Genomic DNA, 54,671 nt, shown 5'->3' on the forward strand with positions numbered 1-54,671 from the left:
GCCGAGTTCGCCCAGGCCGACGTCGCCTTCGTCATCGGCGCCAACGACGTCACCAACCCCGCCGCCAAGACCGACCCGGCCTCCCCCATCTTCGGCATGCCCATCCTCGATGTCGAGAAGGCCAAGACCGTGCTGTTCATCAAGCGCGGCATGGGCTCGGGCTATGCCGGCGTCGAGAACGAGCTCTTCTTCAAGGACAACACCATGATGCTCTTCGGTGACGCCAAGAAAATGGTCGAGGAAATCATCAAGGGCTTCTGAACGAGGCGGCCTGGTATTCCATCGCGTCTCACGCGCGTCTCGTAGATGCCGATCATGAGGCTGTTATTGCGAGCTCTGCCAATCCCGCGAATTGGAAGAACTCGCAATGACGGCGAATCCAGCCTAACAATGAAACGGCAATTGTAGGGCTCGGGAGGAGGACGCGATGCGGCAATGGCGGCACTATTGGTGTCCCGGCACCGGCTCCCTGGTCGTCGACGTCGCCTTCGCCTGGGCGGGGATCGCGCCCGAGCGCATCCTGGTCGACACCGACAAGGGCGAGCAGCAAGCGCCCGATTTCCTCGCCGTCAATCCGGCCGCGCAGATCCCGGTGGTGATCCTGCCCAGCGGCACCGTGCTGACGGAGACGGCGGCGATCCTGCTTACCATCGACGAGGCCTCCGCCGGGGCGGGCCTGCTCCCGGCCGCCGGCTCGACGGCGCGCGCCGTCTCGCTGCGCTGGTTGATGTTCCTGGCGACCAATGCCTATCCGGCGGCCTTGCGCACCTATTACGCCGATCGCTACACTGCCGATGCCGGCGAGGCGGCCAGGGCGGCGGTCGCCGAAGCGGGCAGGCGGGATTCCGACCGCATTTTCAGCCTGCTTGCCCAGGAGATGGCCGGGCCCTTCCTGCTCGGCGACAATGTCAGCATCGTCGATGTCTATGCCGCCATGATCGCCGGCTGGCACGAACAGGCACGTGCCCTGCCGGTCTTCCGTACGCTGTACAAGGCGCTGCAGGCCCATCCGGTGATCGGGCCAGCCTGGCGGCAGCATGAAGGGCGGCCGGATTGATCAGGGTTCGGCCCTTCAAAGGGCTTTGGCGCGGGGAAGGCAGGCGCACCATCTTGGTGCCCCGATCAAGTCGTAAAACGGTATAGGCAACAACCAAGAAGACGGATTTTCATGACAGACCTGACCTTGCTGGGCGACATCGGCGGCACCAACAGCCGGTTTGCCCTCGTCGTTCAGGGCCGCACCGATTATCGCAGCGAGCGGCATTACGAGAACAAGCGGTTTCCGACTTTCCGGGAGGCGATCGAAGCCTATATCGCCGATGTCGGCGAACGGCCCAATGCCGGGGTCGTCGCCATTGCCGGGCCGGTGGCGGGCGAGATGGTCGGGCCGACCAACCGGCAGAGCTGGCTGTTCAACCCGCCGACCCTGGCGGCGGAGTTGCGCTTTGCCCGGCTCGACGTGATCAATGATTTCGAGGCCGTCGCCCATGCCCTGCCGCATCTCGCCGAGGCCGACACCACGGTGATCGGCAATGTCACCGGTGGCGTGGCCGGCGGCAACATGGCGGTGCTTGGGCCTGGCACGGGGCTGGGCGTCGGCGCCCTGGTGCGTGGCGGTTCGCGCTGGATCGCCGTGCCGTCCGAGGGCGGCCATGCCGAGATCGGCGCGCCGGCCGGCGACTGGGCCAAGGCGCATGAACTCATCCGCGGCAAGATCGGCCGCGTCTCGGGCGAGCATGTGCTGTCGGGCCCGGGCCTGCAGCGCATCGATGCCGCGCTCGCCGCCCTGGCCGGCCATCCCGCCGAACGCAGCGCCGCCGAGATCGGTACGGCTGCGGTGGCGGGCACCGATCCGGTGGCGGTGGAAGCCACGCATCTGTTCTTCGATTATCTCGCGCGCTTTTCCGGCGATGTCGGCCTGATGTTCGCAGCCAAGGGCGGCGTCTTCCTCTATGGCGGCGTGGTGCAGAAGCTCTCGCCGCTGATGGACGAGGCCGCCTTCCGCGCCGCCTTCGAGGCCAAGAGCCCGCTGGAGAAATTCCTGCGCGAGATCCCGATCCGCCTGATCACCCATCCCACGCCCGGCCTGATCGGCTGCGCGGCAGTGGCGGCGCATTGGTAGAGACAAGCGCTTATTTGCCTTCTGCCCTTGCCGGAAAGGCAGTGCCCGGCGCGGATGAAGGGGGCTTTGTAGGACGGCCGATCAGATCGTGGTCGTGCCGGGCCTATCCGGCGCCGGGCTCCTCAGCACCCGCAGCAGGATGAACACTGCCATGGCGGCGTGAATGCCGGCATTGTGGAGGTAGAGGCCGGGATCGCCCAGCCATTGCATGATGGAGTAGGCCGTGACCGGGCCGAGCACGGCGCCGATGCAATAGAGGAACAGCAGGGCCGAGGCGACGCCGACGGCATTGTCGCGGCCGGTGATGTCGTTGGTATAGGCCGAGCTTGCGTAATATTGCGTCGAGATGATGCCGCCCAGCACGAAGCCGGTGATCACGAAGGGCCAGCCGACCAGGAGCTTGCCGGACCAGTAGATGCCGATCTCGACCAGGGCGGTGAGGGCGGTGAGGCCGATCAGCACCTTGCGCCGGTCGAAGGCGTCGGAAAGCCGGCCGACCGGGAACTGGAAGGCGGCCGAGCCCAAAGTGATGGCCGAGATCAGCGTGCCGGTCTGTACGCCGTCCATGCCGAGCTTGGTGGCGTAGACAGGGGTGAGCGACCAGAACGGCCCATTGGCAAAGCCGATCAGCGTGGCGCAGACGAAGCCGACAGGCGTGGTGCGCAGGAGCCAGAGGAGGCGCATGCCGGCCCGGCGGGTTCCCTTGGGCGGTGGCCCGTCCGCGATCAGCAGCAGCGGCGCGAGGCAGACGATCACCACGGCTGCGGCGATGCCGAAAATGGTGAAGGCGGCCGGGTCGCCCAGCCGCATGAACTGGTTGCCGATGGCCCAGCCGCCATATTGGGTGATGGAGTAGAGGCCGAGCAGGCGCCCGCGGATGCGGTTCTCCGCCTTGCCCTGCAGATAGCTCTCCACGATGGCGTAGATGCCGGCCAGGAAGAAGCCGCGCAGGAAGCCGATGACCACCCAGGCATGCGGCTCGACCAGCGTGCCGGCGACCAGGATCATCACCGCCCCGCAGATCGAGGACAGGCCGAAGGCCTTGATATGGCCGAAGCGCTGCACCAGGCGCGGCGTCAGGAAGGCGCCGGCGAGCATGCCGCCGAAATAGGCCGAGCCCATCAGGCTGATGGCCAGCGCCGGGAAATGTTCGAGCTCGGCGCGCACCGGCAGAAGGGTGGTGAGAACGCCATTGCCGGCCAATACGCCGGCGACGGCAACCAGCAGGGCGGCGATGGAAGCGTAGGGGGAACGCAAGGCAGCGAACTCGTGGCAGGAGGGTTGGACGCGATGTATGGGAGGAGGTGGATCAACCGGCTGGCGGCGTGCCATCCCCGAGGAAGGGCGGGCGTGAGAAACGGCGGATCAGCCAGGAACGGAACAGGGCGATCTCCGGGCGGTCGAGGTCGTCGGGATGGATGGAGAGGTAATAGCCATAGCCGTCGTCGACATGGATGTCGTAGGGCCGCACCAGGCGGCCGGCCCGGATATCGTCCTCGAACAGCACGGGATCGACCAGCGCCAGCCCCTCGCCCGACAGCGCATATTGCACGGCGAGCTGGGCGGTATCGAAGATGAGGCCACGGTCGAGCGATCCCGGCGCGACATGCGCGGCCCGGGCGAAATTCTGCCACAGGAAGGCGGGCGGGCGGCTGTCGAGCTTGACGTGCAGGAGGTCATTGGTGGCGAGGAAGCCGGCGATGTCAGTCTTGGCGGCCCGCGCTGCGACGTCGGGATGGCACAGGATGGTGAGCTTTACCATCCAGAGCAGGTCAAGCACCTGCGGCGCCACCCGGGGCGGAGTGTAGATCACCGCGACGTCGGCCTCGCGCTCGGCATTGCCGGGTACCGGGCGGGAATCGATGTCGAGCCTGAGATCGGGGAATTCGGCCCGGAAATGGCGCAGGATCGGCACCGCCAGGCGCTGGGCGAAGGTCGTCGGCAGCAGCACACGGAGGGAGCGCTGCGGCTCGCCCCGTTCGCGCATAATCTCCTCCAGCGTGGTGTCGATGCGCTCGAAGGCCTTCTCCACCACGGGCAGCAGGCGCCTGCCGGCCTCGGTGAGCGCCGGCTGCTGCGGCTTGCGGTCGAACAGGGGCACGCCGAGGAAGTCTTCCAGCCCGATGACGTGGCGGCTGACGGCGCTTTGGGAGACCAGTAAGCTCTGGGCGGCGCCAGTAAAACTGCCTTGCCGCCCCACTGCCTCGAAGGCCCGCAAAGCGTTCAGCGGCAGCCAGCGCCTGTCCATGATGTCGAACCCCGTTGATCGCGGCGATCGGGAGAAAATCGCATCCTCTTACATCATCCGGTTCCACCAAACTCAATGTTCCCCGCGCGACCTGGACGAGGGGCATGATGACGCATGGAGGGTAGTGGCTCGCAGGAACGAGAGACGCCCACCGATCGTGACTGCTCAGTGTGCAGGTGAGCCGGGGCGCTACCTTCCCATGAGGAAGGAGTCGGTCGCGACATCTGAGCACAGGGCTCTCGCTCGCATCGAGCCGGGGACGGTGCTATAGCCCGTCTATCAGCTCTGCGTTGCTGCCTCGCGTACCCCTGCATGCCCCCCCTTACTCCCCCCGATTCACGCCCGCTCACCGGCATTGCGCTGGCCTCGGTCGGCTATTGCCTGTTCGCCATCCAGGACGCCGCCGTCAAATGGCTGGTGGCGAGCTATGAGGTGCCGCAGATCCTGTTCCTGCGCTCGGTCGTCATCCTGGTGGTGGGCATGGCGATCGCCTGGCGCCAGGGCCAGCCGCCGATCTGGCAGAGCCGCAACAAATGGGCGCTGACCTCGCGCGGCCTGCTTTTGCTGGTGGCCTGGCTCAGCTTCTACAATGCCTCGCGCTATCTGGGCCTGGCCGATCTCACCACCATGTATTTCGGCGCGCCGGTGATGGCGGTGGTGCTTTCCATCCTGATCCTGAAGGAGAAGGTCAGTATCGCGCGCTGGCTTGCCGTGATCGCCGGCTTCTTCGGCGTGATCGTCGCGGCCGATCCCTCGGGCCGGCCTGACTTCCTGCCGGCCGCGATGGTGCTGTTCGCCGCCTTCTGCTGGGCCTGGGGCACGGTGCTGATCCGCCTGATCAACCGTTCCGAGAGCACGGCCAACCAGATGATCGCCACATCAGGCCTGTTCGTGCTGGTGTGCGGGGCGGCGCTGCCCTTTATCTGGAGGACGCCGGATGCCATGGGCTGGGGCCTGATGCTCGGCCTCGGCCTCGTCTCCGGCATCGCCCAATATCTGCTCTATGAAGGCTACCGCTACGCGCCGGCCTCGGCGCTGGCGCCGGTGGAATATACCGGCCTGGTCTGGGCCTTCATCTATGGCTACCTCCTGTGGCAGGATGTTCCCAAGCCCCACGTCTTCGCCGGTGCGGCGCTGATCGTCGCCGCCAGCCTCGGCCTGGTCTGGTGGGAGGCGCGGGCAGCGCGGCTGCGGACGGCCTGAGGCCCGGGGGACCCCGTAGCCGATATCTGCCCGCAATGCGGGGAAGCGTCCTGCCTGTCCGTCTGGCGCAAGCCGAGCCTGGGGTCGGCGGGCTCGGTGCGCTGCCTCGTTCTCCTGCCGACGCTCGAACTCATCGCTTTTTCTTGGGCGCCGCGCCATGCCTCCAGGCCATCGCCAGCGCGTCCTGCAAGTCCGTTTGGCTCGCAGCGGATAGGGTGAGCATGGTCCAGCCCTGCCGGCCCCAAGCATTGGGAATGGGGCGGAAGACATCAGGGCCGAGCAGGCATTTGAATTCCTGCTCTTCTGGCGTGAACAGCAGGTTGGCGCTGAGGCCGTCGGGGGCGAGGGTGGCGTAGATGCGCCGCGCCTTGAAGGCCTTGCGCTCGAAATGCGGCGCCTCGCTGGTGCCGTCCAAGGACAAAGCGATCCGCCTGAAATCATCCGCATCGGCCATGATGGGTTTTCCCCGCTATTGTGGGGCGAGCCTATCCTTTTGCGGGCCGCGTCGACACTGCCTTGCCAAGGTTGAAGGGGCTGGCTAGGCAGGGATGATGAAGACCATGTTGCGCCTTTTACTCGCTTTCCTGTTCGCCGCCGCGACGCTTCCCGCTTTCGCCGCCGCGTCGCCGGCCAAGCGTCATCTCGCCTGGGTCGGCACCGGCGTGCAGAGCGAGCGCGGCGCGCCGCCCAGCCGCTGGCGCATCCGCCTCGCTTTCGACGGCCATGGCAATGCCCGGATCGACTATCCCAGCCTGCATTGCGGCGGGGTGCTGATCCGGCGCAGCCAGCACGGTGCCATCGTGCGCTATCGTGAGCATATCCGCTATGGCCGCGGCACCTGCATCGATGGCGGCACCGTGACGGCCTGGCGGCGCGGCAACCGGCTGTTCTGGCGCTGGAGCGGGGTGAGTACCCGCCATCCCGGCATCAGGGCGCGAGCAACCCTGGTGCTGTCGCGGCACCGAGGGCGGTAGCGGGCAGATGGCACAGGAGGGGCGGCGCTGCCCGACGGAATCAAGGGCTGTTCTCCGCCGAAAACCTCAGCTGATCCGCGTCTTCTCCAGCATCGTCTCGTCCAGCGCGTAGCCCATACCGGGCTGATCGCTCAGCGTGATCATGCCTTCCCCATCCACGGCCAGGGGCTCGGCCATCATGAAGTCGCGGCGCGGCAGGCTCCATTCCGGCGGATCATAGGGGAATTCCACGAAAGGCGCGTCGGCGAGGCCGGCGGTCAGGTGGCAGTTGGCGGCGACGCCCATGCCATTGGTCCAGGTATGCGGCGTGAAGATGAGATTGTTCTCGGCCGCCATCGCCGCTACGCGGCGCAGGCCCGTGATGCCGCCGACCAAAGCAGCGTCGGGCTGCAGCACGTCGAGGCAGCCGTCGCGGATGAGGTCGCGGAACTCGTAGAGCTCGCGCGTCATCTCGCCGCCGGCGATGCGGATGTCGACCATTTCGCGCAGGCGCCGCATGCCTTCCCGGTCGGAGCGGTGCAGCGGCTCCTCCATCCAGTAGACGCCGAGCCGTTCGAGCTCGCGCGCGACGGGGATCGCGTCCTTGAGCGTCCACGGCGCATAGGCGTCCCAGGACATCCTCCAGCCCTGGTTGCAGTCGACCATCAGGTCGAGCCGGTTGCCGATACGGGCCCGCACCGCCTCCAGCGCCTTGATGTCGGCCCGCCAGTCGCCGCGATGGAAGCGGATCTTCAAGGCCTTGAAGCCCTGGCCGAGATAGGCCTGGGCCGCGTCGGCGAGTTCCTCGGGCTTCCTCAGCGTGCCCGAGGAGGCATAGGCGGCCACCTTGTTGGAGAGGCCGCCGAGCAGCTTCCACACCGGCTGCCCGGTGATCTTGCCGGCGAGGTCCCACAGCGCCAGGTCGAGCGGCCAGCAGCGGCCGTAATGGAACTGGATGTTGGAGAGGATGCGGTAATGGCGCTCGATCGCCATCGGATCCTGCCCGATGAAGAAGCGCTCATGGCCCTCGAAGCCGGTCATGGTGTCGCCGGAGCCATAGCCGGTGAGGCCCTCGTCGGTGGTGACCCGCACGATGGTGGCGTCGAAGGCGGTGCGCGGCTTGGAATCCCAGCTCGCATGGAAGGGCGGGTCGAGGGGCAGGCGGTGGTGGGTGATCTCGATGCCGGTGATTTTCATGATTTTCTCCGGGTGCGCGGATGTCTCGTCCGCTCTTGAAAACGAAGCGCTTTGTGGAGAGGGAAGAGCGGGCAAGATGCCCGCGCACCCGGAATTCAAGAATACGCCGTCCACACCGTCTTGAAGTCCATGTACTTCTCGATGGCGTGAGGGGAGCGGTCGCGGCCGAAGCCCGACTGCCGGAAGCCGCCGAAGGGCGTGGCGAGCGAGGAACGGTCGAAGCAGTTCACCCACACCGTGCCGGCGCGGATGCCCGAGGTGAAGCGGTGCGCGGCGTTCATGTCCTTCGTCCATACCGCGGCGGCGAGGCCGTAGATGGAATCATTGGCCATGCGCAGCGCCTCGCTTTCGTCGGTGAAGGTGCTGACGACCACGACCGGGCCGAAGATCTCCTCGCGCGCCACGCGATGCTGCGGCTCGACGCCGTCGAGGATGGTGGCCTCGACATAGTAGCCGCCGCTCTCTGCCATCACGCGTTTGCCGCCATGGGCGACGACCGCACCTTCGCCCGTGCCGATATCGATATAGGAGAGCACGCGCTCCATATGCCCCTTCTCGACCAGGGCGCCCATCTGCGCTGTTGGATCGAGGGGATGGCCGAGCGGGATCTGCTGTGCCGCGACCTCGCCGATCTTCCTGACCAGTTCGTCCTTGATAGAGGCATGGGCGATCACGCGCGAGCCGGCATGGCAGGTCTCGCCTTGATTGTAATAGATGCCCCAGGCGATGCCCGAGGCGGCGTCGTCGAGATCGGCATCGGCGAGTACGACATGCGGGCTCTTGCCGCCGCATTCGAGCGCCACGCGCTTCATGTTGCTGTCGCCGGCATAGCGCAGCATCAGCTTGCCGACCTCGGTGGAGCCGGTGAAGGAGATCATGTCGACGTCTTCGTGCAGGGCGAGCGGCTTGCCGGCCTTCTCGCCGAAACCGGGCACCACGTTGAGCACGCCGTCCGGCAGACCGGCCTCGCGAGCAAGCATGGCGAGGCGGATGGCCGAAAGCGGCGACTGTTCGGCCGGCTTCAGCACCACGGAGTTGCCGGCCACCAGGGCCGGGCCGATCTTCCAGGCCGTGATGATCAGCGGGTAGTTCCAGGGCACGATGGCACCGATCACCCCGAGCGGTTCGCGCCGGACGATGGCGAGATCGTTCGGGCCCGTGGGCGCGACCTCGTCGAAGCTCTTGTCGGCGAACTCGGCGTAATACTGGATGCAGTCGGCGCAGAAGGGCACGTCGACGGCGAGCGAATTGGCGATGACCTTGCCGACGTCGAGGGTTTCGAGCAAAGCCAGGTGCTCGAGATCGGCCCGGATCAATTCGGCGAAGCGCAGGAGGATGCGCTTCTTCTCGGCCGGCGGTTTCAGGCGCCAGCGCCCGTCCTCGAAGGCGGCGCGGGCGGCCTTTACCGCAGCCTCGATGTCCTCGGCACCGCAATCGGCGACCTCGGCGATGACCCTTCCGTCGATCGGCGAGGCCTTGGCGAATGTCTTGCCGGAAAGGGCGGGGACGTAGCGGCCATCGATGAAGGCGCGGCCTTCGGGCTCGATGGCCGCGGCCTTGGCTTCCCAGTCGGAGCGGGTGAGAGGGGTGGTCAGCATGGGAGGGTCCTGGGAGGAGCGCGGACATCCTGTCCGCTCTTGGAAACGAAGGGCGGACACCGCGACATGCTGGCATGTCGCTGAGATGTCCGCGCTCCAATCAAACCTGCGTCAGCACGCGTTCGGCGAAGCGGACGAGATCGGCCTCCTCGATCGTGCGGCGGTTGGAGGCGCGCATCGCGGCATTTTCGGGCCGGGCCATCTGCTCGGCGAGGCGCGTTGGCGTGATGCCCGTGAATTCGTCGGCAAGCGAGACCTTGATGCCGATGGCGCGCACCAGCTTCTCGAAGGCGTCGGGCAGGTCGGCGGCGGCTTTCAATCCCATCGCCCGCGCGGCGGCGGCAAAGCGCCCGTCATCATCCTCGATATTCCAGCCGAGCGTGGCGATCATGCCGAGCGCCACCGAGCGGCCATGCTGCACCGGACGCAACGAGCCCAGCGCGTGGCCGATATTGTGGGCGACGGCGGTGCCGCAATTGTCGATGGCGATGCCGGCCAGCGCCGCGGCGCGCTGCAACCCCTCGCGGGCACGGAGGTCGCTGCCCTTGCCGACGGCATCGGGCAGGTTGGCGACGGCGAGGCGGATGGCCTCATGCGCATAGACATTGTTGGCCGGCGTGGCGTTGCCGTTGGTGGTGGCCTCCAGCGCGTGGACGAGGGCGTCGATGCCGGTCCAGGCCGTGAGCACCGGCGGCAAGGAGAGCGTGGTCTCCGGATCGAGGATCACCTCGTCCGGCTTGAGCTCCTCGCCCCAAAGCCAGACCTTGGCCTTGTCCGAGCGGGTGAGGATGGCGGTGCGGGTGCATTCCGAACCGGTGCCCGAGGTGGTGGGGATGACCAGAGAGACCAGGCGCTTGCGCGGGAAGGGGCGCTTGCACAATTCATAATCCTCGGCGGAGCGCCGTGCCGTGGCGGCCGTGGTGGCGACGGCAGCCACCACCTTGCCGAGGTCGAGGGCGGAGCCGCCGCCGAGCGAGATCACGGCCTTGGCCTTGGTGCGCCGCGCCAGGGCGGCTGCGGCATCGGCCGAGGCGATGGTGGGGTCGCCGCCGAACTCGGAGAAGACGGAGACGCCGAGCCCGGCCTTGCGCAGCGAGGCCTCGACATCGTCGATCAGGCCTGTCGCCTTCAGGCCGGGATCGGCGACCAGCAAGACCTGCGCGCCAGCGCCGAGCCTGGCGGATGCAAGTTCGCCGGCGAGTTCCCGGGCCCCCGGCCCTCCAGTGATGCGTGGCAGATGGGAGAGCTGGTAGCGGGACATGGACTGTCTTTCGGTGGGGCGGGTACGGGCCGATCTGGAGATCGGCCCGCCAACATTACCTCTGCCCTCGGTGCGCCGTGTGCGCCTTTATTCGATGGCTCGATCCAAAAAAACGATAGTGCCGTTTCGCCGTGGCGGCGCGTTGGAGCGCGCGCTAGGCTTGATCGGACAAGAGGATCCGCCTGCCATGCAAAGCCCGATGGAACTTTCGCTCGAAACTTCGGAGCGGCCGCGCCGCCGTGGCCGCGAGGAGCGCCAGCGCGCCGGCGGCGCTGCCTCGGCCTCGAGGCCGCAGCCGCGGCGTCCTTTCTCGGCCGTCAATGCCGTCTCGGCCGACCAGCTCGAGGCCATCCATCTCGCCTCGCTGCAGATCCTGGAGGAGATCGGCCTCGACGTGCTGCATGCCGAGGCCAAGGCCATCCTGAAGGCCGAAGGCGCCGAGGTCGACCCGAGCTCCGACCGCGTGCGCTTTCCGCAGGGCCTGGTGGAGGCCAAGATCGGCTTGGCGCCGCAGAGCTTCACGCTGCATGCGCGCAATCCGGCTCGCAATGTCGTGCTCGGCGGCGATCATCTCGCCTTCTGCTCGGTGGCGAGCGCCCCCAACGTCGCCGACCGCGAAGGCGGCCGCCGGCCCGGCAATCGCAAGGACTACCAGAATCTCATCCGGCTCGGGCATACGCTGGACAGCATCCATCTGTGGGGCGGCTATCCGGTCGAGCCGGCGGATATCCATGCCTCCGTGCGCCATCTCGACGCGCTCTCCGACATGCTGACCCTGTCGGACAAGCCCATCCATGCCTACTCGCTCGGCCGCGAGCGCAATCTCGATGCCATCGAGATGGCGCGCATCGCCCGCGGCATCGACCAGGAGACGCTGGAGCGCGAGCCCTCGCTCTTCACCATCATCAACTCCTCCTCGCCGCTGCGCCTGGACACGCCGATGATGGAAGGGGTGATCCAGATGGCGCGCCGCAACCAGGTCACCGTGCTCACGCCCTTCACCCTGGCGGGCGCCATGGCGCCGGTGACGATCGCCGGTGCCGTGGCCCAGCAGAATGCCGAGGCGCTGGCTGGACTAGTGCTGGCCCAGTCTGTGCGGCCGGGTTCGCCCTTCGCCTATGGCGGCTTCACCTCCAATGTCGACATGAAGACCGGCGCGCCGGCCTTCGGCACGCCCGAGCAGATGAAGGCGGCGCTGGTCGGCGGTCAGCTCGCCCGCCGCTACGGCCTGCCCTACCGCTCCTCCAACACCTGCGCCGCCAACACCATCGACGTGCAGGCCGCCTATGAGAGCGTGTTCTCGCTGTGGGGCGCGGTGATGGGCGGGGTCAATCTCCTGATGCACGGCGCCGGCTGGATGGAAGGCGGGCTGCATGCGAGCTTCGAGAAGATGGTCATCGACGCCGATCTCCTCGACATGATCACGCATTTCCTGATGCCCTTCCAGGTCGATGACGACGAGCTGGCGCTGGAGGCGGTGCGCGAGGTCGGGCCCGGCGGGCATTTCTTCGGTTGCGCCCATACCCAGGCGCGCTACCGCAACGCCTTCTTCGCCCCGATGATCTCGGACTGGCGCAATTACGAGACCTGGCAGGAAGCGGGATCGCCCACCGGCTATGACCGTGCCAACCGGCTCTACAAGGAGCGCCTGGCATCTTACGAGGAGCCGCCGATGGATCCGGCCATCCGCGAGGAACTCGCCGCCTTCGTGGCCAAGCGCAAGGAAGAAGGCGGCGCGCCCACGGATTTTTGAATCTTGGAGCGCGGACATCTCAGCGACATGCTCGCATGTCGCGGTGTCCGCTCTTCCTTTCCACAAAACACAACGTTTCCAAGAGCGGACGAGGACGTCCGCGCTCCCAGGTAGGACTCTCCCATGAAATCCCACACCCGTGTCCTCGTCATCGGCGGTGGCGTCGTCGGCTGCTCGGTGCTCTACCATCTCGCCAAGGCCGGCTGGACGGATATCACCCTGATCGAGCGCGCGGAGCTGACGGCAGGCTCGACCTGGCACGCGGCGGGTGGCTTCCACACGCTCAACGGCGATCCCAACGTCGCCAAGCTCCAGCAATATACCGTGGAGCTCTACCGGGAGATCGAGGAACTCTCGGGCCAGTCCTGCGGCCTGCACCTCACCGGCGGCGTCATGCTGGCCGGCACCAAGGAGCGCATGGACTGGCTGAAGATGGCCCATGCCAAGGGCCGGTATCTCGGCATGCACACCGAGATCATCTCGGCCGCCGAAGCCAAGAAGCTGATGCCGCTGATCGACGAGAAGCAATTCGCCGGCGCGATGTACGATCCGCTGGAGGGGCATCTCGACCCCTACGGCACCACCCATGCCTATGCGAAATCGGCCAAGATCCTCGGCGCCGAGATCGTGCTGCGCAACCGCGTCGTCGACATGGCCCAGCGCGAGGACGGCAGCTGGGACGTCGCCACCGAACAGGGCACCATCCACGCCGAGCATGTGGTGAACTGCGGCGGCCTGTGGGCACGCGAATGCGGCCGCATGGTCGGCCTGGAGCTGCCCGTGCTCGCCATGGAGCACATGTACTTCCTCACCGAGGACATGCCCGAAGTCGCCGAGATCAACGCCTCCACCGGCAAGGAAGTGATCACCGCGCTCGATTTCGAAGGCGAGATCTACATGCGCCAGGAGCGCGGCGGCATGCTACTCGGCACCTATGAGCAGGCCTGCAAGCCCTGGTCGGAAAAGACCACGCCCTGGGATTTCGGCCAGAACCTGCTGGAGCCCGATCTCGACCGCATCGCCCCGTCGCTGGAAGTCGGCTTCCGCCATTTCCCGGCCTTCGAGAATGCCGGCATCCGCCGCGTCATCAACGGCCCCTTCACCTTCGCGCCCGACGGCAATCCGCTGGTCGGCCCGATCAGGGGCCTGCGCAATTACTGGGTCGCCTGCGGCGTGATGGCCGGTTTCTCCCAGGGCGGCGGTGTCGGCCTCGCGCTCTCCAACTGGATGGTGCATGGCGATCCCGGCTTCGATGTCTGGGGCATGGATGTCGCCCGCTATGGCGACTGGACCACGCTCTCCCACACCAACGCCAAGGTGCGCGAGAACTATGCCCGCCGCTTCCGCATCCGCTTTCCCAACGAGGAACTGCCGGCGGCTCGTCCCTTCCGCACCACGCCGATCTATGACCGGCTGGAGAGCCACAACGCCGTGTTCGGCGACATGAACGGGTTGGAGCACGCGCTCTGGTTCGCGCCGTCCAAGGCCGAGGCCCGGGACGAGTTCTCCTTCCGCCGCGCCAACGATTTCCCGCATGTCGCCGCCGAGAGCGCCGCGGTGCGCGAGGGCATCGGCCTCTTGGAGATCTCGAACTTTGCCAAATACGAGATCACCGGCAAGGGCGCCGAGGCCTGGCTCGACACCATCCTGCCCAACCGCCTGCCGGCCAGGGGCCGCATGGTGCTCACGCCCATGCTGAACGAGAGCGGCATGCTGATCGGCGATTTCACCCTGGCGCGCGAGGCCGACGATCGCTTCATGATCTTCGGCTCGGGCCTTGCCGAGCAGTACCACATGCGCTGGTTCCAGGCCCATCTGCCCGAGGCCGGCGTCACCCTGCGCGCCCATGGCCTCGACCTCGTCGGCCTGCAGATCGCCGGACCGAAATCGCGCGAGCTCCTCGCCAGCCTCGTCGACGCCGATCTGTCGAAGGAGGCCTTCCCGTTCATGGCGGTCGGCCGCTTCAATGTCGGCACCCTTCCTGCCCTGATCGGGCGCGTCACCTATACGGGCGATCTCGGCTACGAGATCTGGGTCAAGCCCGAACACCAGCGCGCGCTATTCGACCTGCTGATGAAGGAAGGCGCCGGCTTCGGCATCAGGCTGTTCGGGGGGCGGGCCCTCAACTCGCTGCGGCTGGAAAAGAGCTTCGGCTCCTGGTCCAGGGAATACCGACCGATCTATACGCCCTGGGAAGCCGGGCTGGAGCGCTTCGTCTCGACCCAGAAGAGCGATTTCATCGGACGCGATGCATTGTTGCGTGCCCGGGACGAGGGCCCCAGGCGTCGCCTCGCCACCTTCGTGGTCGACGCCCTCGATGCAGACGTCATCGGCGACGAGCCGATCTGGCTCGATGGCAAGGTGGTGGGCTGGGTCACCTCCGGCGGCTATGCCCATCACGCCAAGGCCTCGGTGGCGCTCGGCTATGTCGAGGCTGCTGCCTTCGATGCCTCGGCGCCCTACGAGATCGAGATCATCGGTGACCGCCGCCCGGCCAGGATCGCGTCCGAGCCGCTGTTCGACCCCAAGGGGCTGAGGATGCGGGGGTAGGAAAATTTGGAGCGCGGACATCCTGTCCGTTCTTCCTATCCCGCGAATGCTGCGTTTCCAACCCGGAAGTGGCCCCTCCCTTGACGTTCCGCGTTCGACTGAACTTGGCAATCTTTGCCATTGATGCCATCATCTAAGCGAAGGAGACATGATGGCTACCATGAATGTGTCACTGCCCGACGGCATGAAAGATTGGGTCGAGCAACAGACCCAAACCGGCCGGTTTGGCAATGCCAGCGATTATGTGCGTGATCTCATCCGGAAGGATCAGGAGCGTCAAAACGGTATCGAGCGGTTGCAGCGCCTGATCGATGAAGGGCTGGAAAGCGGTGTCAGCCCCCGCAGCTTCGAAGACATCATTGCGGATGCTCGTTCTCGTGCCGGCATCGGTCGCAAAGCTTGACCTATCGCCTATCTCGGCAGGCTGATGCCGATATCGTTGCACTCTATCTCGCCGGCGTCGCGACCTTCGGTGAACTGTAGGCAGAGCGTTATCAAGTCGGCCTGCAACGCTGTCTTGAGACTCTGGCCTCGCAACCGCTGATCGGGCGGGAACGGATGGAGTTCCGTCCCCCGGTTCGCGTTCACTTTTACCAAGCACACGTCATCGTCCATGTGCTCGACGGATCCGGCATCCTGGTCCTGCGTATTCTCCACGGCCGGCAGGACTGGGAGCACCTGTTGTAGCTATTGCCGCGAATAGAGCCCCGTGAAGCGTACGTTCTGCCCGCCGCAGGCGTCATTGTCGATCACCGCGATATAGGAGCCGAGCTGAACCATGCGGGCCGCGCAGCGCCTGGGACCGGCATTCGCTTCCTCGTATCCCATCTGCTGGCCGCCATAATAGCCAAAGGCGAAGTCGCGCTCGTTGGCGTCGCCCTCGACCTCGAACTCGCCGGTGTTGACATAGGAGCCGGTATCGTAGGTGGCATTGCCGCGCACGAACATGCGCCCGCCTTGGCCGGTCTTGATGGTGATCACCGAGCGCCCGTCATAGGTACTCCAGCGCCCGTCCCAGCGTGGCTGGACCTGGACCCGCGAGAGGGACGACAGGGGCAGCCAGCTCGCAATATCCGTGCCCTTGCGATCGACATAGTTGGCGCAGGCGAAGTCGCCCTCGATCTCGTTCACCACCACCTTGTCGCCCTCGACCAGGAAGGAGCGCTGCCGGCAGGCCGGCGAGAGCGAGGGGCAGCTTTCGCGCTGGCTGGTCGGGCCCTTGATGAAGAAGGTGCGCCCGCTCTCGGCAACCTCGTAGAGGCTGATGGCGGCAAGGTCGTTCTGGAAATTGAAGCCGCGGCAGACGCCGTTGGCGGCGAAGGCGGAGCCGGTGGCGGCGGCGAGCAGCAGCGCGGCGCCCAGACTGGAACGGAACATGTCTCTTTCTCTGATCATTGCCTGAAATAAAGGCCGGTGAAGGTGACGTTCAGCCCGCCGCAGGCATTGTTGTCGACCACGGCGATATAGGGGCCAAGCTGGGCCATGCGCACGGTGCAGGTGCCGTCGCCGCTGCTAATATCCTCGATGCGTCTCTGCTTCTCACCGTCATAGGCGAAGGTGAGCGTCGGCTCCCGCGCCTCGCCGAAGACGTTGAATTCGCCGGTATTGACGCTCTGGCCGTTGTCGTAGGAAGCCGAGCCGTTCACCGCGATATCGCCGCCCTTGATTTCCTTGATATCGAGGATGGCGTTGCCCTCGGCGTTGCGCCAATTGCCTTGCCAATCGGGCTGGTTGTTGCTCTTGCGCAGGGCCTGTAGCGGCAGCCAGAGCGCTACGTCCGATCCCTTGCGGTTGAGATAGCTCGCGCAGGCAAAGCCGCCGGACGTGCGGTTCACCACCACCTGATCGCCGGCGATCAGGAAACTGCGGGTCTGGCATTCGGGCGAGGTCGAGGGGCAATCCTCGCCCCCCGAAGAGGCGCTCTTGACGAAATAGGTCCGCCCCGGCGCAGTGACTTCATACAGATCGACGCTGAGCGGATCATCTTCGAGATTGAAGCTGCGGCAGATGCCGGCGTCCCGGGCGAGGGCGGGCGAGGCAGCAAGTAAAACGCAAAGCAATGCAAAGGACAATGAGCGACGAATCATCATGCAATCCAGGAACCGCTATCTTTCCATGGAGCCGATTTTCTTGCTTTCGTCTATGCCTTCGGAAACAGTTGCCTTGCCCCCCCGGTAGGACCACACCAGCAGCAGGATCCCGGCCGTCGACATCGTCCAGTAATCCACCGGCGCCACCCAGAACCAGTGGATGTGCCAGGGCACGAATTCCGGGCTGAAGCGGGCGAGGCCGAAGGCCGGGTTCAGCACGAACCAGAGGAAGTCCTCGGTGAGCCAGAAGATCATGATGCAGGCGATCACCCGCGCTTCCAGCCGCGACGACCAGGTCCAGGCGAACACCAGCGGAAAATGGAAGAAGATCGCCATGAAGGGAAACACCCAGGCGTGATAGCCGGTCATCGGCCGTCCGCCCCAGACAATGTCGAGCAGCCAGTGATGTTCGATGCGCCAGGTCGGCAGGCTGGTGGCCCAGCCATGGCCGCCCTCGATTTGGATCTCGACATTGGCGAAGAAGAAGGCGAGCAGGAGCACCATGGCGACGAGCGCCGCGGGCTGGGCGAAGCCGCCGCTCCTGGTTGCGGCCCCGGCGCCCTGCAGGTCGAGACCGGTCACGATAATGTCTCCAGCACGATGCGCATGGCATCCCGCCCGGCCTCAGGGCGGCCGAGGGCGCGGGCCTGGCGGGCCATCGCCGTGAGGCGCTCGGGCTCGCGCTTCAGCAAGCCGACGTGATATTCCAGGCCGATCTCGTCGATCGCCTTCATCGCCGCCCCGTTTTCCATGAGGTAGTCGGCGTTGCGTTCCTCCTGCCCTGGAATGGGGGAACTGAGCAGCGTCGGCACGCCCATGGCGAGGCATTCGGAGGTGGAAAGCCCGCCGGGCTTGGTGATGACGAGATCCGCTGCCGCCATCAGGCGCGGCACCTCGTTGGTGAAGCCGAGCGGAAACAGCCGGCCGGGCCGGCTGGCTGCCAGGGCCTGGAGTTCCTCCAGCGCCTTCTGGTTCTTGCCAGCCAGCACCACGAGCTGGAGCTCGGGATCGGCGGCGGTGAGGCGCCTGGCCACCGGCCCGACGCCGAGGCCGGCACCGCCGCCCATCAGGAGATAGGTGCGCCGGCCGGGATCGAGCCCGAAGGCAGCGGCGCAGGCGGCCCGGTCGTGATCTGCGGCGAAGGCAGGCATAATCGGAATGCCGGTGACATGGATCCTGCCGGCCTCGATGCCCTGGGCGGCGAGGCGGAAGGCGACTTCCTCATTGCCCACGAAGAAGCCGGACATGCGCGGGATCACCCACATGCGGTGAAGGTCGAAATCGGTGATCTGCACGAAGACAGGCACGTCGACGCGCCCCTTGCCGATCTCGCGCATCAGGAGTTCGGCCGGCAGGAAATGGGTGCAGACGATGGCATCGGGCGCGAATTCGTCGATGGCGCCGCGCAACGGCCGGGTCGAGAGGCGTTCCACCGCCCGCCGCAATTTCTGGGAGACGGCGTCGGGCGGCGCGTCAGAGCTCGCCTGATAGAGCATGCCCCACAGGGCCGGGTGCTTGGTCACGAGCTTGATGTAATAGTCGGTGTAGATCTTGCGGAAGGTCGAGGGCACATAGTCCATCACGTCCAGATGCAGCGCCTCGGCCTCGGGCGCCAACAGGAGCGTGGCTTCCTTCAGCGCTTCGGCGGCCCGCATATGACCGGCCCCGGCGGAGACGCTGAGGAAGAGAACGCGATATGATCTGGCCAAGGCGGCGGCTCCGTTCGCAAGGCGAAGACTTGGCGAGGCAAGGGCCGATTTGTCAACTGTGAGGGTTTCCTGGGAGTGCGGACGTCCCTACGACACTCAAGTGAGTGTCGGACGATCCGCTCTTGCAGCACTGTACTTGCTGGAGAGGAAGAGCGGACGAGGACGTCCGCGCTCCCAGGGAGGCTACAACCCGCCCTGCCAGGCCTTGATGCTGGCGACCGGGTAGACCAGCATGATGACGTTGAGGGTGAGATTGTCGCGGATGGCATAGAGCGCCAGCAGTTCGAAGAAGATGGCGAGTGCCACCGTCACCCAGACGGGCAGGCGCGAGGCGATGAGGAAGCCCATCAGCATGAACAGGATGTCGCTCACCGAGTTCAGGATGCTGTCGCCCTCATAGCCCAGCGCGATGGTGCCCTCGCGATAGCGGTTGATGATCAGCGGGCTGTTTTCCAGGATCTCCCAGCCCGCCTCTACCACCAGGGCCAGGAGGGCCCGGAAGCCGAGCGGGCGGCCCCGCGCCACCAGCCAGAACAGGCCGCAGAACAGGAAGCCGTGGATGATGTGCGAAAGCGTGTACCAGTCGGCGACGTGCTGGGAATTGTCGGCGGTGTTGGGATCGCCGACCCACAGTTTCACCGTGCCGCAGGTGCAGATTGGATTGCGGCCCATCGTGTAGAGGATCAGCGCCGCGAGGGCGATCAGGCCAGCGCCGGCCAGCCAGTAGCGCAGCGCCGGGGCGGAGGTGGCGCTGCTTGCGACCGTTTCGGAGGATGGATTCATGACGCGGCCAGTTCCATTGCGACAGGCCGTGTGTCCCATCATCGGCCGGCATTGGCAAGCCGGGCCGGGGCTGGGAAGCTCTTGGGGCCGAAGAGAATGGCGGCGGCTGTTGATCCTGTTCCCGGAACAAAGGCTTGCTTCAATATATAACAAGTTATATAACGTGTTATATATAGGAGGCAGGCATGGCGGATGTCGTCCGGGAATTTGGCTATCTCACCCTCGGCACGCGGCTGAAGCGGCTCGGCGAGCGGCTGCAGGCGGATACGCAGCGCTTCCTCGAGGTGTTCGACGACAGGGTGCCGGCCAGCCAATATCCCTTCCTGGCGGCGCTCGCCCGGGAGGGGCCGCTCGGCGTCGGCGAACTGGCGCAGGCAGTCGGCATCACGCAGCCGGGCGCGACACGCAGTCTCGCCCAACTGGAGGCGCTCGGGCTGGTCGAGGCCGGCCCGGCACCGGACGATCTGAGGCGCCGTCTGGTCACGCTGACGGGGCGGGGGCATCGCCTTGTCGAGGAGACCAGGCAGCAGGCCTGGCCGCTGATCGAGGCTGCCGTCGCCGATCTGTGCAGCGACCTGACCGGGCCCTTGCTCGATCAACTCTCCGCAATCGAGGATCGCCTTGCCGTCGCAAGGCTGGATCAACGGGCGGCCCTGCCGAAAGGGAACAAGCCATGAGCCATTGTCTCGACCGCCCGGTCTGGACGGCCCTTTCCAGCACCCATGCCGCCCTGGCGCAAGGAAACCGGCAGGCCCGCCGCTATCCAGCTGCGATCGTGCCGTTTGCCGCCACCGGATCGGACGACGCCGAAAGCCTGCGGGCCTTGGCCGAACTGGTGCCGGACGGCGACAGCGTCGTGCTTGCCCAGGCTGACGTCGTCGCCATCCCTCCCGGCCTGAGCGTGCTCTCCCGCGTCGCTGCCGTACAGATGACCGCCGAGGCGATCTTTCCGCGCGTGGAGGATGCCCGTGTGCGGCAGCTCTCCCTGGCCGATGCCCCCGAGATGCTGGCCTTGGCGAGTGCAGCCAATCCAGGTCCGTTTACCTTGAAGGCGTTGAGCCTCGGCGACTTCTGGGGGGTGCGTATCGACGGCAGGCTGGCGGCCATGGCAGGCCAGCGCATGCGCCAGCCCGGCCATATCGAACTCAGTGGGGTGTGCTCGCATGCCGATTTCCGCGGCCGAGGCCTGGCCCGCCTGCTCTCGCTCTTCGTTGCCGGCGAGATCTGTGCAGGGGGCGATACGCCCTTTCTGCATGCCTATGCCGGAAATACGGTCGCCATTCGCCTCTATGAGAGCATTGGCTTTACGCTGCGCTGCCCGATGCATGTCGTGAAACTGGGCCGGGCCGGATAGGCCCGGGGCTATGGCATTGCGGCATGAAACCTATGTCCGGCCGAGGCGGCGGATCAGCGGATATCAAACCGGGCTGCGCCATCGGCGATGTCGTAATAGTCGGATTTCGAGGCGACGAAGATGTGCCGTCGCGTGGTGAGCCCGGTCGGCGGATCGAGCGTGCCGGCGGTGATCGAGATGCGGTCGTCACCCAGGGAGCGCCAGAACAAATTGCCGCCGCAGGTGGCGCAGAAGCCGCGCTCGGCCCGTTCGGACGAGCGATACCAGCGCAGCGTGTCCTCCGCCGTCAGCGTGAGATCGGCGGCCGAGCAGTCGGTGGTGGCGACGAAATTTCCGCTGGTCTTGGCGCATTGCGAACAATGGCAGGCACTGACGGGTGTCAGCGTGCCATGGATCCGGTAGCGCACGCCGCCGCACAGGCATGAACCGGTGGCGCGCACGGAGGTTGCGGACATGGATTTCCCTCTCGATCCTGGCGTCATCGCGGCCGCCGACGCTCACTGCTTGTTGAGCAGGCGCTCCAGATAGTCCGTCTCCGCCTTCGGCCGGTTGGGATCGGCGAGGCGGCGGCGCAACTCATTCAGCACTTCGCCGGCGCGCCTGGAAGGCGAGGCCTCGGTCGAGCCGTCGGCATTGAAGTCGGGGCCATTGGGCAGTTGCCGGCCGAGAGGATCCTTGCCGCCCTGCTGCGGCCCCTTGCCGTTCTTGCGGGCCTGCGCCATCTGCTCGGCAAGCCCCTTGGCCGCCTTGCGCAGGGCTTCGATGGCTCGCCCCTGCGAATTGACGGCGTTTTCGCCATCCTGCTCGCCGAGTTGGTCTTCGGCATCGCGCATGGCCTGCCCGGCCTCGCCCAGGGCACCGGGGGTCTCCGCGCCGCTATCGCGCAGATTCTTCTGCATCTTCTCCAATTGCTGGCGCAGCGCCTGCTGGCGCTCCTTCAATTGGTCGAGGGAGGGCGAAGCTTGGCCCTGGCCGCCTTGACCCTGTCCGCCTTGGCCCGAGCCCCCTTGCCCGTTCTGACCCTGCTGCCCTTGGCCCGACGGGCCCTGTCCACCCTGTCCGCCTTGACCTTGGTCGCCCAAGCCTTGGTCGCCCAAGCCCTGGTCGCCGGGCCCCTGATCGCCCGGACCTTGGCCGTCTTGTCCCTGGCCTTCCTGCCCCTGACCCTCCTGTCCCTGCCCGAAGGGCTGGTTCTGGCGATAGGTCTGGTCGCGCAGGCGCTGCTGGCGCAGGATCATCTTGCCCATGTCGTTGAGCGATTGCTGCATCTGCTGCATCGTGGGGTCGCCCTGGCCGACGCTGTCCTCGGGATTGGCCAGGCTGTTGAGAATATCGTCGAGCTGCGAGAGCAGCTTCTGCGCATCGTCCTTCTTGCCGTTCTTGGCCGAATTCTCGAGCTGATCGAGCAGCTTGTTCAATTCCTCCGGCGTGATGTTGCGCACGGGCTTGTCGCCGGGCCTCTGATTGTTCTTGAGGGCCTGCTGCTGGCGCTTGGCATAGTCCTGCAGGAAATCGTTGAGGGCCTGGCGCAATTCCTGGGTGAGCTTCTCGATCTCCTCCGGCGAGGCGCCGCGTTCCAGTGCCTCCTTCAGCTTTTCGCGCGCCGCCCTGAGCCGGCGCTCAGCGATGCTGCCGTCGCCTTCCTCGATGGCGAGGGCGATCTGCCAGAGATAATCGGCGGCGTCGCGATAGGCGTCATCGGAATTGGCGCGGTCGAGGCGGTCGCGCACGGTGCGCAGGCCGAGATAAAGGCCTGCATCCTTGGTGAAGTCCTCCGGTGCGATCATCAGCGCTTCCAGCGCATATTTGACCTCGCGGGCCCGGTTGGCATCGACGGCCAGGTTCAGGCGCTGCTCCACCAGGGCGCGGGCAAGCGGATTTTGGAATTCGCGCTGGGGCAGGGTGACGTCCTGCGGGTCGCTGCGGCCTTCATTGCCGGCATCGTCGCGCACAACCAGCGTCATCTTGACGGTCGCTCCCGCCAGCGGATCGGCCGAAAGATTGCGCGTAGCCGTCACCGTGCCGGAGCGGGCATGGCCGGCCGGTGCGGAGAGAGCGATCTTCGGTGGCTGGTAGAGCGGGTGGCCATCCGTCAGCAGCGTGCTCTGGCTTTCGACGGCGGTGGCACCGTAGTCATCGTCGATCTTGTAGGTGAAGATCATGCCGCCCTTGCCGTCCGGCTTCACCGGCCCTTCGAAGGCGATGGTGGGTGGCCGATCGGGGATGACGGTGAAGGCAAAGCGCGTCTGGCTGCCGTCGCCATGGTGAATGTCGACGCCGGTGTCGGCCACCAGCTTGAGGCGCTTTTCGACGACGGCGGCTTCCTGATCGGCTGACGCCGAAGAGGGAATGTCCTCGGTGCCTGCCTGTGCCGCGATCTCGGCGCCCTTGTCGCCAGCGAGGCGCACGACCAGGACGGAGCCCTGCGGCACCGGGATCGGCGCGTCCTGATTGGCTTGCGAGAGGACCTGGGGCGCACGCCGCGTATAGGGCGGCGGCGTCACCCAGGCGTCCATGCGCATGCCTGATAGCTCGCCGTCCTGGCCCGAGAACAGCGCGGCGATGTCATGCCGGGGGGAGGCGAGGGCATCGATGAGGCGCGGCAGGCGTTCGGCCCCGGCATAGAAGAAGCCGACGAACAGGGCGAGGATGGCGCCGACGCGCAGGCCATAGCGATCGAGCTGCGGCAGGCCCGGCGAGGGCAGGCCGAGGCGTACCCGGCGGCTCGCCTCCAAAGCGAGGCGGAGGTGCCGGCGCCACAGCGCTTCGGCGAGGGGGTCGCCGCCGCCCTGTACCAGCCGGTCCTGCCGGGCGGTGGCCGGGCGATGCGGCAGGCCGATGGCCTGGTCGATGCGCTGCAGTGCGGTATCCCGGTTGGGGAAGCGCAGCCGGGCGAGCGGCAAGAGCGACGCAAGAAGGCCGGCAAGGAAGACCAGGACGAGGAGAAGACGGGGCAGGCCGGACAGGACGGTGAACAGGTCGAACCAGGTCAGGGCCACGAAGAGGCCGATAATGCCCAAGGGCACCGCCAGGCGCGGCCAGGCCCGCTCCCAGAACAAAGCGAGCCTCGCCCGCAGCACGAGCGTCTCGAAGGCCCGCGCATCGCGTGCCGCTTCCTCGCTCATGCCTGCCTCGGGATCAGCCATGCCATCATCCAAATATCTCGATCGGCGACAGGATAGGCCGCCCAGCCGGGTGATTCCAGTACCTGCCCATCATAAGCGTGTACGTGGCAAATCCATGTCCGACCTATTTGCCGTCAAGCGTCTATTTCGGAGGGATGACTATGCCAAACGGCGCAGCATGCGTTGCCTGGCAGGTTTGGTCCGCCATTCAGGCCTGATGACATTAGAACATGTTGCCATGAGGGAGCTGTGCGACTCAGATCAATGATGCTTGCACGGGCCGCACCGCTCTTTGAGTGACTGGAGTGCTTTGGCATGATGTCGCGTATAAATCGCTCTTAAATTGCCGTTGCTTTTCAACGGAAAAAGAAAAACCAAAGCAAGATGATGATTGGAATGGGTATTCCGACCAGCCAGAGCAAAAGCGCGCGTCCCATTATACCACCTCCATTACTGATGCAGAACGGAGGACTCCGCTCCGGTTTCCAAGAACGATTAACCGCGGAATTGGTTCCCGACGCGAATGCGACATCGAGGCCGTGTCGTCATTTCGCCGACCGGGGCCTGAGGGCGCCCCCTTCAAGCCGCAGAACATGTCGAACAGGGCCGTTGTCGCAGAGGATGGCGGTCGGGCTACGGCGGGCCAAGCACGGGTTGTCGCTTCGAGCGCAGCGAATCGACAGGCTTTGCGATGCCGGATAGGGGTGATAGGCAGGCAATTCCTCGACCGAGCCGAGCAGGACCGACAAGCCCGTGAACGACAAAGCCCACCCCGACCGGCTCTATGAGGATCCGGATATCGCCAGCTTCTATGATGTCGAGAACGAGTGGAGCGCCGATCGCGCCTGCTGCCGGTCCCTGGCGGTGGGTCGTGCTTCGGTGCTCGATCTCGGCTGCGGCACGGGCGATCTTGCGGTGGAAGTGGCGCTCGAGCCTGGCTGTACCGTCTTCGGCGTCGATCCCGCGGCGGCCATGCTCGATATCGCGCGCCGCCGCCGGGGCGGCGACAGGGTGACCTTCGTGCAGGGCGACGGCCGGACCGTGCGCCTGGGCCGGCGTTTCGAGCTTGTCGTAATGACCGGCCATGCCTTCCAGGTCTTCCTCACGCAGGAGGACCGTATCGCCGCCCTGCGCACGATCGCGGCGCATCTGGAACCCGGGGGGCGCTTCATCTTCGACAGCCGCAACCCCGCCGAAGCGGAGTGGCGGGAATGGACGCCGGAGCAATCGGGCCGGCAGATCGAGCATCCGCATTTCGGGGCCGTGGAGGCCTGGAACGATGTTTCGCACGATCCCGCCACGGATGTCGTGACCTACGGCACCCATTATCGCATTCTTGGCGACGGGCGGGTGCTCTCGTCCCATTCGCGCATCGCGTTTGCCCCGCGGCCCGAACTGGAACAGGCGCTGGACGAAGCGGGTCTCGAGGTGGAAGCCTGGTATGGCGATTGGGAACGCAGGCCCTCAACGCCGACGTCGCCGGATTTCATTCCCTTCGGGCGGCTACGCCGGAGCTCGTGAGCCGATGACCGCCAAAATCCTCATGATCCAGGGCACCGGTTCGGATGTCGGCAAGTCGCTGCTGGTGGCGGGGCTGTGCCGCCATTTCGCCGACCGGGGCCTGAGGGTGCGCCCCTTCAAGCCGCAGAACATGTCGAACAATGCCGCCGTCACCGAAGATGGCGGCGAGATCGGCCGGGCGCAGGCGCTGCAGGCCCGGGCGGCGCGGGTGGCGCTCAGCGTGCACATGAACCCGGTGCTGCTGAAGCCGCAATCGGAGATTGGCGCACAGATCATCGTGCAGGGCCGTATGCGCGGTTCGGCCCGCGCACGCGACTACCAGGCGCTCAAGCCCGCGCTGATGGCCGATGTGCTCGACAGTTTCGAACGCCTCAGGGCCGAAGCCGATCTCGTGCTCGTCGAGGGGGCGGGCTCGGCCTCGGAGGTCAATCTGCGCGCCGGCGACATCGCCAATATGGGCTTTGCCCGTGCCGTGAACGCCCCCGTGCTGCTGGCCGGCGATATCGACCGCGGCGGTGTGATCGCGCAGATCCTCGGCACCAAGGCGGCCATCGACCCCGAGGATGCCGCCCTGATCCGGGGCTTCATCGTCAACAAGATGCGCGGCGATGCCAGCCTGTTCGCCGACGGCATGGCCTTCATCGCTGGGCGCTCGGGCTGGCCGGCCCTCGGCCTGGTGCCGCATTTTCCCGAAGCCGGCAGGCTGCCGGCGGAGGACGCGCTGGCGCTCGGCTCCTACGGTTCGCGCCGCGCCGGTGCCAGGCTCACCATCGCGGTGCCGATGATGCCGCGCATCTCCAATTTCGACGATCTCGATCCGCTGGCCCAGGAAACCGAGGTCGATCTCGTCATGGTGAAGCCCGGCCAGCCCCTGCCAGTGGCCGATCTCGTCATCCTGCCCGGCTCGAAGGCGACCATTGCCGACCTCGCCTTCCTGCGCGCCGAGGGCTGGGACATCGACATCGCGGCCCATGTCCGGCGCGGCGGCCATGTCCTCGGCCTGTGCGGCGGCTACCAGATGCTGGGCACTGTCATCGCCGATCCCGACGGCATCGAAGGGCCGCCGGGCGAGGTCGAGGGCCTCGGCCTCCTCGACGCGGCCACCCGCCTCGGCGGCGACAAGAGGCTGGTGGCTGTCCGCGGGCAGAGCTGCGCGGACGGGGTGCCTTTCTCCGGTTATGAGATGCATGTCGGTGTCACCGAAGGGCCGGCGCTCGCCCGTCCGCTGCTGCGCTTCGGTGATGGCAGCCTCGACGGAGCCGGCTCGGCGGATGGCCGCATCGCCGGCTGCTACGTGCATGGCCTGTTCGCCGACGACCGCCAGCGCGTCGCCTGGCTCTCCCGCCTCGGCGGGCAGGGCAGCAGCCTGACCTATGAAGCCGTGGTGGAGGAGACGCTGGACGCTTTCGCCGCCCATCTCGCCAGCCATCTCGACATGACGGCGATCGGGCGGATCATCGGGCTGTAGGGCCAAGGAGCTCCGTCCGCCCGTAATTCCCTCACTGATATTGCTTGTAGATCAGGTAGAAGGTCAGCAGCCCGATCACGGTCGACAGGATCACGCAGGCCATGTGGTAGAGGTCGAGGGCGCGGCGGATGTCGGCTGCGCCGGCATCGGCCCGGCCATTGCCCATATAGGCGTCCTCGACCAGGGTCTCGCCATAGATGCGCGGGCCCGCGAGGCGCAGGTCGAGCGCGCCGGCCATGGCTGCCTCGGGCCAGCCGGCATTGGGGGAACGGTGCTTGCCGGCGTCTCGCCTGACGGCTGCGATGGCGGCCCGCCCCCGGCGGTGGCTGATGAAGGCGGCGGCGCTGATGATCAGGGCCGTCAGGCGGGCGGGGATGAGGTTCAGCCAGTCGTCGAGCCGGGCGGCGGCCCAGCCGAAGGCCTGGTGGCGCGGGGTGCGGTGGCCGATCATCGAATCGGCGGTGTTGATGATCTTGTAGACGGCGATGCCGGGCAGGCCGAACAGGGCATACCAGAACACCGGCGCCACCACGCCGTCGGAGAAGTTCTCGGCCAGGCTCTCGATGGCGGCGCGGCAGACGCCCGGCTCGTCCAGCGTGTCCGGATTGCGCCCGACGATCATCGAGACGGCCTTGCGGCCGCCGGCCAGGCCGCCGACCTCCAGCCCATGCGCGACGTCCTCGACATGGTCGCCCAGGCTCTTGGAGGCGATCAGCGAGGAGGCAATCAGGCCGAGCGGAATGAAGCCATAGGTGAGGGAAAGGCAGAGCCGCTCGATGATAGTGCCGCCGAGTCCGGCAACGACAACGAGGATGCCGGTGGTGACGATGCCCGCACCCCGGCGGGTGGAAAAGGCATCCTCGGCGAAATTGAGCCGCCGGTCGAGCCAGCCGATGAGGGCGCCCATCCAGGTGACGGGATGGCCGATCCGCGCATAGAGCCAACGCGGATAGCCGAAGACCATTTCGAAGGCCCAGGCGATCGCCAGACTGAGAATCCGAGAGAAAACATCCATCGATACGGCAAAACCAAACTTGATCGTCACCCAGCCCGTTCCGGGCCACCATGCCTCGCCAAGGCTTTAGAATTCGGTTAAGGATTTCCAAATTCCGCTCGGTTTCCACCCTTCATGGGACTGAAGCCAGTCCCCTGGAACCGCGGACGGGGACAGCCGCGATCCCGGGAAGGGCGCTGTACCATCGAGGCTCGGCCATCTTCAGCCGGCGGACCTGGATATATCCCAAGTCCGCTTGACAGGAGGGAGGCACGAACACTAAATGGCGACGCTTCCGGGCAGCCGGGGCTGTAGCTCAGTTGGGAGAGCGCTGCAATCGCACTGCAGAGGTCGTGAGTTCGAATCTCATCAGCTCCACCATCCCGCTTCGCGCTCCAGGCGAGGCAGGAATGCCTGAAATACCCGTTAAAGCCTGCCTCTTTCCCTCATCGCGGTTGTTTTTCGTTCGCCGCGCCGCCTCACATTAAGTTTACGCAATGGCATATGTCGCCGGGGCGTGGATCAGGCCCTGGCGGGTGGCGAGACACGAAGGGTCACGACGATCGAGCTTACCGCAAATAGCCGTAAGCTCCGTTGCAGGCCTCGACCCCGGCGACATTGTTGACTTCATGCCGGGTAGCGCCGGCCACGCAGGCCTGATAGTCGGTCGATGCGTTCGGATGCTCGGTCGTGCTGGTGACGCCGATCAGGGGCAGGGCCTTCGCAGGCTTCTGCAATTTGGCTTCGGCGGCGTAATTGCCTGGAATTCTCGGCACGTTTCCAGTGAAGGGCCTGATGGTCTCGGTCGAAGCCGTCCCATAGCTGCAGCCGGCCGCCAGATTTGCGAGGAGAGCGACGGAAAGCAGGACGCGCATGTTCGTTCGATCCGTTGGCGCCCCATTGTCCGCGGCGGTGTCACGCACTTTGCCCGAATGCTGGGCTTGAGACGCATGGATCATCAAAGCAGGGCCGGCGCCGGACGCGTGTTCCCCGGTGAACAAGGCGTTGGGAGCGGGGGCTGGAGAGGCCGATCGTCTTGCCGGCAGCTGTCTTCCTTATGCGGCCCTTATGCGATCGGGCCGAAATAGGACGATCTCCTGATTTGAAGGCCCCCATCCGGCGGCGATATAATAAGCCACGCTGGGCAGGGCTTCGAAACGGTCGAGGATGAGAATGAGAGCGTCGGTGGCCGAACTCGGTGAGGCGCTGGCTTTCAGTCGTTCGGGCGGCAGCATAGGCGATCTTCCGCTTCACCTGATTTCGTCGGAACAGATGGCGGAGGACGTCCAGGATGTGGCGGTCGCTGCCCTCGACGACAATATCGCCGGCTATTGCGCGACGGCGACGATTCCCGCCACGCGGCGCATCCTGCAATGCGAGGAAGCCGTATTCGGGCCGCTGACTGCATCGAGCATGCTGGCGGATCGCAGCCATTTTCGCCTGCCGCCGGGCGTGCTGGGCGCCGAATGGAGCCTCGGGCTGCTGCTGGGCGATTCCTACCCCGATCCGCATCGTCCAGCCACGCCCTCTCTGATCGAGGAAGCCATCATCGGTTGCGTACCGATGATCACCATTCTAGGCCGTCGGGTGAAGGGCGTCGTGCCGCTCAATTCCTGGACGGCCACGGCCGATTTCGGCTTGCACAGCGCTTCCGTCAAGGGAGCGCCGGTCTATGACCGACACCTGGCCGATCTCAAGGGGCTGGAGGTCGTCGCCAGCATGAACGGGGCCGTAGTCGGGCGCAGCCGCGGCGAGACGGTAATGAGCGATGTCAGGGAAGCCATTGCGCACCTTTCGCTCTACCTAGCGCGCCGTGGCCGGCAGGTGCCACCGGGCAACCTCATCGCCATCGGTGGCGGGCCGCTGATCCTGCAGGCGGTGGTCGGCCAGGCCTTTGTCGCCGATTTCGGTGGGCTCGGCACGGTCGAGGTCGTCTTCGCCTGAGATCCAGCCGTCCGGGTTTCGGGGAGCGTTGTCCTGCCGGCAGGTCCTCCGTCGTCCGGCGGGGTGGGCGGCAGGTTGGATGTTTGAAAGGCTCGACATGCGCCCGCGCAATCCATCTGGCGGTAGTGGCTCCTTCCATCAGGCACGCCGGGGATCGTTCTTCCCGGGAGCGCGGAGGTCGTTTTCCGTCAGAGAGAATAGCTCGAGGACCGTGGAAAGAAGCAAAGAGACGGCTATTCCTGCCTCTCTAGTTTTTTCAAGGACTCTTGCGCAGTGGCAAGCCCCTGGTCGGCCGCCTTGCGGAACCATTTGGCTGCCTCGGTCCGATCCCGCGCAACTCCATGGCCCATTGCATACATGTTGCCCAGATTGCCTTGGGCGACATCGAGGCCCTGATCGGCGGCTTTCTTATACCAGACGGCTGCCTGGCCATAATCCAGAGGAACACCCCGACCTTGATCGTATAAGAGGCCGACGGCGTATTGAGCCGTAGCAAGGCCCTGCTCGGCGGCACGGCGATACCAAATCAATGCTTGGGTGTAGTCTGGGGAGACGCCTTGGCCGCTTTCGTAGCTGTATCCCAAATTGTACTGAGCGACGGCGAGCCCTTGCTCAGCCGCCTTGCGGCCCCAAACCACAGCCAAAGCATAGTCTTGCGGAACCTCCTGACCGGCTGCATAGAGATCACTAAGGCTGCTTTGCGCTTCTGCCCAACCTTGATCCGCCGCCTTGCGGATATAGGTGGCGGCGAGAGCAGGGTCTCGTTCGACACCCAAGCCTGATTGATAAAGCCCGGCGAGCTTATATTGCGCGGCCGCCATCCCTTGATCGGCGAGCGGTTTCCAGGAACGCAAGGCTGCGCCATAGTTGCCGCCATCATAGGCGGTCTGCCCTTCCTCGAGCGCCGACAGGACGGCAAGCCGTGGCGTGACGGATGAGGGATTGGCGTCGCGTTCGGGCAGGGGAGCGACAGCGGATACAGACATGGCTTGGCTGTTCCAGTTTGGCAGCTCGGGCAAACGCGCCGGCAGGTCCTCGCGCCACACATGGCTCATCGCCGTAATCTTCATGCCCCCGCCTTCCGCCGCAACGGTTTCTGTCACTTCGAGAGCCGAGCCGTCGCGCAGGGACACGATGAAGGCCATTGTCACGCTCTTGCTGGCAATCCTGGCGGCGGCCAATTGCTCCCCTGTGAGTTGCCTGGCCTTCTCACCAAAGCTTGCAATCAGTCCTTCGACAGCGGATGCCTGCGATTGCTGGAATGCGGCACGATCAAAGGTTTTCGTCAGGCTGAAGGTGGCGGTTTGCCTGGCTGAATCTGCGGCTTCCAGCTTCCAGTCAATCGTGACCGGAACCGGCACGCCACGCAAATATTCCACCGTCGACGCTGTTCCCGTCTGGCCGACATCGTATGTCGAGACTTCCTGCTCTTGTATCCTGGAGAGAAGCTCCGCTTCCGGTGCAAGGCTCTGGACAACCAGGATCGGATTGCTTTTGATATTCTCGATAATATCTGAGAGGCTGTTTGGCAGGGTGACGGCAGAACCATCCGGCCCAATGGAGGTCGCACGCTGCATATTGCGAAGGATTACGTCAGATCCAACGAGTTTACTGGGAAAGCCGTTCAATTCCGCTTCATATTCGACTTGCTGAACACCATAGGCCGACAGCGAGTTTTTATAGAGAGCGTTCATTGCGTAGGAGTCGACAGCCCCCTCGGCATCTTGTGGCAGATCCGCGCTGAGGGACCAGCGAACCCGCATATTCTTCGTGTCCCGTGACAGCACCGTCATACGCTGACGAAAATCCCCTCGCATGATCGTTGCCGGCTTGTTGAACCACAAGGACATGTCGGTGGAAGTGGTCTTGTGCGAACGATAGATGTATTCGACGCCCGATTTTGGGGTATATCCAGGAATCGTTACACTATCGGCTGCATGAGCGATCTCCATGCAGACCAAAAGGCATGGTGAAAGGAACAAAAGCAGGGTCTTGCGCAGGCCGTTCATTTCCATTGCTTTCTTTATTCCACCAGATTGAAATTACGGGAGCCGTCTTGGAGTGCTGGACTGCACTCTGCCGGTGATACAACAAATCAAGGCGACGAGCCTGGATTTTGAAAGGCTCGACATCCCCGTGCGCAACCTTCGAGACGGCGAAAATCACTCACCGTCTCTGGCAAGCAGGCCCGGTGTCTGCAACGCCCCCTGCCGCTCGAGTTCGTCGATGAGCAGGCGGGCATGCATCGACAGGCCGGCGAGGGATTTGGCGCAAACCACCAGGTGGCGATCGGCCCAGCCGTCGCTGAGGCGCAGCGCGACAAGGTGCTGGCTGCCATAGCGCTCGACGGCGGCCTGCGGCAGCACGCCGACGCCGATGCCGGCCTCGACCAGGCGGGCGACGGCATCGAAGCTGCGCAGCCTGACGCGATAGGCGATGCGGCGCCCCAGGCGGGCGGCGTGGCGGGCGAGATGGTCGGTGAGGGCGCCGCCGGCGAGGCCGACAAAGGGTTCGCTGATCAGTTCGGCAAAGCCGATCTCCGGCCGGGCTGCGAGCGCGCTGGTACTGGCCGCGATCGCCACCAGGCGATCAACGCCGAGGGTGCGCGTCTGCAGTTCTGCCAGATCGGCGGTGGCGGCGATCACGCCGAATTCCGCCATGCCGGCACTGACGGCCTCGACGATCTCGGCGCTGGTTCTTTCCTCGATGTCGATGTCGACGCCGGGGTGGCTGGCCAGGAAGACGCGGAGTGCGGCCGGGACCAACTCGACCAGCCCGGCCGTGTTCGAGAGCATGCGGATCTCGCCCTTGAGGCCGGAGGAAAAGGACAGCAGCTCGCCGCGCATCTGCTCGACCTGAGCGGTGATGGTGCCGGCGTGGTGCAGCAGTGCCCGCCCGGCCGCCGTCAGTTCGACGCCGCGGCGGCTGCGGATGAGGAGGCCGGTGCCCAGAGCGGCCTCCATGCCGCTCACCCGGGCGCTGGCGGAGGCGAGGGCCATGTGCATGCGTTCGGCCCCCGCGGAAATGCTGCCCGTACGTGCCACTGCCTCGAACAAGCGCAAGTCGATCAGATCGAAACGCATCCTGTATCCTTCGTTTTTTCCGAAGGAAATGCTCGGATCTTCCCGATTGTCAATTCTGCCTGCGAATGTCACGAAGCCCGTATGTCCGATTTCCTCCTGCTTGCCGGTGCCGGGCTGCTTGCTGGCGCGATGAACGCCATGGCGGGCGGCGGCTCCTTCGTGACGTTGCCGGCCCTGATCGCTGCCGGCGTGCCTTCGGTTGCGGCGAATGCTTCGAGCACGGTGGCGCTCTATCCCGGCGGCGCGGCCAGCGCCTATGTCTATCGCAGCGGCTTCGATCCGATCTGCGGCGCGCCGGCCGGATGGATGCTCGCCGTCACCCTGGCCGGCGGCCTTGCGGGAGCGCTGCTGCTTTTGTGGACGCCGACGACCATGTTCGACCAGCTGCTGCCCTGGCTGCTGCTCGTCGCCACCCTCATGCTGGCGGCGGGGCCGCGTCTCGGCGCCGCGTTGCGGGCGCGCTTGACGGCCGGGCCTGCCGTGGTGCTGGCGATCCAGGTCCTGCTCGGTCTTTATGGCGGCTATTTCGGCGGCGCCGTGGGGCTGATGATGATCGCGGCCTGGAGCTTGCTCCATGGCGCCGATTTCAAGGCGTTGAACCCGGCTCGCACGCTGATGGTGACGGCCGCCAACAGCGCCGCCGTGCTCTGCTTCGCGCTCGCTGGGGCGGTGGAATGGACGCAGACGCTGATGGTGGGAGGCGGGGCGCTCGCCGGCGGCTATCTCGGCGCCCAGGTCGGCCGGCGGCTGCCCTCCACTGCCGTGCGCCTCGCCACGCTGGCGATCGCAGTCGGCATGACGACGGCGTTCTTCGTCAGGGCCTATGGCTGAAGGCGAATTTGGAAACGATCGTTCTCTTTTGTACGATAGTTGCGTTTGCATGAAGGAGCGCAAGATGTGCGGAGTGTCAGCCTCCAGCTGACATTCTACCGGACCGCAAGGGCTTGGCTTTCAGGATGTCAGCCGGAGGCTGACACTCCCGATCCCGCCTGAATGAAAACAGCAACCGTAGTGTTGGGCTGCCCCAGCTTTCTCTTCCCAGCATCGTCTTCTTTTTCTATGGTCCGACCAATGGCGCGGCAGGCAATTCCTGCCGCCTTCAGTCTTCGGAACCGACCTTCATGACATCCAAGCCGGCGAGCAGTTCCATCCTGGCCTTTCTCGTCGCAGGCGCCTATTTCATGGAGATGCTGGACGGCACGGTGGTGGTCAGCGCCCTGCCGCAGATGGCCGAATCCTTCGGCGTGCAGCCGATCGACCTCAATATCGGCATCTCCGCCTATCTGCTCACCCTGGCCGTGCTGATCCCGGCCAGCGGCTGGGTCGCCGACAAATATGGCCCGCGGGCCGTGTTCGGCTGGGCCATCGTGATCTTCACGCTCGCCTCCATCCTGTGTGGCCTCAGCACCAGCCTGCCGGTCTTCACGGCGGCGCGCATCCTGCAGGGCGTCGGCGGCGCCCTGATGGTGCCGGTGGGGCGGCTGATCGTGCTGCGCAACACCGCCAAGCAGGATTTGATGCGCGCGATCGCCACCATCACCTGGCCGGGCCTGGCGGCGCCCGTGCTCGGCCCGCCCATCGGCGGCTTCCTCGCCACCTATGCGACCTGGCACTGGATCTTCTTCCTCAACGTGCCGCTCGGCATCATCGGCTTCATCCTCACCATGAAGCTGATCCCCGCCGGCAAGCCGGATGGCGCCAAGCCGTTCGACTGGACCGGCTTCGTCCTGATCGGCGTTGCCTGCTTCGGCCTGATGTACGGCCTCGACCTGATCTCGCGACAGGACAGCTCGATGTCCCTGGCGGCGATCTGGCTGGCGGCGAGCGCCGTGGTCACGACGGCCGCGGTTCTCCATGCGCGGCGCGCCGAGCACCCTTTGGTCGATCCCTGGGCCCTGCGCATCCGCAGCTTTTCCATCACCATCTGGGGCGGCTCTGTGTTCCGTGTCGCCATCGGCGCGGTGCCCTTCCTGGCGCCCTTGATGTTCCAGCTCGCCTTCGGGCTCGATGCCTACCAGGCCGGCCTGCTGGTGCTGTGGGTGTTTGCCGGCAATATCGTGATGAAGCCCTTCACCACGCCGGTGCTGCGGCGCTTCAGCTTTCGCCAGGTGCTGCTCGGCAACGGCCTCCTCAACGCCGTGCTGATCTCTTCCTATGCGCTGCTGACACCGGCGGCGCCCTTCCCGCTGATCTGCGCCTTGCTGTTCGCCAGTGGCCTGACGCGGTCGATGCAGTTCACCGCCCTCAATACCATCGCCTTCGCCGACGTGCCGGAAGCGCGCATGAGCGGGGCGAACACCCTCTTCAACGTCGCCCAACAGATGTCGATGGGCCTGGGCGTCGGCGTGGCTGCCGCAGCACTGCGCCTTGCCGAGCTGTGGTTCCCGGGCACGAACGGCTCGCTGCCGCTGATCGATTTCCAGATCGCCTTCGCGGTGATCGGATTGATCGCCTTCATCGCCATCCTCGACATGATCGGCCTCGATGCCAAGGCCGGCAACGAGCTCAGGGTTCGGCGAGCAGGCGCGAAATAGCATCCCGATACCAGCAACGCCCGGGCGCGACGTTCATCGATTGACAGACCCGCTCTCTTTGGAAAGAGTCAAAGAAAGCAAAGCGTTTTGCGACGTGCCGCAATCGGCAGGAACTGCAAGGACGCGCCGATCGGGGGAAAGCCATGTGCCATCTGTTCGCCTCCCAGCCGCCGGAGACCTATGAGACGCATACGCGCTCGGTGCGTATCGGCGGGCATGCCACCTCGATTCGCCTCGAAGCCGTCTATTGGGACATCCTGGAGGAGCTTGCGGTCGACCAGGGCATGTCGCTCGGCCGTTTCGTCACCCGCCTGCATGACGAAGTGCTGGACCTTCACGGCGACGTCCGCAACTTCACCTCGCTCCTGCGTTGCTGCTGCCTGAAATATGTCGCCGAGCTGCGACCGGCCGCTTCGCGTCGGCCTGCCGCCTTCGATCTCGTCGCCGCGGAGTAGGGCCGGCAGCCGTTACTCTCGGTTCTGCCAGGGCTCCATGCTGCTTTGGCTGAAGACAACCTATTTTCCGAATTCTCGACGTGTAATGCAATATTACTACCCGGTGTCTGAAGCCGGCACCTAACCTCCTGTCCATAGTCGCAAACCAAACAGGCGGTCATGATGGGTGGGACGCAAGGAGGGATGGGCAAGGCGCTTGCCGTCATGGCGGGAGCCTGGCTGCTCGCCATCTCCACCGCCCAGGCGGACGACGATCTCGCAGCCGCCCAGAAGCAGTTCGTCACCAGCTGCGGCACCTGCCATGTCGTCGATCCCAAGGCAGGTCCACGCCAGGGGCCGAACCTGGCCGAGATCGTCGGCCGCAAGGCGGGAACCTATCCAGGCTACAAATATTCGGCTGCCCTCGCCAATGCCGGCTTCGCCTGGGACGCCGACAGCCTCGACAAGTGGATCACCAATGCCCAGGCCTTCAAGCCGGGCACCACCATGCCCTATCGCCAGGCCGATCCCGCCAAGCGCGCGCGGATCATTGCCTATCTCAAGTCACTCAGCGTTCAAAAATAGAGGCCAGTTGCCATGGGCATGATTCACAGCATGATCCGCGTTCTCGACGAGCAGCGCTCCGTCGACTTCTACCGGAAGGCCTTCGGGCTGGACATCGCTGGCCGTTTCGCCTTCGAGAGCTTCACCCTGATCTATCTGAGCGACGAGACCGGCTTCGAGCTGGAACTGACGGTCAACAAGGGCCGCACCGAGCCCTACCAGCTCGGCGACGGCTATGGCCATCTGGCGATCTCCGTGCCGGACCTCGAGGCGGCGCATGCGAAGGTCTCGGCTCTCGGCCTCAAGCCCGGCGATTTGAAGACGCTCTCCTTTCCAGATGGCTCGGGAGCCGCGCGCTTCTTCTTCATCCAGGATCCCGACGGCTACAAGATCGAGGTGCTGCAGCGGGGCGGGCGCTACAAATAGCCCACTGGCCGCCTGTAGGCGGCCGCTCGGCGTCACAAGAACGGCAGACCGGGGCGCCGATGGCAGCCCCGGCGCAACATGCAGGGAGGACAACATGAAGAAAGCCAGGCAGGCGGGTGAACTGTCCCGTCGCGGTTTTATCGTCTCGGCTGCGACCGGCGTTGCGCTGGTGGTCGCCGGCGGGGCGCTCTACTGCCCGCGGGAGGCCTGGGCGCTCGAAGCCGGCGCGCTGAAGCCGGAGACGCTGGAAACGCTGGTCCGGATGTCGCGCGACATCTATCCCCACGACCGGCTTCCCGATCGCTATTACGCCATCGCCGTCAAGGATTTTGATGCCAAGGCCGGCAAGGATGCGGCCAGCAAGGCCCTGTTCGAGGATGGCGTGACCACGCTGGACGGGCTGGCCGCGGCGGCGGGCGGCAAGCGCTATGCCGATCTCGGCTGGGAAGAGGAGAGGCTGGCGATCCTGCGCAAGGTCGAGGCCTCGCCCTTCTTCGGCGCGGTGCGCTCGGGCCTGGTGGTCAGTCTCTACAACCAGAAGGAGGTCTGGCCCCTCTTCGGCTATGAGGGCTCCTCCGCCGACAAGGGTGGCTATATCAACCGCGGCTTTTCAGACATCGAGTGGCTTTGATCCCGGTCGGCACAGACCGGATTCCAACCCTCATTTCCTCCGGACGGGTTTTCCGCCGGCGGCACCCATTCCCTGAGCAAAGCGCGTTTCAACCAGAACGCATTTTTTCTCTCATTCTTTGGTTCGACGCGTCCTTGCGACCTGAGACGAGACCGTCTTTGCGCAAGACGCCCTGGAGGAGACAGAACCATGGCAGCTCCTTTTGATCTGAACGACGATTCCGTCGTGGTGATCGTCGGCTCCGGCGCCGGCGGCGGCACGCTGGGCACCGAACTGGCCCTCAAGGGCGTGAAGGTCGTGATCCTGGAAGCAGGCGGCCGCTACGAGATCGAGGATTTCGTCAACGACGAGTGGGAGAGCTTCGGCCAACTCGCCTGGAAGGACATGCGCACCACTTCGGGAAGCTGGCGCGTGCACAAGGACTTTCCCAATCTGCCGGCCTGGATCGTCAAGGCGGTCGGCGGGTCCAGCGTGCACTGGGCCGGCGCCTCGCTGCGCTTCCAGGAGCACGAATTCAAGATCCGTTCCACCTATGGCAGCCTGCCGGGCGCCAATCTCCTGGACTGGCCGATCACCCTGGCCGAACTCGAACCCTATTACGCCAAGGCCGAGGACAAGATGGGCGTGACGCGCACCAACAACATTCCCGGCCTGCCCGGCAACAACAACTACAAGGTGCTGGAAGCCGGCGCCAAGAAGCTCGGCTACAAGGAAGTGCATACCGGACGCATGGCGATCAACAGCCAGCCGCGCGACGGGCGCGGTTCCTGCCAGCAGATCGGTTTCTGCTTCCAGGGCTGCAAGTCCGGCGCGAAATGGTCGACCCTCTATGCCGAGATCCCGAAGGGCGAGGAAACCGGCAATCTCGAGGTCCGGCCGAACAGCCAGGCCGTCAAGATCGAGCACGACGCGAAGGGCAAGGTCACCGGCGTGGTCTATCTCGACAAGGACGGCAAGACCCAGCGCCAGAAGGCCCGTGTCGTCGCCATCGCCGGCAATTCCATCGAGAGCCCGCGCCTCTTGCTCAACTCGGCTTCGAACCTGTTCCCGGACGGCCTGGCCAACAGCTCCGGCCAGGTCGGCCGCAACTACATGCGCCACACCACCGGCTCGGTCTACGGCGTTTTCGAAAAGCCGGTGCACATGTATCGCGGCACCACCATGGCCGGCATCGTGCGGGACGAGGCGCGCCACGACCCCAGGCGCGGCTTTGCCGGCGGCTATGAACTGGAGACGCTCTCGCTCGGCCTGCCCTTCATGGCGGCGTTCCTCGATCCCGGCGCCTGGGGGCGCTCCTTCACCTCGGCGCTCGACAGCTACGACCATATGGCCGGCATGTGGATCGTCGGCGAGGACATGCCGAGCGAGGCCAACCGCATCACCCTGCATTCCTCCGTCAAGGACAAGGCGGGCATGCCGGTCGCCAATGTGCATTTCGACGACCATGAGAACGACACCGCCATGCGCAACCATGCCTATCGGCAGGGGCAGGCGATCTATGAGGCGGTCGGCGCCATCAGGACCTTCCCGACGCCGCCCTATCCCTCCACCCACAATCTCGGCACCAACCGCATGAGCGCCAAGGCGTCCGACGGCGTGGTCAACAAGCACGGCCAGACGCACGACATCAAGAACCTGTTCATCTCGGACGGCAGCCAGTTCACCAGCGGCGGAGCGGAGAATCCCACATTGACCATCGTGGCGCTCGCCATCCGGCAGGCCGACTTCATCGCTTCCAGCCTGAAGAAGGGGGAGCTGTAGGGACGAGGCGCGGGAGGCGCCGAGTGAGTCTCCCGCACCGTAAAATCCTGCTCAATCCGCGACCAGATGGCTCTTGCAGACGGCGCTGGGTGGGGCTTCCCAGGGGCCGCGCGGATTCATCTGGGCGGTGTAGCCCTGATAATCGCTGATGGTGCGGACGCAGTCGGCATAGGCAAGTTCGCCCCTGCAGCGTTTCATCGCCGGGGAATGGTCCGCCAGCCCCTTGGCGCGGCAGATCGAGGTGTACCCCTCGTCGACAAGCCGCCGGCTCTGGGCTTGCTGGCAACCGGTCTTGTCCTGGGCGCTGGCGCATCTGGCGGCGGCGTCCTGACGGACCTGCCGCTTGTCGATGCCGCTTCCCGATGCGCAGGCTGCCAGGGCGATGCCGCTGCCTACAACGAAGAGGAGGGCGATAGGGAAGGGCAGCTTGCGTCGGAGGGACTGACTTTCATGATTGACGCGCATTCTCGGCCATCTTTTCGTTGTTGTCGGAGGCTTCAGCCCAAACCATGGCACGGGGCGGCAATAGCGTCGATGTCAGCCCGCCCTGCTCAGCTTGCTGTCCCCATCGGATTGGGCAGGTAACCGACGAAGCCGGCGATCTTCCAGTTTCCGTCGACCCGGTTGCACAGATAAAGGGTCTGCCAGTTGATGGCATCGATGCTGCCGTCGGCCTTGGCGATGGTGCCGTCGAACTTCTTGTGTGCCACCGCCCGCTCGCCGTTGATGTCGATCTCTTGCAGCGAAGTGATGCGATAGAGCGCCTCGCGGCGCGGTTCGGCATAGGCGGTGGCCGCCGAGAGCCTGGCCTGGCTCAGCCAGCGGTCGCGGTAATCATCGAGGCGCGGAAAGATCATGCGCCATTCGTCCGGATTGGCGGATTTAAGGCCGCTCAGGCCGAAGAAGCTTTCGGCGAGGAAATCGCCCTCCACCGCCGGCCAGTCCGCCTTGAGATAGGCCTCGATGTCGCGGCGGACCAGCATCTCCCACAGGGCATGGCGCTCGGCATCGTCGGTAAAGGGATTGGTGTCGAAGGGCATGGGATCTCGGAGCGCGGACATCTGGTCCGATTCTTGAAACGTGGCATGTGAAGAAAGAGCGTACATCTCCGCGACATGCACGCTTGACGCTGAGATGTCCGCGCTCCTCTTCTCTACAGCCTCGCCCCGCTTTGCGGGTCGAAGACGTGGACATTGGCACGGTCGACATTGAGGTAAAGCGTCTCGCCCGGCTGGGGCGACAGGCGCTCGCGGAACACGGCGCGCATCTGCGTGCCGTCGATGGTGCCGAACAGATGGGTCTCCGCGCCAGTGGGTTCGACCACGCCGACCACGAAGGGAAAGCCGTTCTCTTGGGTGCCGAGCACGAAATGCTCGGGGCGGATGCCGATCTCGACGGCCTGCCCGGAAGCGGCGGTGCTGTTGCCTATCGGCAGCAGCAGGCCGTTTTTGGTGCGCAGGCGCGGCGCGCCATCGCCCTTCTCGACCGTGCCGGGAATGAAGCCCATCGAGGGCGAGCCGAGGAAGCTCGCCACGAAGCGGTTGGCCGGCCGGTCGTAGAGTTCGAGCGGCGTGCCGACCTGCTCGATATGCCCGGCATTCATCACCACGATGCGATCGGCCATGGTCATGGCCTCGATCTGGTCATGCGTCACGTAGACGATGGTGGTCTTCAGGTCCTGGTGCAGCGCCTTGATCTCGGTGCGCATCTGCACGCGCAGCTTGGCGTCGAGGTTGGAGAGCGGCTCGTCGAACAGGAACAACTCGGGCTGGCGCACGATGGTGCGCCCCATGGCGACGCGCTGGCGCTGGCCGCCCGAGAGCTGGCGGGGATAGCGGTCGAGATAATCGTGCAGGTTGAGCACGCCGGCGGCCTTCTTCACGCGTGGCTCGATCGACTGGGCGCTCTCGCCGCGCATGCGCGGGCCGAAGCCGATATTGGCGCGCGTCGTCATGTGCGGGAACAGGGCGTAGCTCTGGAACACCATGGAGATGTTGCGTTGCTGCGGCGACAGCTTGTTGGCAAGCTTGGAGCCAATCCATAACTCGCCGTCCGAGATCTCGTCGAGGCCGGCGATCATGCGCAGCAGCGTGGACTTGCCGCAGCCGGAAGGGCCGACCAGCACCACGAATTCGCCGTCGCGGACATCGAGGTCGATGCCCTTGAGGATCACGGCCGAGCCATATCGCTTTTGCAGCGCCTTGACCTGCAGGCCCGCCATGTCACGACCTCCTCTCGATGATGTCGCGCACGAAGCGCAGATTGCCGGCGGTCAGGCCGCCATCGACCGGCAGGACCGCTCCCGTCACGCCGGCAGCGAGCGGGGAGGCCAGAAAGACGGCTGTATTGGCGACGTCCTCGGGGCGTACCATCCGCCCGAGCGGGTAATGGGAGACGACATCTTCGAGGATCGTCGGATCCTTGGCAAGGCGATGGTCCCAGGCCGGCGTACGCACCGAGCCGGGGCAGACCACATTGGCACGGATGCCGTTGCGGCCAGCTTCCACCGCGATCGACTTGGCATAGGCGATCAGCCCGGCCTTGGCGGCCGAATAGGCGGGATTGCCGTAATGGCCGAGGCCGTTGACCGACGCGACGAAGACGACCGAGCCGCCGCCGCGCGCCGCCATCGCCTCCGTCACGGGCCGAGTGACGTGAAAGGCGCCGGTGAGGTTGATGGCAAGCTCGCTGTCCCAGACCGCGTCGTCGACGTCGTCGAGCGTCTCGGCCCGGGTGAAGCCGGCATTGTTGACCAGGATGTCGGGGGCGCCTGTCTCGTCGACCAGCCTGGTGACAGCGTTGGCCGCGGCCTTGGCGTCTGTAAGGTCGAAGACGAGCCGATGCTGCAAGGGCAGGCTTTCCAGCAGGGCCGCATCCCTGTCGGCGCCCGACACCGTAGCGCCGGCTCTACGGAAGGCCTCGACCATCGCCCGCCCGATGCCGCCGCCGGCGCCGGTGAGCAGGACATGGCGCCCCGCAAGGCCGAAGGGGTCGGAGAGGGATGGTTCGCTCATCGTGATATATCTTCCTGGGAGCGCGGACGTCCTCGTCCGCTCTTCCCGACTGCAAGCCTGGCGTTAGGGGCGAGAAAGGGGCGGACGAGGACGTCCGCGCTCCCAGGAAGCAGCTTCCGCAGGACTCACCCGAACATGAAACGACGTCATCTATGCATGGCAATCGCGGGAAGGCAAAGCCGGAAGCGGCGTGTCCCGGCCGCATTATAGGGGTAATTTGGTACGCAGGGTGAATCCACCCCGGGCATAGGCCAGCTGGTCAAATCCCGCTTGCGCGGTTTTCGATTACGGGGAACATTAGCGCCCTCTTGCGGCGAGGCGCGCGGGGGCGCGGCAACGACCGCAGCAATGACAAGGACGGGGACGTTTCATGACAATGATCGGACGGATGGCGATGCTGCTCGCAGGCGCCAGTCTCCTGGCTTGCGCTTCCATCGCGCAGGCAGGCACGGTGCGCGTGACCATCGCCGAATATTCGAAGGCGACGGGCCCCTATTTCAAGGAAGCCGCCGAGGCGTTCCAGAAGGCCAATCCCGACACCAAGATCGAGATCGAAGTGGTGCCGTGGGACAATCTCCAGCAGAAGCTGACCACCGACATTTCGGCCGGCACCAATGCCGATCTTTCGATCATCGGCACGCGCTGGCTGCTCGACTACGTCTCCCAGGGCGTGGTCGCTCCGCTCGACAGCTACATCACGCCTGAATTCAAGGGCAGCTTCATCCCGACCTTCCTGTCGCCCTCGGTGATGGACGGCAAGACCTACGGCCTGCCGATCGCGGCTTCCGCCCGCGGCATGTATTACAACAAGGACGTCTTCACCAAGGCTGGCGTGACCGAGTTCCCCAAGACCTGGACGGAGTTCCAGGCTGCCGCCGCCAAGATCAAGGCCTCCTCGCCGGACGTGGCGCCCTTCGGCCTGCAGGGCAAGGAAATCGAGACGGACGTCTATTTCTACTACGGGCTGTGGTCCAATGGCGGGGCGATCGTCAAGGACGGCAAGTCCGGCCTCGACAGCCAGGCGGCGATCGATGCGGCCAAGCTCTATAAGGGCTTCATCGATGGGGGCCTCACCGAGCCGGGCGTGACCTCCTATGCCCGCGAGGACGTGCAGAACCTGTTCAAGCAGGGCAAGGTCGCGACCGTGATCACGGCGCCCTTCCTCTCCGGCCAGATCAAGGCCGAGGCGCCCAACCTGAAATATGGCGTGGCGCCGATTCCGCTCGGCGCCGATGGCAAGCCCTTCACCTATGGCGTGACCGATTCGATCGTGCTGTTCGAGAATTCCAAGGTGAAGGATGAGGCCTTCAAATTCCTCGCCTTCCTGTTCTCGACCGAGCAGCGCACCGCTTTCGACAAGAACGAGGGCTTCCTGCCGGTGAACGCCAAGGAGGCCCAGGATCCTCATTTCGCCGACGATCCGGACCTGAAGGTATTCGCCTCCCTCCTGCCCAACGCGATCTTCGCGCCGGTGATTCCGGGCTGGGAGGATATCGCCCAGACCACCTCCAACGCGATCCAGACGATCTATCTGGGCAAGGGCGAGATCGAGCCGACGCTCAAGGAAGCCGCCGCCAAGGTCAACGGCATCCTCGAGAAGAAGTAACGAGATGATGGTGGGGCTGTAAAACCCCGACCTACACCCCCTCTCCCTTCCTGGGAGCGGGGGACTTCGTCATCGTGCACTTGCCAGCAGGCACGACGTCTCGCAAGAAGAGGCGACGCGGCGCCCGCTTACTCGCCCTGCCGTAGCCGGAAAACCATCCGACCAGGAGACACAGCATTTATGGGGCGTGCGACACCCTATCTTCTGATCCTGCCAAGCTTCCTGATGGCGGCCTTCATCATCTTCTGGCCGCTCTACCAGATCGGCCAGATCTCGCTGCATGACGTCAACCGCTTCGGCATGCTCCGGGAGTTTTCGGGCCTCGCCAATTTCCAGGCTTTGTTCGCCGATCCCGATTTCATCGCGGCGCTGTGGCGCACGCTGGTGTGGACGGTGGGCGTCGTGGCGGGAACGCTGATCGTCTCGGTGCCGATCGCCCTCATTCTCAACGACGATTTTTACGGGCGCAGCCTTGCCCGCGTCATCATCATGCTGCCCTGGGCGGTGTCGCTCGCCATGACCGCGGTGGTCTGGCGCTGGGCCCTGAACGGCGAGAGCGGCATGCTCAATTCCGGCCTGAGGGGCCTCGGCCTGACCAGCCGCAACATCGAATGGCTGGCCGATGCCTCCACTGCCTTTCCAATGCAGATCCTGATCGGCATCCTGGTCTCGATCCCCTTCACGGTGACGATCTTCCTGGGCGGCCTGTCCTCGGTGCCTGATGATCTCTACGATGCCGGCGCGGTGGAGGGGGCGAGCCGCTGGCAGCAATTCACCCACATCACGCTGCCCTTGCTGAAGCCCTTCATCAACATCGCTTTGGTGATGAACACCATCAACGTGTTCAATTCCTTCCCGATCATCTGGGTGACCACGCAGGGCGGCCCGGCCAATTCGACCGACATCCTGGTGACCTATCTCTACAAGCTCGCCTTCCGCCTGGGTAAGTTCGGCGAGGCGGCGGCGGTGTCGATCATCATGTTCGCTCTGCTGCTCGTCTTTGCCATCATCTATGTGCGGCTGGCCATGCGCGAGGAGGAACAGGCATGAGCAAGCTCAAGCGCTCCGTGCTCTACTGGGTGCTGTTGTCGCCCCTGATCGTCCTCACCCTCTTTCCCTTCGCGGTGATGCTGGTGACGGCGCTCAAGCCGACGGAAGAGATGCTGTCCTCCTCCTGGTGGCCGAGCCGGCCGGTCTGGGGCAATTTCGTCACCATGTATACCGAGACGGCCTTCGGGCCGGCGCTCGCCAATTCGCTGATCGTGTCGCTGGTCACCACCGTGCTGACGGTGCTGGTCGCCATCCCCGCCGCCTATGCGCTCAGCCGCTACCGCTTCGCCGCGCGCGGCGCCTTCCGGCAGTTCCTGCTGATCTCGCAGATGCTCTCGCCGATCGTGCTGGTCTTTGGCCTGTTCCGCCTCTTGGTGGAACTCGGCAACCGCCTCGGCTTCCAGCTCATCGACAGCCTCACCGGCGTGACCTTCATCTACATCGCCTTCAACCTCGCCTTCGCGGTGTGGATGCTGCAGAGCTATTTCTCCACCATCCCCAAGGATCTGGAGGAAGCGGCCTGGATCGAGGGCGCCAGCCCCTTCGCCACGCTGGTCAAGGTATTCCTGCCGCTGGCGCTGCCGGCGATGGCGGTGACGGCGATCTTCACCTTCATCAATGCCTGGAACGAATATGTCATTGCCCTCACCATGCTGCGCAAGCAGGAGGCCTATACGCTGCCCCTGCAGGTGGTGAACCTGGTGGCCGGGCGCTATACGGTGGAGTGGAACTATGTGATGGCGGCCGCCCTGGCGGCGACCATCCCGATCGCGATCCTGTTCACCTGGCTGCAGCGCTATTTGATGCGCGGCCTTGCCCTGGGGGCGGTGAAGTAGGACACGTGTCATTGCGAGCGAAGCAATCCAGCGGGAGCGATGCCCTTCGCCTCCTGGATTGCTTCGCTTCGCTCGCAATGACCTCGAGCAAAGCGCGTTCAAGCGTGAACGCTTGTTTGCTCTGGCTTCTTGATCCGACGCGTCTTTGCGATTCCATCAAATTGCAAAACGCTCTGAACCATTGGCACAAACTACCGGGATATCCATGACCAAGCAGCATTTCGGCACCTCCCATGTCCCCTTGTCCCCGGCCGTGCGGGCGGGTGACAGCATCCATGTTTCCGGCCAGGTGCCGACCTTGCCGGACGGCTCGGTGGTGCCGGGCGGCATCGAGGCGCAGACCCGCCAGGTGATGGACAACCTCGCCAAGGCCCTGGCGCTGGCCGGGGCCGGGCTGGAGGACGTGGTCAAGACCACGGTGATCCTGGCCGATGCCCGCGATTTCGGTGCCTTCAACAAGGTCTATGGCAGCTATTTCCCGACCAACCCGCCGGCACGCACCACACTGGAGGCCCGGCTGATGATCGACATCAGGATCGAGATCGAGGCGATCGCCTACAAGCCGCTGTAAGAAGAAGGGGCATCGCCGTCGCCTTCGGCTCCCTTCCCAGGTGGGGAGGCTTCGGGGCGAGGAAAGGCAATCCATATTTCAGGTTGGTTCGGACTCGACAAGCTTTCCGATTTGCTCTAGCAATTACGCGAACAAACAGGGAACATTGTCATGAAGCTCGGTTATGTCGTTCATTACGTCCGTGATGTCGTCGAGACCTCGGCTTTCTACAAGCAGGCCTTCGGGTTGGAGACGCGCTTCATCGCCGAGGGGCAGTTCGCCGAGCTCGTCACCGGCGAGACGGCTTTGTGCTTTGCCGATGAGAGCTTCGTCACCGACATGGTCGGAAGCTTCCAGCCCAACAGGCCGGATGCGCTTCCGGCGGGCACCGAGATCGCGCTGGTCGTCGACGATGTCGAGATCGCCTACAAGAAGGCCCTGTTCGCGGGGGCGCAGGCGGTGTCGCCGCCGGCACAGAAACCCTGGGGCCAGATCGTCGCCTATGTGCGCGACAACAATGGCTGCCTGGTCGAGATCTGTACCAAGGTGGCCGTCTGAGCGGATGCAGCGGCTCAGCCGCTGACGATGATCAGCGTCATGATCACCGCGGCGACGCTGATGCAAAAGACCGCGCCGAGCACCAGCTGCACCAGGGCGTTGGCCGAGACATAGGTGCCGGCGACGCCGCCCAGCACGCGGATCGCCGTCTGCTTGCCCTCGCCAGCGGCGGCGATCGGATGCCCGCAGGACGGGCAGGCAAGCGCCTGCTCCGAGACGCGCTGGGTACAGGCAGGGCAGGGGATCAACGCCATGGTGTCGCCTTTTGCTGGAGGAGTGTGATGGAGCGGGCCTCGATCATTCCGGCGGCTTGCCGATCTCGAACTCAACCCGGCGGTTGCGCTGGCGACCCTCGGGATCGTCGGCGCCGTCGGCCTTCTGGTTGGGGGCAACGGGGCGGGCCTCGCCATAGCCCTCGATGGTCAGGCGGCCAGGGCTGATCTTGCTGCGGGCGAGATAGGCCTTTACCGAGACGGCGCGGCGCTCGGACAGGGCGAGATTGTAGTCGTCCTCGCCCTTGGCATCGGTATGGCCGCCGATCGCCACCGGGGCCTTGGGAAAGGCCTTGAGCACTTCGACGAGGCGCGCCAGGACCGGCTTGGCGTCTGCACGGATGTCGGCCTTGTCGAAATCGAACAGCACGTCGCCGGGCAGGCTGATCAGGATCTTGCCCTCGCTCTCGCGGGCGCCGAACTGCTCCAGCAGGGCCTGCGTGCGGCTGCGCAGCTTGGCCGGCACCTCCCTGAGGCGCAAGCTGGAAGCTCCGCCAGCCGGGCCGAGCCGGCTTGCCGGGGCCTGCGGTGCAAAGCGCGTGGGTGGCAAGGCATAGGGCTGCCAGCGGCTGACGCCGATGAGCCTGGGGCGGACGAGCGTCGGGTGCTCGCCGATCGGCTCTCGCCGATGCTCGATGACGAGGGCCGATGCCGGCCATGCCGGAAGAGCCAGGACCAGCAGCGCCGCGGCGGCGCCGAGGCGCCTCATTGCGCCTTGACCGGGATCTTGAGCGTCAGGCCGGGAGCGTTGAGATCATCGCCCGCATTGCCGTCGTTGAAGACCAGCCGCACCTCGCCGGCATCGGCCGGAATGCGGCCGGGAAAGACCAGTTCGCCATCCATGCTCTGGCCGTTCTGGATCATCAGATAGGGATTGTCCTCGGGCTGGCGCAGGCTGAGCTTCTGGCTGTTGCCGATGTCGAGGAAGGCGTTGACGTCGTTGAGATTGACGCGGTTGGTCTGACGGCTGTCGAAGGAGGCGACGAGGCTGACCACCGTGGCGTCCTCGCCCACGGTGATCTTCTTGACGATCACCGTGACTCCGGCGGGAACGCTGGTCTGCACGCTGCCCTGATGCACCACCTGGGCGGCCTCCCCGGCCACCGAAGGGGCAGCCATCGTCACGGCCAGGCCGGCGGCAATCACCGCGCGCACAAAAAACGACTTCATTCCAACGCTTCCCAGCACCCCAAGTCTCCCCAGCACCCCAATTGAATCAAAAAGCCGATTGCAAGCTTATGGATTTCAGAGTGAAACTATCACCGGGCCCGTCGGCAGTTCAACTGCACGATCATCTACAGCTATAGGCTGTGGACAGAAGGGGCGAGACTGCAGCCGGGCCAAGACATTACGATAGCCTGGATGCGTCATTGCGAGGCTGGGCAGCTATACCTGCGGGAACAGGCGAGGGGGCGCGGCGGCGCGTGGCCTCCTGCCGCGACGCGTGGAGGGCAGACGGCCTTCCCGCCATGCGGAGAAGGCTGATCGCACGCCGCGCAGCCGGGCCGGCCTCAGTGCCGGAAATGGCGCGTGCCGGTGAACACCATGGCAAGGCCGGCCGCGTCGGCGGCGGCGATCACCTCGGCGTCGCGCTGCGAGCCGCCCGGCTGGATCACGGCGGTGGCGCCGGCGGCGACCGCGGCCTCCAACCCGTCGGCGAAGGGGAAGAAGGCATCGGACGCCACCACCGAGCCCTTGGTGAGGGTTTCCGGCAGGCCCGCCAGCTTGGCGGCATCGGCAGCTTTGGCGGCGGCGATGCGGGCCGAATCGACCCGGCTCATCTGGCCGGCGCCGATCCCGACGCTGGCCCCGTCCTTCACATAGACGATGGCGTTGGACTTCACATGCTTGGCGATGCGGAAGGCGAAGGCGAGGTCGGCCATCTCCTTGGGCGTGGGGCTGCGCTTGGTCACCACCTTCAGGGTCATGTCGTCGACCACGGCATTGTCGCGCGACTGCACCAGCAGCCCGCCCGCCAGCGTCTTGGCGGTGAGGCCCTCCGCGCGCGGATCGGGCAGGGCGCCGGTGACGAGCAGGCGCAGGTTCTTCTTGGCCGAGATGATGGCGATGGCTTCCTCGCTGGCGTCAGGGGCCACGATCACTTCGGTGAAGATCTCGACGATCTTCCGTGCGGTATCGGCGTCGAGCGTGCGGTTCACCGCGATGATGCCGCCGAAGGCCGAGACGGGGTCGCAGGCAAAGGCCTTCTCATAGGCTTCGACCAGCGTCGGCGCCTCGGCGACGCCGCAGGGATTGGCGTGCTTGACGATCACCACCGCGGCCGACTTGGCCGGGTCGAACTCGGCCACGCATTCGAAGGCGGCGTCGGTGTCGTTGAGGTTGTTGTAGGAGAGCGCCTTGCCCTGAAGCTGGCGGGCGGTGGCGACGCCCGGGCGCTTTTCGGGGGTGAGGTAGAAGGCCGCGCTCTGATGCGGGTTCTCGCCGTAGCGCAGGGCCTCGGCCAGCGTGCCGCCGAAGGCACGGAAGGTCGGCGTGTCCTCCTCCAGCGTCGCGGCAAACCAGTTGGAGATGGCGGCGTCATAGGCGCCGGTGCGGGCATAGGCCTTGGCAGCCATGCGGCGGCGGAAGGGCAGGCTGGTGGCGCCCGCATTCTCGGCGATCTCGGCCAGCACGTCGTCGTAATCGGCGACGTCTACGATCACGGTGACGTCGTCATGGTTCTTGGCGGCGGCGCGGATCATGGCGGGGCCGCCGATGTCGATGTTCTCGATCAGGTCCTCGAAGCTGCCGCCGCGGGCGAGCGTCGCCTCGAAGGGGTAGAGGTTGACGACCAGGAGGTCGATCGGGCCGATGCCGTGGGCGGCCATGGCGGCGCGATGCTCTTCATTGCCGCGGATGGCGAGCAGGCCGCCATGCACATTGGGATGCAGCGTCTTGACGCGGCCGTCCATCATCTCGGGAAAGCCGGTGATGTCGGAGACGTCCTTGACGGGGAGGCCAGCCTCCTCCAGCGCCTTGCGCGTACCCCCGGTCGAGACCAGCTCGACGCCATGGGCGGCGAGGCCTTTGGCGAAGTCGATCAGGCCTGATTTGTCCGAAACGGACAGCAAAGCGCGGGCGATGGGGGCGGCAGCGGTCAAGGTTGAAATCTCCGAGGCAGGGTTTGGCCGCTTGATAGCGCAAGATGAGGGGAAGGGGGAGATTTTATGGGAGAGGCAGGCATTCCGGGTGCGCGGACGTCCCGTCCGCCTCTTGGAAACGCTGCGCTCACCGAAGGGAAGAGGCGGACGGGGCGTCCGCGCACCCGGGACACCCCGCATTTACACGCTGCACCAATAGGGATATCGTATATCCGTAATTATCGGCGCGTACTGCCGCTACGGAATGAACGGATGATCCTCAAAAGCCAAGTCGAATGGGCGCTGCATTGCTGTGCGATCCTCGCCGGCCTGCCGGCGGGGCGCTACCTCTCGACCAAGGCGCTGGCCGAGTTCCACGGCGTGCCGAAGGAATATCTCTCCAAGGCGCTGCAGCACCTGTCGCAGGCGGGGCTGGTCGACACCACACTCGGGCCCTCCGGCGGCTACCGGCTGGCGAGGCCCCCGGCCGAGCTGACCTTCCTCGATATCGTCGAGGCGGTGGAGGGGCCGTCGCGCACCTTCGTGTGCACCAATATCCGCGCCAACAATCCCTGCCGCCCCCAGGGCTATTGCGAGAGCGGGCCCTGCGCGGTGGCGCGCATCATGTGGGCGGCGGACGAGGCCTGGCGGGGCAAGCTGCGCAGCGTCAAGCTGTCCGATCTCGTCGCAATCCTGTCGCAGGAGATCCCGGAGCAATTGTGGAAGGATAGCTTCGAATGGGTGCTGGCGCGGGCAGGATGAGGGAGGCGGGCGAGGGCACGAGCGCGAGGCCGCCGGCTCCGCAGGCCTGGTAGAGCCGGTCCAGCACCTCGTTGCGCGCCGGCGTGCGCCGCGCCGGATTGGCGACGCAGAACTGCAGCTCGGCCTCGATCGCCAGCGCATCGACCGATTTGAGCGCCACGATCGGCGCGGGATCGCGGAGGATCTCCTCGCAGGCCCTGAGCACGGTCCGTAGCGCCTCGACGCTGTCGCGCGGGTCCTGGCTGGCGGCGATCCGCACGCTCTGGCTGATCCAGTGGGTCTCGTCGGGGCGGCTGAGATTGGTCAGGCTGAGCTTGGCCAGCAGGCTGTTGGGCAGCACCACCACATTATGCGCGCCCGAGAGCAGATTGGTGCAACGCCAATTGGTCTCGATCACCCGCCCCTCGGTGCCGTCGCCGAGCACGATCCAGTCGCCGAGGCCATAGGAGCGCCCGAGCGTCAGTGCGATGCCGGAAAAGACGTCGCCGAGCGTGTTCTGCAGGGCGAGGCCGAGGATGACGGCGACCACGCCAGAGGTCGCCACCAGCGTGCCGACCGGCACGCCGAACACGAAGCCCAGGATGGAGAGGGCGACACCGAGATAGGCGAGGGCGACGAACAGGTCCTGCAGGAGATGGGCCTCGCGCGGCCGGCGGTTGAGGGCGAAGTAAATATGCATCAGGCCGATGACGGCCCAGGCCAGGTGCGTCCACCACAGCACCCGCGCCGATTTGGCGACGAAGGCGGCAAGGCCGGCGGTTTCGTTGGCGCCGAGTTGATGCGGCCAGATGCCGTTGAACGCGACGAGGGCCGTCATCGCCGAAAAGAACAGGAGCTGCACGATCAGGCGAGCCCGCGGGCGCCGGCGCCCCTGGAGATGCCAGACGACGATGCCGGCAAGCCCCAGCAGGTCGATCAGCACGAGGGGCAGGAAAGCGGGATCATCGACCATGGCTGGGGCTCGGTGGGAACGTGTATATGGGGACCGCACCAAGAAAGGCGCGGGCCACCCTCCCCACTGCGTGGAGAGGGCTTTTCGCGCTGCGCCAAGCCCAGCCGCAACCCCTTATTTCTGCAGCGGGAAGGTCAGTTCCTTCTGGGCGGTGTCGACCACGAACACCGCCAGCAGCTTGGCGGGCCGGGTCTTGCTGGCATTGGCGCTGACGCCGTGGCGGTCGCCCGGCATTTCCGAGAAGTTCTGGCCGGCGCGGTAGACCTTCACCGGCCCGTCATTGACCTGGCTCTTGATCGCCCCTTCCAGCACGGTGGCGTAGATGAAGGCGGAAGCGGGGTGGGTGTGGCCCTCGGAAAAGCCGCCGGGACCATATTCGACCAGCACGCCCTTCAGGCTCTTGCCGGGGACGTTGGGCAGTTCGTGCTCATAGACGAGCGAGACCTTGGCCGTCTTGCCGTCGGCAACGGCCGGCGCGGTGAGCAGAGTGGAGATGGCGAAGGCAGCGAGGAGAGGACGGATCATGGCTGGGATTCCTGGTTGGAGGATGATTTGGCGAGAAGCCTTCCCCACTGCGTGGAGAAGGCGACCCGCGTTTTTCGCGGCGAAGTACCGCCTCACTTCCTCGGATTGGCGGCGAACCATGCCTCGAAGCCGATGCGGCCGAGGCGGGGATTGTTGTCGCTGACGAGCGAGCCGTCCTCGAGGCGGGCGCCGAAATAGCGGGCCTCGGGATCGACAACCACCTCGCGGGCATCGCCGCTGGCCTTGAGGTAGCGGGCGACGAGATCGCTGAGGCGCGAGCGCTCCGGGCCGGCGATCTCGACCGTGCCGTTCACCGGCGCGGCGAGGGCGACATCGGCCATGGCGTCGGCGACGTCGTCGGAGGCGATCGGCTGCACGAAGGCGGGCGAGAGATGCACCTTGCCCTCGATCGTGCCGGACTGGGCGATGCCGGCCAGGAACTCCATGAACTGGGTGGAGTGCACGATGGTGAAGGGAATGCCGGCGGCCTTGATCAGCGTCTCCTGGGCAAGCTTGGCGCGGAAATAGCCGCTGTCCTGCAGCCGCTCGGTGCCGACGACCGAGAGGGCGATATGGTGCCCGACGCCGGCCGCCTTTTCCGCCGCCATCAGGTTGCGGCCGGAGGTCTCGAAGAACTCCAGCACGGCCTTGTCCTCGAAGGAGGGCGAGTTGGCGAGGTCGATCACCACCTGCGCGCCTTCAAGCGCCTCGGCGAGGCCCTCGCCGGTGATGGTGTTGACGCCGGTATTGGGCGAGGCGGCGAGCACCTCATGGCCCTTGGCTTGGAGCCGCGCCACCGTCTTGGTGCCGATCAGCCCGGTGCCGCCGATGATGACGATTTTCATGGGATGTCTCCTTTGGGGGTGTTGTCCCTGGGATCGCGGACGTCTCGTCCGCTCTTAGAAACGCTGCGCATGCGGGAGGGGGAAGAGGCGGACGAGGACGGTCGCGCTCCCAGGGAAGCTTCTCAGTAGTCCCAGAACACCGGCACCCAGCGGAAGGCTTCGCCGTCCACGGCGACATGGCCGACCGAGGGGAAGGGCAGGTGGGTGGCCACCAAGAGGCTGTTGGTCTCAGCCAATTCCCGCAGGAGGCCGACGCGCACGCGGGCGGCCTCCTCCGGATCGTGCTCGAAGCCGTTGAACCAGTCGGGATGCTCGAAGCCGACCGCGAACATGGCGTCGCCCGCGAACATCAGCCGGTCGCCGCCGGAGGCGAGGCGCACCACGCTGTGCCCCGGCGTATGGCCGCCGGTGCGGGAGACGACCACGCCGGGCGCCACCTCATGCTCCTCGCCGAACAGCCGGAGGTGGTCGCGATATTCAGCCGCGAAGCGCTTGGCGGTCGCCCGCAGCGCATCCGGGAAGCCCGGCGGCATGGCGACATGGGAGAAATCGGGTGCCTCCCAGAACCTGGCCTCGGCTTCGGCCACATGGATCCTGAGGTCGGGCCGCAGGCGCTCCTTCACGCCGTCGACGAGCAGGCCGCCGACATGGTCCATATGCATGTGGGTCAGCACCACGTCGGTCACGGCGCCGAGGTCGATGCCGCCCGCCTCCAGCCGCTTGATCAGCTGGCCGGCCCGCGGCAGGTTGAGGTCCGGGTCGAGCCCCAGCCCGGCATCGATCAGTATGGTCTGCGCGCCGCTGCGCACCACGACCACGTTCAGCGCCCAGTCGAAGGCGTCCTGTGGCAGGAACATGTCCTTCAGCCAGGCGGCCCGCACGGAAGCTTCGGCATTGTGGCCCAGCATCTGGGTGGGCAACGGCAGCACGCCGTCGCTGACCACAAGCACGTCGATCTCGCCGATCTTCACCGCGTAGCGCGAGGGCACCAGTTCGTCGGGTTTGGGTCTGGCGGGCGTCAAGGTGTTGTCCAGGCTCATATTGGCCTCCTGTTTGGTGGTGGCTCCGGCGCCGACGAGGCCCCGTGCCGCTGGTGGTGATTGTTTCCGGGTGCGCGGACGTCTCGTCCGCCTCTTCCCCTTCTGCAGACGCAGCGCTTCCAAGAGCGGACGTCGCGACATGCAGGCATGTCGCTGTGACGTCCGCGCACCCGGGAAGAAGCCTCAGCTCAGGCCGGCCTTATCCAGCCCGTAGAGTTTGTCGGCCGAACCCGGCACCGACTTGAAGGCGATGGAGGCGCGGTTCCAGGTGTTGA

Annotated in this window: 58 protein-coding genes and 1 tRNA gene (1 of these 59 running past the window's edge); 28 read left to right on the plus strand and 31 right to left on the minus strand. The window is 65.6% G+C overall.

Features of this window, described 5'->3' with window-relative positions:
* The 3 genes from U1R88_RS26195 to U1R88_RS26205 all read left to right on the plus strand — a co-directional run.
* A partial coding sequence (locus U1R88_RS26195; protein WP_322433901.1) for an NAD(P)(+) transhydrogenase (Re/Si-specific) subunit beta occupies positions 1-261 on the plus strand: 261 nt, incomplete at its 5' end.
* A gap of 166 nt (positions 262-427) precedes the next feature.
* On the plus strand, positions 428-1,057 hold the full coding sequence (locus U1R88_RS26200; RefSeq protein WP_322433902.1) for a glutathione S-transferase family protein: 630 nt from the start codon (positions 428-430) through the stop codon (positions 1,055-1,057).
* Between the two features lie 111 nt (positions 1,058-1,168).
* A complete protein-coding gene (locus tag U1R88_RS26205) occupies positions 1,169-2,122 on the plus strand; it encodes a glucokinase (RefSeq protein WP_322433903.1) in 954 nt (317 codons plus the stop codon).
* 81 nt (positions 2,123-2,203) lie between these two features.
* On the opposite strand, the gene U1R88_RS26210 is transcribed toward U1R88_RS26205, so the two are convergent.
* Both U1R88_RS26210 and U1R88_RS26215 read right to left on the minus strand, forming a co-directional pair.
* Positions 2,204-3,379: an MFS transporter gene (locus tag U1R88_RS26210; RefSeq protein ID WP_322433904.1), complete on the minus strand. Its 1,176-nt coding sequence runs from the start codon at positions 3,377-3,379 to the stop codon at positions 2,204-2,206.
* 52 nt (positions 3,380-3,431) lie between these two features.
* Entirely contained in the window at positions 3,432-4,370 is a 939-nt protein-coding gene (locus U1R88_RS26215) for a LysR substrate-binding domain-containing protein (RefSeq protein WP_322433905.1), read from the minus strand.
* Positions 4,371-4,682: 312 nt separating this feature from the next.
* On the opposite strand from U1R88_RS26215, the gene U1R88_RS26220 reads away from it, so the two are divergent.
* Positions 4,683-5,573, plus strand: coding sequence for a DMT family transporter (locus U1R88_RS26220; protein ID WP_322433906.1), 891 nt, complete (start codon positions 4,683-4,685; stop codon positions 5,571-5,573).
* Positions 5,574-5,703: 130 nt separating this feature from the next.
* Here the strand turns inward: U1R88_RS26220 and U1R88_RS26225 are convergent, their stop codons facing one another.
* Positions 5,704-6,027 carry an MmcQ/YjbR family DNA-binding protein gene (locus U1R88_RS26225; RefSeq protein WP_322433907.1) on the minus strand — a complete coding sequence of 108 codons (324 nt, stop codon included), beginning with the start codon at positions 6,025-6,027 and terminating at the stop codon, positions 5,704-5,706.
* Positions 6,028-6,133: 106 nt separating this feature from the next.
* On the opposite strand from U1R88_RS26225, the gene U1R88_RS26230 reads away from it, so the two are divergent.
* Positions 6,134-6,547, plus strand: a complete 414-nt coding sequence (locus U1R88_RS26230) for a hypothetical protein (RefSeq protein ID WP_322433908.1) — start codon at positions 6,134-6,136, stop codon at positions 6,545-6,547.
* A 66-nt stretch (positions 6,548-6,613) separates the two neighbouring features.
* Here U1R88_RS26230 and U1R88_RS26235 read toward each other — a convergent pair whose 3' ends face one another.
* The 3 genes from U1R88_RS26235 to U1R88_RS26245 form a co-directional block, all read right to left on the minus strand.
* On the minus strand, positions 6,614-7,723 hold the full coding sequence (locus tag U1R88_RS26235) for a mandelate racemase/muconate lactonizing enzyme family protein (protein WP_322433909.1): 1,110 nt from the start codon (positions 7,721-7,723) through the stop codon (positions 6,614-6,616).
* A gap of 95 nt (positions 7,724-7,818) precedes the next feature.
* A complete protein-coding gene (locus U1R88_RS26240; RefSeq protein WP_322433910.1) occupies positions 7,819-9,321 on the minus strand; it encodes an aldehyde dehydrogenase in 1,503 nt (500 codons plus the stop codon).
* Between the two features lie 100 nt (positions 9,322-9,421).
* Positions 9,422-10,582, minus strand: coding sequence for an iron-containing alcohol dehydrogenase (locus U1R88_RS26245; RefSeq protein WP_322433911.1), 1,161 nt, complete (start codon positions 10,580-10,582; stop codon positions 9,422-9,424).
* A 199-nt stretch (positions 10,583-10,781) separates the two neighbouring features.
* Here U1R88_RS26245 and U1R88_RS26250 point away from each other — a divergent pair, with 199 nt between their 5' ends.
* The 3 genes from U1R88_RS26250 to U1R88_RS26260 all read left to right on the plus strand — a co-directional run bounded on the left by U1R88_RS26250 (position 10,782) and on the right by U1R88_RS26260 (position 15,288).
* Entirely contained in the window at positions 10,782-12,335 is a 1,554-nt protein-coding gene (locus U1R88_RS26250) for a trimethylamine methyltransferase family protein (RefSeq protein WP_322434006.1), read from the plus strand.
* A gap of 123 nt (positions 12,336-12,458) precedes the next feature.
* The gene (locus tag U1R88_RS26255) at positions 12,459-14,885 is read left to right on the plus strand and encodes a GcvT family protein (RefSeq protein ID WP_322433912.1); all 2,427 of its coding nucleotides are present in this window, start codon (positions 12,459-12,461) and stop codon (positions 14,883-14,885) included.
* A 151-nt stretch (positions 14,886-15,036) separates the two neighbouring features.
* Complete coding sequence (locus U1R88_RS26260) at positions 15,037-15,288, plus strand: type II toxin-antitoxin system ParD family antitoxin (RefSeq protein WP_322434007.1); 252 nt, start codon at positions 15,037-15,039, stop codon at positions 15,286-15,288.
* 8 nt (positions 15,289-15,296) lie between these two features.
* On the opposite strand, the gene U1R88_RS26265 is transcribed toward U1R88_RS26260, so the two are convergent.
* Positions 15,297-15,500, minus strand: coding sequence for a hypothetical protein (locus U1R88_RS26265; RefSeq protein ID WP_322433913.1), 204 nt, complete (start codon positions 15,498-15,500; stop codon positions 15,297-15,299).
* On the opposite strand from U1R88_RS26265, the gene U1R88_RS35715 reads away from it, so the two are divergent.
* Positions 15,429-15,572, plus strand: a complete 144-nt coding sequence (locus tag U1R88_RS35715; protein ID WP_425545487.1) for a type II toxin-antitoxin system RelE/ParE family toxin — start codon at positions 15,429-15,431, stop codon at positions 15,570-15,572. The genes U1R88_RS26265 and U1R88_RS35715 overlap by 72 nt on opposite strands.
* On the opposite strand, the gene U1R88_RS26270 is transcribed toward U1R88_RS35715, so the two are convergent.
* The 5 genes from U1R88_RS26270 to U1R88_RS26290 all read right to left on the minus strand — a co-directional run bounded on the left by U1R88_RS26270 (position 15,573) and on the right by U1R88_RS26290 (position 19,467).
* Positions 15,573-16,262 (minus strand): hypothetical protein, encoded by a 690-nt coding sequence (locus U1R88_RS26270; RefSeq protein ID WP_322433914.1) that lies wholly within the window; start codon positions 16,260-16,262, stop codon positions 15,573-15,575.
* Positions 16,263-16,276: 14 nt separating this feature from the next.
* Positions 16,277-16,975, minus strand: coding sequence for a hypothetical protein (locus U1R88_RS26275; RefSeq protein WP_322433915.1), 699 nt, complete (start codon positions 16,973-16,975; stop codon positions 16,277-16,279).
* Positions 16,976-16,990: 15 nt separating this feature from the next.
* The gene (locus tag U1R88_RS26280; RefSeq protein ID WP_322433916.1) at positions 16,991-17,557 is read right to left on the minus strand and encodes a hypothetical protein; all 567 of its coding nucleotides are present in this window, start codon (positions 17,555-17,557) and stop codon (positions 16,991-16,993) included.
* Positions 17,554-18,684: an MGDG synthase family glycosyltransferase gene (locus U1R88_RS26285; protein ID WP_322433917.1), complete on the minus strand. Its 1,131-nt coding sequence runs from the start codon at positions 18,682-18,684 to the stop codon at positions 17,554-17,556. Before U1R88_RS26285 ends, U1R88_RS26280 begins: the two co-directional genes overlap by 4 nt.
* Before the next feature lie 183 nt (positions 18,685-18,867).
* On the minus strand, positions 18,868-19,467 hold the full coding sequence (locus tag U1R88_RS26290) for a DUF2585 domain-containing protein (protein ID WP_322433918.1): 600 nt from the start codon (positions 19,465-19,467) through the stop codon (positions 18,868-18,870).
* Positions 19,468-19,652: 185 nt separating this feature from the next.
* Between U1R88_RS26290 and U1R88_RS26295 the strand changes: the two genes are divergently transcribed.
* Positions 19,653-20,144 carry a MarR family winged helix-turn-helix transcriptional regulator gene (locus U1R88_RS26295; protein WP_068298317.1) on the plus strand — a complete coding sequence of 164 codons (492 nt, stop codon included), beginning with the start codon at positions 19,653-19,655 and terminating at the stop codon, positions 20,142-20,144.
* Complete coding sequence (locus U1R88_RS26300) at positions 20,141-20,821, plus strand: GNAT family N-acetyltransferase (protein ID WP_322433919.1); 681 nt, start codon at positions 20,141-20,143, stop codon at positions 20,819-20,821. The genes U1R88_RS26295 and U1R88_RS26300 overlap by 4 nt, the downstream gene beginning before the upstream one ends.
* Before the next feature lie 53 nt (positions 20,822-20,874).
* On the opposite strand, the gene U1R88_RS26305 is transcribed toward U1R88_RS26300, so the two are convergent.
* Both U1R88_RS26305 and U1R88_RS26310 read right to left on the minus strand, forming a co-directional pair.
* Positions 20,875-21,276: a GFA family protein gene (locus tag U1R88_RS26305; protein WP_322433920.1), complete on the minus strand. Its 402-nt coding sequence runs from the start codon at positions 21,274-21,276 to the stop codon at positions 20,875-20,877.
* 42 nt (positions 21,277-21,318) lie between these two features.
* A complete protein-coding gene (locus tag U1R88_RS26310; RefSeq protein ID WP_322433921.1) occupies positions 21,319-23,967 on the minus strand; it encodes a TIGR02302 family protein in 2,649 nt (882 codons plus the stop codon).
* 732 nt (positions 23,968-24,699) lie between these two features.
* Between U1R88_RS26310 and U1R88_RS26315 the strand changes: the two genes are divergently transcribed.
* Positions 24,700-25,467 carry a class I SAM-dependent methyltransferase gene (locus tag U1R88_RS26315; protein WP_322433922.1) on the plus strand — a complete coding sequence of 256 codons (768 nt, stop codon included), beginning with the start codon at positions 24,700-24,702 and terminating at the stop codon, positions 25,465-25,467.
* A gap of 4 nt (positions 25,468-25,471) precedes the next feature.
* The gene (locus tag U1R88_RS26320) at positions 25,472-26,935 is read left to right on the plus strand and encodes a cobyric acid synthase (RefSeq protein WP_322433923.1); all 1,464 of its coding nucleotides are present in this window, start codon (positions 25,472-25,474) and stop codon (positions 26,933-26,935) included.
* Positions 26,936-26,966: 31 nt separating this feature from the next.
* On the opposite strand, the gene cbiB is transcribed toward U1R88_RS26320, so the two are convergent.
* The gene (cbiB, locus tag U1R88_RS26325) at positions 26,967-27,950 is read right to left on the minus strand and encodes an adenosylcobinamide-phosphate synthase CbiB (RefSeq protein WP_322434008.1); all 984 of its coding nucleotides are present in this window, start codon (positions 27,948-27,950) and stop codon (positions 26,967-26,969) included.
* Between the two features lie 284 nt (positions 27,951-28,234).
* Here cbiB and U1R88_RS26330 point away from each other — a divergent pair.
* A tRNA-Ala gene (locus U1R88_RS26330) sits at positions 28,235-28,310 on the plus strand.
* 188 nt (positions 28,311-28,498) lie between these two features.
* On the opposite strand, the gene U1R88_RS26335 is transcribed toward U1R88_RS26330, so the two are convergent.
* Positions 28,499-28,804, minus strand: coding sequence for a hypothetical protein (locus U1R88_RS26335; RefSeq protein WP_322433924.1), 306 nt, complete (start codon positions 28,802-28,804; stop codon positions 28,499-28,501).
* 298 nt (positions 28,805-29,102) lie between these two features.
* Between U1R88_RS26335 and U1R88_RS26340 the strand changes: the two genes are divergently transcribed.
* Positions 29,103-29,873: a fumarylacetoacetate hydrolase family protein gene (locus tag U1R88_RS26340; protein WP_322433925.1), complete on the plus strand. Its 771-nt coding sequence runs from the start codon at positions 29,103-29,105 to the stop codon at positions 29,871-29,873.
* A 233-nt stretch (positions 29,874-30,106) separates the two neighbouring features.
* On the opposite strand, the gene U1R88_RS26345 is transcribed toward U1R88_RS26340, so the two are convergent.
* Both U1R88_RS26345 and U1R88_RS26350 read right to left on the minus strand, forming a co-directional pair.
* A complete protein-coding gene (locus U1R88_RS26345; protein WP_322433926.1) occupies positions 30,107-31,882 on the minus strand; it encodes a tetratricopeptide repeat protein in 1,776 nt (591 codons plus the stop codon).
* Between the two features lie 153 nt (positions 31,883-32,035).
* Positions 32,036-32,956 carry a LysR family transcriptional regulator gene (locus tag U1R88_RS26350; protein WP_322433927.1) on the minus strand — a complete coding sequence of 307 codons (921 nt, stop codon included), beginning with the start codon at positions 32,954-32,956 and terminating at the stop codon, positions 32,036-32,038.
* Positions 32,957-33,037: 81 nt separating this feature from the next.
* On the opposite strand from U1R88_RS26350, the gene U1R88_RS26355 reads away from it, so the two are divergent.
* From U1R88_RS26355 to U1R88_RS26385, 7 genes are all read left to right on the plus strand, one after another.
* A complete protein-coding gene (locus U1R88_RS26355; RefSeq protein WP_322433928.1) occupies positions 33,038-33,787 on the plus strand; it encodes a sulfite exporter TauE/SafE family protein in 750 nt (249 codons plus the stop codon).
* A 290-nt stretch (positions 33,788-34,077) separates the two neighbouring features.
* Complete coding sequence (locus U1R88_RS26360; protein WP_322433929.1) at positions 34,078-35,490, plus strand: MFS transporter; 1,413 nt, start codon at positions 34,078-34,080, stop codon at positions 35,488-35,490.
* Between the two features lie 143 nt (positions 35,491-35,633).
* Positions 35,634-35,945, plus strand: a complete 312-nt coding sequence (locus U1R88_RS26365) for a ribbon-helix-helix domain-containing protein (protein WP_068289590.1) — start codon at positions 35,634-35,636, stop codon at positions 35,943-35,945.
* A gap of 183 nt (positions 35,946-36,128) precedes the next feature.
* Entirely contained in the window at positions 36,129-36,509 is a 381-nt protein-coding gene (locus U1R88_RS26370; RefSeq protein ID WP_322433930.1) for a c-type cytochrome, read from the plus strand.
* Positions 36,510-36,539: 30 nt separating this feature from the next.
* A complete protein-coding gene (locus tag U1R88_RS26375; protein WP_322433931.1) occupies positions 36,540-36,914 on the plus strand; it encodes a VOC family protein in 375 nt (124 codons plus the stop codon).
* A 94-nt stretch (positions 36,915-37,008) separates the two neighbouring features.
* Positions 37,009-37,545, plus strand: a complete 537-nt coding sequence (locus tag U1R88_RS26380) for a twin-arginine translocation signal domain-containing protein (protein ID WP_068289598.1) — start codon at positions 37,009-37,011, stop codon at positions 37,543-37,545.
* A gap of 189 nt (positions 37,546-37,734) precedes the next feature.
* Positions 37,735-39,306 carry a GMC family oxidoreductase gene (locus U1R88_RS26385; RefSeq protein WP_322433932.1) on the plus strand — a complete coding sequence of 524 codons (1,572 nt, stop codon included), beginning with the start codon at positions 37,735-37,737 and terminating at the stop codon, positions 39,304-39,306.
* Positions 39,307-39,357: 51 nt separating this feature from the next.
* Here U1R88_RS26385 and U1R88_RS26390 read toward each other — a convergent pair whose 3' ends face one another.
* The 4 genes from U1R88_RS26390 to U1R88_RS26405 all read right to left on the minus strand — a co-directional run bounded on the left by U1R88_RS26390 (position 39,358) and on the right by U1R88_RS26405 (position 42,320).
* Positions 39,358-39,771, minus strand: a complete 414-nt coding sequence (locus tag U1R88_RS26390) for a hypothetical protein (RefSeq protein ID WP_322433933.1) — start codon at positions 39,769-39,771, stop codon at positions 39,358-39,360.
* An 86-nt stretch (positions 39,772-39,857) separates the two neighbouring features.
* Positions 39,858-40,346, minus strand: a complete 489-nt coding sequence (locus U1R88_RS26395; RefSeq protein WP_322434009.1) for a hypothetical protein — start codon at positions 40,344-40,346, stop codon at positions 39,858-39,860.
* Between the two features lie 113 nt (positions 40,347-40,459).
* Positions 40,460-41,527: an ABC transporter ATP-binding protein gene (locus U1R88_RS26400; protein ID WP_322433934.1), complete on the minus strand. Its 1,068-nt coding sequence runs from the start codon at positions 41,525-41,527 to the stop codon at positions 40,460-40,462.
* Between the two features lies 1 nt (position 41,528).
* Complete coding sequence (locus tag U1R88_RS26405) at positions 41,529-42,320, minus strand: SDR family oxidoreductase (protein WP_322433935.1); 792 nt, start codon at positions 42,318-42,320, stop codon at positions 41,529-41,531.
* 370 nt (positions 42,321-42,690) lie between these two features.
* Between U1R88_RS26405 and U1R88_RS26410 the strand changes: the two genes are divergently transcribed.
* From U1R88_RS26410 to U1R88_RS26430, 5 genes are all read left to right on the plus strand, one after another.
* Entirely contained in the window at positions 42,691-43,926 is a 1,236-nt protein-coding gene (locus tag U1R88_RS26410) for an ABC transporter substrate-binding protein (protein WP_322433936.1), read from the plus strand.
* Positions 43,927-44,106: 180 nt separating this feature from the next.
* A complete protein-coding gene (locus tag U1R88_RS26415; protein WP_322433937.1) occupies positions 44,107-44,976 on the plus strand; it encodes a carbohydrate ABC transporter permease in 870 nt (289 codons plus the stop codon).
* On the plus strand, positions 44,973-45,812 hold the full coding sequence (locus U1R88_RS26420; protein ID WP_068289624.1) for a carbohydrate ABC transporter permease: 840 nt from the start codon (positions 44,973-44,975) through the stop codon (positions 45,810-45,812). The genes U1R88_RS26415 and U1R88_RS26420 overlap by 4 nt, the downstream gene beginning before the upstream one ends.
* Before the next feature lie 205 nt (positions 45,813-46,017).
* A complete protein-coding gene (locus U1R88_RS26425; RefSeq protein ID WP_322433938.1) occupies positions 46,018-46,383 on the plus strand; it encodes a RidA family protein in 366 nt (121 codons plus the stop codon).
* 150 nt (positions 46,384-46,533) lie between these two features.
* Entirely contained in the window at positions 46,534-46,920 is a 387-nt protein-coding gene (locus U1R88_RS26430) for a VOC family protein (protein ID WP_322433939.1), read from the plus strand.
* 14 nt (positions 46,921-46,934) lie between these two features.
* Here U1R88_RS26430 and U1R88_RS26435 read toward each other — a convergent pair whose 3' ends face one another.
* From U1R88_RS26435 to purH, 4 genes are all read right to left on the minus strand, one after another.
* Positions 46,935-47,174: a hypothetical protein gene (locus U1R88_RS26435; protein ID WP_068289628.1), complete on the minus strand. Its 240-nt coding sequence runs from the start codon at positions 47,172-47,174 to the stop codon at positions 46,935-46,937.
* Positions 47,175-47,217: 43 nt separating this feature from the next.
* A complete protein-coding gene (locus U1R88_RS26440; protein ID WP_322433940.1) occupies positions 47,218-47,901 on the minus strand; it encodes an OmpA family protein in 684 nt (227 codons plus the stop codon).
* Positions 47,898-48,362 (minus strand): hypothetical protein, encoded by a 465-nt coding sequence (locus tag U1R88_RS26445; RefSeq protein ID WP_322433941.1) that lies wholly within the window; start codon positions 48,360-48,362, stop codon positions 47,898-47,900. The genes U1R88_RS26440 and U1R88_RS26445 overlap by 4 nt, the downstream gene beginning before the upstream one ends.
* Positions 48,363-48,703: 341 nt before the next feature.
* Positions 48,704-50,293 carry a bifunctional phosphoribosylaminoimidazolecarboxamide formyltransferase/IMP cyclohydrolase gene (purH, locus tag U1R88_RS26450; RefSeq protein ID WP_322433942.1) on the minus strand — a complete coding sequence of 530 codons (1,590 nt, stop codon included), beginning with the start codon at positions 50,291-50,293 and terminating at the stop codon, positions 48,704-48,706.
* Positions 50,294-50,545: 252 nt separating this feature from the next.
* Here purH and U1R88_RS26455 point away from each other — a divergent pair, with 252 nt between their 5' ends.
* Positions 50,546-51,034 (plus strand): RrF2 family transcriptional regulator, encoded by a 489-nt coding sequence (locus U1R88_RS26455; RefSeq protein WP_322433943.1) that lies wholly within the window; start codon positions 50,546-50,548, stop codon positions 51,032-51,034.
* On the opposite strand, the gene U1R88_RS26460 is transcribed toward U1R88_RS26455, so the two are convergent.
* From U1R88_RS26460 to U1R88_RS26480, 5 genes are all read right to left on the minus strand, one after another.
* Positions 50,940-51,986 (minus strand): mechanosensitive ion channel family protein, encoded by a 1,047-nt coding sequence (locus tag U1R88_RS26460; protein WP_322433944.1) that lies wholly within the window; start codon positions 51,984-51,986, stop codon positions 50,940-50,942. The genes U1R88_RS26455 and U1R88_RS26460 overlap by 95 nt on opposite strands.
* Before the next feature lie 114 nt (positions 51,987-52,100).
* Complete coding sequence (locus U1R88_RS26465; RefSeq protein ID WP_322433945.1) at positions 52,101-52,511, minus strand: cupin domain-containing protein; 411 nt, start codon at positions 52,509-52,511, stop codon at positions 52,101-52,103.
* A 92-nt stretch (positions 52,512-52,603) separates the two neighbouring features.
* Positions 52,604-53,356: an SDR family oxidoreductase gene (locus U1R88_RS26470; protein ID WP_322433946.1), complete on the minus strand. Its 753-nt coding sequence runs from the start codon at positions 53,354-53,356 to the stop codon at positions 52,604-52,606.
* Between the two features lie 122 nt (positions 53,357-53,478).
* Positions 53,479-54,396, minus strand: coding sequence for an MBL fold metallo-hydrolase (locus tag U1R88_RS26475; RefSeq protein WP_322433947.1), 918 nt, complete (start codon positions 54,394-54,396; stop codon positions 53,479-53,481).
* Positions 54,397-54,579: 183 nt separating this feature from the next.
* Positions 54,580-54,671, minus strand: the 3' end of a protein-coding gene (locus tag U1R88_RS26480) for a carboxymuconolactone decarboxylase family protein (protein ID WP_322433948.1). It continues 388 nt past the right edge of the window; the window shows 92 of its 480 coding nt (coding positions 389-480); its start codon lies beyond the right edge, outside the window — the gene reads right to left on this strand; it ends in the stop codon at positions 54,580-54,582.

The sequence above is a fragment of the Labrys sedimenti genome, assembly GCF_034424805.1.
Lineage (GTDB): Bacteria > Pseudomonadota > Alphaproteobacteria > Rhizobiales > Labraceae > Labrys > Labrys sedimenti.

Coding starts and splice junctions, on each gene's coding strand:
- U1R88_RS26310 (WP_322433921.1), bottom strand. CDS start 23,967: ATGGCTGATCCCGAGGCAGGCATGAGCGAGGAAGCGGCACGCGATGCG.
- U1R88_RS26220 (WP_322433906.1), top strand. CDS start 4,683: ATGCCCCCCCTTACTCCCCCCGATTCACGCCCGCTCACCGGCATTGCG.
- U1R88_RS26215 (WP_322433905.1), bottom strand. CDS start 4,370: ATGGACAGGCGCTGGCTGCCGCTGAACGCTTTGCGGGCCTTCGAGGCA.
- U1R88_RS26200 (WP_322433902.1), top strand. CDS start 428: ATGCGGCAATGGCGGCACTATTGGTGTCCCGGCACCGGCTCCCTGGTC.
- U1R88_RS26340 (WP_322433925.1), top strand. CDS start 29,103: ATGAGAGCGTCGGTGGCCGAACTCGGTGAGGCGCTGGCTTTCAGTCGT.
- U1R88_RS26395 (WP_322434009.1), bottom strand. CDS start 40,346: ATGCCCTTCGACACCAATCCCTTTACCGACGATGCCGAGCGCCATGCC.
- U1R88_RS26375 (WP_322433931.1), top strand. CDS start 36,540: ATGATCCGCGTTCTCGACGAGCAGCGCTCCGTCGACTTCTACCGGAAG.
- U1R88_RS26260 (WP_322434007.1), top strand. CDS start 15,037: ATGGCTACCATGAATGTGTCACTGCCCGACGGCATGAAAGATTGGGTC.
- U1R88_RS26425 (WP_322433938.1), top strand. CDS start 46,018: ATGACCAAGCAGCATTTCGGCACCTCCCATGTCCCCTTGTCCCCGGCC.
- U1R88_RS26275 (WP_322433915.1), bottom strand. CDS start 16,975: ATGATGATTCGTCGCTCATTGTCCTTTGCATTGCTTTGCGTTTTACTT.
- U1R88_RS26365 (WP_068289590.1), top strand. CDS start 35,634: ATGTGCCATCTGTTCGCCTCCCAGCCGCCGGAGACCTATGAGACGCAT.
- U1R88_RS26355 (WP_322433928.1), top strand. CDS start 33,038: ATGTCCGATTTCCTCCTGCTTGCCGGTGCCGGGCTGCTTGCTGGCGCG.
- U1R88_RS26240 (WP_322433910.1), bottom strand. CDS start 9,321: ATGCTGACCACCCCTCTCACCCGCTCCGACTGGGAAGCCAAGGCCGCG.
- U1R88_RS26235 (WP_322433909.1), bottom strand. CDS start 7,723: ATGAAAATCACCGGCATCGAGATCACCCACCACCGCCTGCCCCTCGAC.
- U1R88_RS26435 (WP_068289628.1), bottom strand. CDS start 47,174: ATGGCGTTGATCCCCTGCCCTGCCTGTACCCAGCGCGTCTCGGAGCAG.
- U1R88_RS26420 (WP_068289624.1), top strand. CDS start 44,973: ATGAGCAAGCTCAAGCGCTCCGTGCTCTACTGGGTGCTGTTGTCGCCC.
- U1R88_RS26465 (WP_322433945.1), bottom strand. CDS start 52,511: ATGATCCGTCCTCTCCTCGCTGCCTTCGCCATCTCCACTCTGCTCACC.
- U1R88_RS26470 (WP_322433946.1), bottom strand. CDS start 53,356: ATGAAAATCGTCATCATCGGCGGCACCGGGCTGATCGGCACCAAGACG.
- U1R88_RS26205 (WP_322433903.1), top strand. CDS start 1,169: ATGACAGACCTGACCTTGCTGGGCGACATCGGCGGCACCAACAGCCGG.
- U1R88_RS26360 (WP_322433929.1), top strand. CDS start 34,078: ATGACATCCAAGCCGGCGAGCAGTTCCATCCTGGCCTTTCTCGTCGCA.
- cbiB (WP_322434008.1), bottom strand. CDS start 27,950: ATGGATGTTTTCTCTCGGATTCTCAGTCTGGCGATCGCCTGGGCCTTC.
- U1R88_RS26320 (WP_322433923.1), top strand. CDS start 25,472: ATGACCGCCAAAATCCTCATGATCCAGGGCACCGGTTCGGATGTCGGC.
- U1R88_RS26440 (WP_322433940.1), bottom strand. CDS start 47,901: ATGAGGCGCCTCGGCGCCGCCGCGGCGCTGCTGGTCCTGGCTCTTCCG.
- U1R88_RS26385 (WP_322433932.1), top strand. CDS start 37,735: ATGGCAGCTCCTTTTGATCTGAACGACGATTCCGTCGTGGTGATCGTC.
- U1R88_RS26430 (WP_322433939.1), top strand. CDS start 46,534: ATGAAGCTCGGTTATGTCGTTCATTACGTCCGTGATGTCGTCGAGACC.
- U1R88_RS26415 (WP_322433937.1), top strand. CDS start 44,107: ATGGGGCGTGCGACACCCTATCTTCTGATCCTGCCAAGCTTCCTGATG.
- U1R88_RS26350 (WP_322433927.1), bottom strand. CDS start 32,956: ATGCGTTTCGATCTGATCGACTTGCGCTTGTTCGAGGCAGTGGCACGT.
- U1R88_RS26250 (WP_322434006.1), top strand. CDS start 10,782: ATGGAACTTTCGCTCGAAACTTCGGAGCGGCCGCGCCGCCGTGGCCGC.
- U1R88_RS26230 (WP_322433908.1), top strand. CDS start 6,134: ATGTTGCGCCTTTTACTCGCTTTCCTGTTCGCCGCCGCGACGCTTCCC.
- U1R88_RS26245 (WP_322433911.1), bottom strand. CDS start 10,582: ATGTCCCGCTACCAGCTCTCCCATCTGCCACGCATCACTGGAGGGCCG.
- U1R88_RS26225 (WP_322433907.1), bottom strand. CDS start 6,027: ATGGCCGATGCGGATGATTTCAGGCGGATCGCTTTGTCCTTGGACGGC.
- U1R88_RS26295 (WP_068298317.1), top strand. CDS start 19,653: ATGGCGGATGTCGTCCGGGAATTTGGCTATCTCACCCTCGGCACGCGG.
- U1R88_RS26410 (WP_322433936.1), top strand. CDS start 42,691: ATGACAATGATCGGACGGATGGCGATGCTGCTCGCAGGCGCCAGTCTC.
- U1R88_RS26305 (WP_322433920.1), bottom strand. CDS start 21,276: ATGTCCGCAACCTCCGTGCGCGCCACCGGTTCATGCCTGTGCGGCGGC.
- U1R88_RS26455 (WP_322433943.1), top strand. CDS start 50,546: ATGATCCTCAAAAGCCAAGTCGAATGGGCGCTGCATTGCTGTGCGATC.
- U1R88_RS26270 (WP_322433914.1), bottom strand. CDS start 16,262: ATGTTCCGTTCCAGTCTGGGCGCCGCGCTGCTGCTCGCCGCCGCCACC.
- U1R88_RS26335 (WP_322433924.1), bottom strand. CDS start 28,804: ATGCGCGTCCTGCTTTCCGTCGCTCTCCTCGCAAATCTGGCGGCCGGC.
- U1R88_RS26400 (WP_322433934.1), bottom strand. CDS start 41,527: ATGGCGGGCCTGCAGGTCAAGGCGCTGCAAAAGCGATATGGCTCGGCC.
- U1R88_RS26445 (WP_322433941.1), bottom strand. CDS start 48,362: ATGAAGTCGTTTTTTGTGCGCGCGGTGATTGCCGCCGGCCTGGCCGTG.
- U1R88_RS26345 (WP_322433926.1), bottom strand. CDS start 31,882: ATGAACGGCCTGCGCAAGACCCTGCTTTTGTTCCTTTCACCATGCCTT.
- U1R88_RS26290 (WP_322433918.1), bottom strand. CDS start 19,467: ATGAATCCATCCTCCGAAACGGTCGCAAGCAGCGCCACCTCCGCCCCG.
- U1R88_RS26405 (WP_322433935.1), bottom strand. CDS start 42,320: ATGAGCGAACCATCCCTCTCCGACCCCTTCGGCCTTGCGGGGCGCCAT.
- U1R88_RS26460 (WP_322433944.1), bottom strand. CDS start 51,986: ATGGTCGATGATCCCGCTTTCCTGCCCCTCGTGCTGATCGACCTGCTG.
- U1R88_RS26390 (WP_322433933.1), bottom strand. CDS start 39,771: ATGCGCGTCAATCATGAAAGTCAGTCCCTCCGACGCAAGCTGCCCTTC.
- U1R88_RS26300 (WP_322433919.1), top strand. CDS start 20,141: ATGAGCCATTGTCTCGACCGCCCGGTCTGGACGGCCCTTTCCAGCACC.
- U1R88_RS26265 (WP_322433913.1), bottom strand. CDS start 15,500: ATGGACGATGACGTGTGCTTGGTAAAAGTGAACGCGAACCGGGGGACG.
- U1R88_RS26370 (WP_322433930.1), top strand. CDS start 36,129: ATGGGCAAGGCGCTTGCCGTCATGGCGGGAGCCTGGCTGCTCGCCATC.
- U1R88_RS26380 (WP_068289598.1), top strand. CDS start 37,009: ATGAAGAAAGCCAGGCAGGCGGGTGAACTGTCCCGTCGCGGTTTTATC.
- U1R88_RS26475 (WP_322433947.1), bottom strand. CDS start 54,396: ATGAGCCTGGACAACACCTTGACGCCCGCCAGACCCAAACCCGACGAA.
- U1R88_RS26255 (WP_322433912.1), top strand. CDS start 12,459: ATGAAATCCCACACCCGTGTCCTCGTCATCGGCGGTGGCGTCGTCGGC.